Origin of the sequence: Haemophilus parainfluenzae (genome assembly GCF_003252725.1) — a bacterium.
Lineage (GTDB): Bacteria > Pseudomonadota > Gammaproteobacteria > Enterobacterales > Pasteurellaceae > Haemophilus_D > Haemophilus_D parainfluenzae_L.
This window is the reverse complement of record NZ_QEPO01000002.1, coordinates 1-57,671: the sequence shown is the minus strand read 5'-3', so window position 1 is coordinate 57,671 and position 57,671 is coordinate 1. Positions and strand designations below refer to the sequence as shown.

The following is a 57,671-nucleotide window of genomic DNA, read 5'->3' as shown; positions in this document are numbered from 1 at the left end:
GGCTGATTATTAAAAATAGCCATACCATGATTTTCAACCCATGAACTTAAAATTTCAGATACCACTTCATCATTCACATTTTTATCATCTCTGACTGACTTAAAGACAGTGAAAACAGCTTCAATTAACGCATTTGCTGCGTTTGCTTCAATATGATTTAACTCGCTATTGTTAGTTAATTTCCCTAACTCTTTTCCATCTAGAACGAATGAATCTACAGCACTTTCACTTTTTAAGTTTACAAAATCACCATTAAGTGAAATATCAGATGTGGCTTTTAAGCCTTTTTCGATAAGAGAAGTCGTTTTTCCAGCATAATCAGTGCTCGTCATTTCGAAGCTTTCAGTAGTATAAGAACCTTTCCCCGTATAAATATAAGCCCATTTTGTAGGATTGAATGAAGCGTCTAATTTCATGCCCTTCAACTTTGTTTTTACTGATTTAACCGTAGTAGCATCCTGACTATTTTCCCCATCAGTACTATTAGGTCCTAAATCAGCAGTCACTTCGTCTAAAGTCATGTCATATTTACCTGCACGATCTTTATCTACATCAAAACCGATGTTGATATTTGACCATGCTATCTTATTTTGTGGTGAGTGAGGGTCTGTCACCTCCCCTGCAGCTAATTCAACTTTACCTTTTGTTGCTAAGCTATAGCTAGTCGAAGCTTGATATTGAACAGGCTTATCTGATTTAAGCAAATCAAATAGCGGCTGGGTTGTTTCATTTTTACCAATCACACCTTGTGCGGAAAACATCGTTGGTACAAAGTTAAATTTTTCCAACTGATTAAGCGGAAATGGACCATGATAAAGTTTAGTTGAAAACGGAATAGTAAATACTTGTCCTTCTTTTGGTAAAGAAATAACTACTTCATCTTCCACTTGAGAAGTAAAGAAACTGCGATCAAATTGCTTATTTTTATAAACAAGATTCACTGAATCTGACAAACCTAAACTTTGGAATTTTTGGTTTGCTAACTCAATTTGACGTAAATATTCAGCTTGTGCTTTTTCGCCAGTAAACCACGCACCACCGACGCCGACAACACCAAGGGCAACAATGATACTTAATGCTACGGTTGATTTTTTCATTTTGATTCCTTTGCTAACTAATAGATGATTAAAATTGTTGGCAATTTATCACAAATTACAATTTTTTTCTTATTTTTAAAAAATAATTTTATATCCCCCCTTGAACTTCTCATCTCTGGACTTATTTTGTAAAACAAGAACGGAAATGACCGCACTTTAAAAGGAAGAAAAAATCTTAAATCTTGCCTCTTGAAATGCGAAAAAGTATCCACATCTTATTCATCGTAACAATTTACAACGAATTTAAAATTTAATTAGGAGTAACAACATGGGAAAAATTATTGGTATTGACTTAGGTACAACAAACTCTTGTGTCGCTGTAATGGATGGTGACAAACCTCGCGTAATTGAAAACGCAGAAGGCGATCGTACTACCCCGTCAATTATCGCTTATACAAATGATAACGAAATTTTAGTGGGTCAACCGGCAAAACGCCAAGCGGTGACCAACCCGAAAAATACATTATTCGCAATCAAACGTTTAATTGGTCGTCGTTTTGATGATGCTGAAGTAAAACGTGATATCGACATTATGCCATTTGAAATCACCAAAGCAGACAATGGTGATGCATGGGTAAATGTAAAAGGTGACAAACTTGCACCGCCACAAATTTCTGCAGAAGTATTGAAAAAAATGAAGAAAACTGCAGAAGACTTCTTAGGTGAGCCAGTGACTGAAGCAGTAATCACTGTTCCTGCATACTTTAACGACGCTCAACGTCAAGCAACAAAAGATGCAGGTCGTATCGCAGGCTTAGAAGTTAAACGTATTATCAACGAACCTACAGCTGCAGCATTAGCTTACGGTTTAGATAAAGGTCAAGGCAACAAAACTATCGCTGTTTATGACTTAGGTGGTGGTACATTCGACTTATCTATCATCGAAATTGATGAAGTAGGTGGCGAAAAAACCTTCGAAGTATTAGCAACCAACGGTGATACTCACTTAGGTGGTGAAGACTTCGATAACCGTGTAATCAACTACTTAGTGGATGAGTTCAAAAAAGAACAAGGCGTTGATTTACGTAATGACCCACTTGCAATGCAACGTTTAAAAGAAGCAGGTGAAAAAGCGAAAATTGAACTTTCTTCTGCACAACAAACTGATGTGAACTTACCTTACATCACTGCAGATGCTACAGGTCCTAAACATTTAAACATTAAATTAACTCGTGCTAAATTAGAATCTTTAGTAGAAGATTTAGTGGCGAAATCACTTGAACCTGTAAAAGTTGCATTAAACGATGCTGGCTTAAGTGCATCACAAATTGATGATGTTATCTTAGTGGGCGGTCAAACCCGTATGCCATTAGTACAACAAAAAGTAGAAGAATTCTTCGGTAAAGCACCTCGTAAAGATGTGAACCCGGATGAAGCAGTTGCTATCGGTGCAGCAGTTCAAGGTGGTGTATTAGCAGGTGATGTAACTGATGTATTATTGTTAGACGTAACACCATTATCTTTAGGTATCGAAACAATGGGTGGTGTGATGACTACCTTAATTGAGAAAAACACGACGATTCCAACTAAAAAATCACAAGTGTTCTCAACTGCAGAAGATAACCAAAGTGCCGTAACCATTCACGTATTACAAGGTGAACGTAAACAAGCATCAGCGAATAAATCTTTAGGTCAATTCAACCTTGAAGGCATTAACCCAGCTCCACGCGGTATGCCACAAATTGAAGTAACCTTCGATATCGACGCTGACGGTATTATCCACGTTTCTGCGAAAGATAAAGGTACAGGTAAAGAACAACAAATCACCATCAAAGCCTCTTCAGGTTTAAGTGACGAAGAAATTCAACAAATGGTTCGTGATGCAGAAGCAAATGCTGAAGCAGACCGTAAATTTGAAGAATTAGTACAAGCTCGCAACCAAGCAGATCACCTTGTACACAGCACACGTAAACAATTAGAAGAAGCCGGTGACAAAGTTCCAGCTGAAGATCGTGCAGCAATTGAAAGCGCATTAAGCGATTTAGAAACTGCAGCGAAAGGCGAAGATAAAGCAGCAATCGAAGCTAAACTTCAAGCACTTGCAGAAGTGGCTCAAAAACTTGCTCAAGCTGCACAACCACAAGCTGATGCACAACAAGCTCAAAGCAACAGCAAACCAAATGATGATGTTGTTGATGCTGAGTTTGAAGAAGTGAAAGATAATAAATAATTTCACTTGAACCAAAATTAAAGGGCGTAGCAATACGCCCTTTTGGCATATTCATTAAATGCCGTTTTTCCTGACTTTATTTAAAAAAGTGAAGTCAGGAAAAATAAACCAGGAGGATAAATGGCGTTAAAACTCTACCCTATCGTACAACAACGCTTAAATAACAACATAGCAAATGAGATAATCTCAACCCTTTGGCAAAACAATTTCGACAAACTACCACAAGGTCACTGTTGTTATGGTATCTATTTTAATTATGCTACGAATTACCAAGCAGACTATGATTTTGCGATTGCAAGTGAAATAGTATCAGAAACAGATATCCCGGTGATTGAAATTGAAGATTTGAGTTTCTACGAAGTTTTTCATTGCAAAGTAGATGAAATTTATCAAACATGGCAACTGATCTGGGAAAAAGAACAACAATGTTTACTTAAGCGGGCTTATTCGGTGGATTTTGAAAAATACCACCCTGATGGTTTGGTAGAAATTTATATCGCTGTTGAACCTCATTGCTAAACTCAAAGTGCATAAAATTTTATAAAAAACGACCGCACTTTATCCCCCAAACAAACACAACTAAAGGAAAAAACAATGAAATTCGAAACGAAATGCCTCCATGCTGGCTATAGCCCTAAAAACGGTGAGCCACGTGTTCAACCTATCATGCAAAGCACGACTTATACCTACGATTCTGCAGAAGAAATTGGCAAGCTATTTGATTTACAAGCTGCAGGTTATTTCTATACTCGCCTAGCAAACCCAACGACAAATGCTGCGGAAGAAAAAATTACGGCACTTGAAGGTGGCGTTGCAACAATGTGTACTGCGTCTGGTCAATCTGCGGTTTTCTATGCGATGTTGAATATTTTAGAAGCGGGCGATCACTTCATTTCCTCTTCTTATGTGTATGGCGGCACTTACAATTTATTTGCCCATACATTCAAAAAAATGGGCATTGAAGTGAGTTTCGTGGATCAAAACTTACCGCTTGAAGAGCTCAAAAAAGCAATCCGTCCAAATACAAAAGCAGTTTTTGCTGAAACTATTGCTAACCCTGCTTTACGAGTATTAGATATTGAAAAATTTGCTGCCTTAGCAAAAGCTGCAGAGGCGCCATTATTAGTTGATAATACTTTTGCCACCCCTTATTTTTGTCGCCCAATCGAATTTGGCGCAAACGTGGTCATTCACAGTACATCTAAATATTTAGATGGTCATGCTATTGCCTTAGGTGGATCCATTACTGATGGTGGTAACTTTAATTGGAATAACGGTAAATATCCGCAACTAAGCACACCAGACCAAACTTATCACGGTTTAGTTTATACAGAAACCTTTGGCCCTGCAGCTTATATTGTCAAAGCGCGTGTTCAATTAATGCGTGATTTAGGTGCAGCGCCAGCCCCACAAAATAGTTTCTTATTGAATATAGGCACGGAAACCCTTGCGCTTCGCATGCAACGTCATTATGAAAATGCTCAAGCCGTAGCCGAGTTTTTAGAAAAACATTCACAAGTCGCTAAAGTGAATTACCCAGGCTTACCGAGCTCACCAGATTACGCGCTCAAACAAAAATATTTACCTAACGGTTTGTGTGGTGTCATTTCCTTTGAGATTAAAGGCGGCAAAGAAACCGCGGCAAAATGGTTAAACGCGTTACAAATGACCTCACGTGAAGTACACGTAGCCGATATTCGTACTTGTGCGTTACATCCAGCGACTTCAACACACCGACAATTAAGTGAAGCTGAATTAGAACAAGTTGGGATTTCTGCAGGGCTTATTCGTCTTTCTTGTGGTATTGAAAATATTCAAGATATTTTAGCTGACTTAGATCAAGCATTTGCAGCAGCAAAATAAGTCATAAATTAACGAATTTACCCTTGATATTTCTGACTTCGACATTATTTTTATTCTTAGGTATGTTGTTAACGCAATACCATACAATAACAAAATAAAATTTTTTAAATTTATATTTTTAAACGGAAAACGAAAACATTATGGCAAAGAAAGATTATTACGACGTTCTTGGTGTTGAACGTGGCGCAGATGAAAAAGCAATTAAACGTGCTTACAAAAAACTCGCCATGCAATATCACCCTGATAGAACCAAAGGTGATAAAGCCAAAGAAGAAAAATTTAAAGAAATCCAAGAAGCCTATGAAATCCTAGGTGATAAAGAAAAACGTGCCGCTTACGATCAATATGGCCATGCAGCCTTTGAACAAGGCGGCATGGGAGGCGGCGGCTTTGGTGGCGGATTCAGCGGTGCTGATTTCGGTGACATTTTTGGAGATATGTTCGGTGATATCTTCGGCGGTGGCGGACGCGGTCGTCAGCGTGTAGTACGCGGTGAAGATTTACGCTATGACATCCAAATTACGTTAGAAGAAGCCGTAAAAGGTACAACCAAAGATATCCAAATTAATACGCTTGCTCACTGTGATAGCTGTGATGGTACTGGTGCAGAAAAAGGATCAAAAGTTGAGACATGTCCAAGCTGTCATGGTTCTGGTCGTGTTCGTCGCCAACAAGGCTTCTTCGTGACTGAAGCGATTTGTCCAACTTGTCATGGCTCGGGTAAGAAAATTGAAAAACCATGTAAAAGCTGCCATGGCGAAGGTCGTGTTCACAAGAAGAAAAACCTGTCCGTTAAAATCCCAGCAGGTGTGGATACCGGCAACCAATTACGTTTAAGCGGTGAAGGCGCAGCAGGCGAAAATGGAGCACCAGCAGGCGATTTATATGTGGTGATTCATGTTAAAGAACATCATATCTTTGAACGTGATGGCAATAACCTCTACTGCGAAGTGCCAATCAGTTTCTCAATGGCTGCGTTAGGGGGTGAAATTGAAGTCCCAACCTTAGACGGTAAAGTGAAACTCAAAATCCCTGCTGAAACCCAAACAGGCAAACTGTTCCGTATGCGGGGTAAAGGGGTGAGCTCTACACGTAGCGGCTATGCAGGCGATCTCATTTGTCGCGTAGTGATTGAAACACCGGTGAACTTAAATAAAGAACAAAAAGAATTATTAGAAAAACTGGAAGAAAGTTTGAAAGGACAAAAATCGCATAGTCCTAAATCTTCAAGCTTTTTAGACGGTGTGAAGAAATTCTTTGATAACTTAGGTAAGTAAGCCTAAACAGAAAGTGCGGTCAATTTTAAAACTGTTTTGAAATTGACCGCACTTTTATTTTATAAGTAATGACTTTACACGACAGAAATCGCTTTTATTTGCACATAAACATCCATGCCTTGAGCAAAATGCAATTCATTAAAAGCCCATTTACTGATACTTGCCCAAACTTTATGTCCTTCCACTAATACCGCAATGTCAATGCGATTCTCTTGCGGAACGATTTGTACAATTTGCCCTCGTAAAATATTACGAATACTCGTTTGCTCTGGCTTGCTGAGTGTGAGTGACACATCGGAACTATAAATACAGACGCGAACTTTTTCATTCGCTTGATGATGTACTTCATTAATCCAAAGCTGTTGTTCGCCCAAAGAAAGTGCGGTCATTTTATAGGTTGGATTATGTAAATATACGGGCAACGCCAACACACTACTCTGCTCCGATTCACCTTTCCAAGGGGCAAATAACGGACTGTTCCACACATTTTCTAAGGTGTCATAGGCTTTCACTTTGCCGTTTTCCATCAGCACAACGCGATCGGCCAAACGTAATAATTCATCCAAGCTGTGCGTCACATATAAAATCGGCACATTAATTTCTTTGGATAGACTTTCCAGATATTGCATAAGCTCACGTTTGCGAGGCACATCTAAAGCTGAAAGTGGTTCATCCATTAACAAAATATCAGGATCTGTTAATAAGGCTCGCCCAATTGCCACACGTTGTTTTTCACCACCCGATAAAGTCAGAGGATAGCGTTTGAGTAAGGATTCAATACCAAGTAGCTGAACGATATAGTCAAAGTCTTCACGGCTGACATGCTTCATGCCATAACGTAAATTGCCTTTGACGTTGTAATGCGGAAATAAACGCGCATCTTGGAATACGTAACCAATTTTGCGCTGATGCACAGGGAGATTCTCACCGTTCTCTACATCCACCAAAGTGCGGTCATTTAAACGAATAAATCCCTGATCAGGATGAGTTAAACCACTCACCAAATTAATCAATGAGGTTTTACCCGAACCTGACAAACCAAAAATAGCCGTCACACCTTGTGTTGGTAGCTGGAGATCCGCACGTAAGGTCAGGCGACCTAATTGTTGTTGTACATTAATGTGTAGCATCGCCTTGCCCCAATTTTTTCTGCATCCGTTTACTTAAGGTTTCGGAAAGCAATAAAGAAATTAATGAAAGGATCACCGCAAACAAGCAAAGTCGTGCAGTTTGTGCTTCTGCGCCTGGTGTTTGGATAAATGAATACATCGCTAAAGGAATGGTTTGAGTTTCTCCTGCGATATTGGAAACGAAAGTAATAGTTGCACCAAACTCACCTAAAGAACGAGCAAAACCTAATACTAAACCCGCCAATACACCAGGTAAAGAAAGAGGCAACGTGATTGTAAAAAAGACTCGCCAAGGCGAAGCACCAAGCGTTTGTGCGGCTTGCTCTAATTTAAAATCAATGCTTTCTAAGGAAAGACGTATCGCCCGCACAACCAATGGAAATGCCACCACTGCAGAAGCTAATACCGCTCCCTTCCAACTAAAGCCGAAGGATAAGCCAAACCATTGATATAAATACTTGCCAATAAAGCCATTACGTCCCATGGCGACTAATAATAAATAACCGATAACCACCGGCGGTAACACCAAAGGCAGATGAATAATTCCTGTAACCAGCGACTTACCGTAAAATTCCTTACGAGCCAGCAACCAAGCGATAAAAATTGCGAAGGGCAAACTCCAAAGCATAGAACTCAATGCGACACTCATGCTTAAGTGAATCGCATCCCATTCCATCGGGCTTAATTGAAACCAAGAGAGCAAAATATTTCCTTGTGTATATATCAATATGACGAAATTTCTTTAGAGATAACAAAAAGGACAGTTGCCTGTCCTTTCTTTATAAAGTCTGAGCTCATTATTTCACAGAGAAACCATATTCAACAAATATTTTTTTCGCTGCGCTCGATTCTAAGTAGTTAAGGAAATCACGGGTATCCGCATTGTCATGATCTTTTAAAATCGCGACTGGATATTCAACTGGTTTATAGCTATCTTTCGGGAATACACCTACTGCTTTCACGTCTTTACTCACTTTTGCATCAGTGCTATACACGATACCGTAAGGTGCTTCAGCACGTTCAACTAAGGCTAACGCGCCACGTACGTCTTTCGCACGCGCTAATTTATCTTTAACTTGATCCCATAAATTTAATTTCGTTAATGATTCTTCTGCATATTGTCCCGCAGGAACATGCGCAGGATCACCCACAGATAAATAGCTGTCTTTTAAGCCTTTAATCCATTCACCTTTAGCAATATCCACTGAATTAACCGCACTTTTAGCCGGTGCAATTAATACTAATTCATTACCCGCTAATACTTTTTCCGTTTCTTTTACGGTGAGATTTTTATCTGATAAATATTTCATCCATTTGTTGCTAGCTGAAATAAATAAGTCTGCAGGTGCACCTTCTTCAACTTGTTTGGCAAGGGTAGAAGAAGAAGCAAAAGAGAAAACGACGGTATTATTTGGCTTTTCAGTTTGGTATTGATCCGCAATTTGTTGTAACGCATCAGTCATTGAAGCTGCTGCAAACACAGTCACTTTTGCTGATGCAGCAAAAGATACGCCCATGCCTGCAATTAAAAGTGCAGTTGCAAATTTAGTTAATTTCATTATTTATCTCCTATATAAATGAAACTATATATAAAAAAATATACTACGAGTAAATTATAACTTGAATTTTTAAATAAGCATACAGAAAAACTTAAAGATCAAGTAAAATAAACAGAATTGTGTATTAGGAGGAGATGATGAAACAAACTGAAATTTTACTGACGATCAAACTTCATCAAGAATTATTTATTGATCCAAAACGTGTTCGCCTCTTAAAAGAAATTAAAGAATGTGGCTCAATCAACCAAGCGGCCAAAAACGCTAAAGTGAGCTATAAAAGTGCTTGGGATCACCTTGAGGCAATGAATAAAATCAGCCCCAAACCGCTTTTAGAACGTAATATCGGTGGGAAAAATGGGGGCGGTACTTCATTAACCACTTATGCTGAGCGTTTACTGCAGCTTTATGATTTGCTCGAACAAACACAAGAGCACGCCTTTCATATTCTGCAAGATGAGACGATCCCGCTAAACAGTCTCCTTTCAGCAACGGCAAAATTCTCCTTACAAAGTAGCGCACGCAATCAATTTTTCGGGAAAGTGGCAAGCCAACATATTGTGGACTCCCGCTGCATTGTTGCAGTAAACATTCAGGATTTAGCTCATCCATTACATGTTTCAATCACAATGCGCAGTGCTGAGCGCCTCAGACTCATTACTGAAAAAGAAGTGATGGTCATGTTTAAAGCCCCTTGGGTGAAAATTAGCACCACCCCATTAGAAGAAAAAAATAACCTTTTCCAAGCGACGATTCTTTCTATGCAGAATGAAGAAGCGATTTTGCAAATAAAGGACAGCTCAATTGAATTTTGTGCGAGTATTCATAGCAAAGATGGTTGGAAAGTGGGACAAGATGTGTGGTTACACGTAGATCCTGAACAGATCATTTTAGCGACATTGAAGTAATATCAGAAACAAAAAGTGCGGTCAAAATTAACCGCACTTTTTATTTTCGCTTACAACGCAATCTCATCAATCGATCGTCCAAAACTTGGCAAAAAGACCTGCAAAAAATAATCCATTTCTTGACTGTGCCATTGTTCCATTAAATTTTCTAAGCGTTTTTTCGCTGTTTTAAATTCATGGTTACCATGCTCTAATTCAAATTGGGCTTTAATATAGGCACAAATCAAATCCGCTTGTTTTACTAAATGCTTTTCTTCTGGGCTAAATTGCTCACTATCTAAGTATGTCGCAAAACTCTCTTGCAATTCAGTCGGGAGCAAACTAATTAAATGCAATTCTGCAGCCGCTTCAATGTCTTTGTAAGCATGAGTGATTTCAGAATTGAAATACTTAATTGGGGTTGGCAAATCTCCAGTAAAAATTTCAGAGGTATCATGATACATCGCCATCACCGCAATACGCTCAGGATTCACTTCCCCACCAAAAAAGCGATTTTTAATAATCGCTAAAGCTTGTGCCACAAAGGCAACTTGCAGACTATGCTCCGCTAAGTTTTCCTTTTCAATATTGCGCATCAATGACCAACGCTGAATTAAGCGAAGACGATCTAAACAGGCAAAAAAGTGACTGGTTTTAACTTCCACAATATATCCTTAATTAGACGGGAACTCTTCAATAATCACAGGGAGATCAATCACTTTACCTAAGCGAGAAATGGTAACGATGACTTCAGTATTCGGTTTAGTATCACTGATAATTTGCATCATTTCACGAATAGACAGGTTATCTTGTTTATTTAAACGTAAAATCACATCACCTACTTGGATGCCCGCTTTCGCTGCAGGGCTATTGGCGGTCACGCCTGTAATCACGATACCACCGTTTGAGTTCGCGGTGATTTCACTTTGTACCCCAAAATAACCACGAATCACGCGTCCATCGCGAATAATTTTATATAACACATCATTGGCAATGCTGATTGGAATCGCAAAATTCAGACCTTCTGCAATTTCATTGGCTGTTTTACCAATACTTAACGTGCTGATCCCTACTAATTCGCCAGCTGAGTTAATCAACGCACCACCAGAGTTACCGCGGTTAATTGATGCATCTGTTTGAATAAAGTTTTGACGACCTAAAGAATCCCCAACTGCACTACGCCCTACCGCACTAATAATCCCTTGGGAAACACTTTGACCAAGGTTATATGGGTTACCAATAGCCAGAGCAATATCACCCACTCGTACTTGGCGTTCTTTATTTTGTGGAATCGTGGAAAGATCGGTTGCTTTAATTTTTAGTACCGCAAGATCCGTTAAATTATCCGAACCAATTAAATTCGCTTCATAAATATTACCGTTTTGCAGTGCGACTACAATTTGATCGGCATTTTGGATAACGTGTTTATTGGTGAGTATATAACCGTCTTTCGTCATAATCACACCAGAACCTAAGTTATTTACCTGTAATTGATCGCTATCATTAATACTGGCAGAAGAAAAAGATCGGTTGTACACATTCACCACAGCAGGAGAAGCAATTCTCACGGCGCTATTGAACGAAACGATATCATCAGCAGAGAAAAGGCTGCTGTTATTGAGCTTAGGAACGGCAAATAAAATAACACCTGCCGCAGCAAGCCCCCAAAGGGCGGAGTGGAAAAGTTTTTTTAACATTTTTTATTCTTTTATTAATAAGTTAGGTAAATAACTAAGTTTTAAATCATCCCCAATTCTTTCACATTCTTGCAGTTGCCACAATGGGGCATCAGCAAGTTTTTCCAAATGCGGAAGTTGGCATAATCCTCGAGCTTTATCTCCCAAGAGTTTTGGGGCGACATAAATGATTAATTCATCTACAGCATGTTGTTCAATCAGGCTTCCCGCTAAATTGGCGCCGGCTTCAACCCAAACAGAATTCACTTGTCTCTTGCCTAATTCTGTCATCAATAGATCAAAATCATAGTTTTCTGGTAGTAACATTTGCTCACAGAAATCAGGGAATACAGACATATCCCGTGGAATTGAACCCACAAGCCAAACTGGCGAATGGGTATGGAATAATTGATGGTTTGGTTGAACTCGATTTTGAGAATCTAAGATTATGCGAATAGGCTGACGCACAGTATCTTCAGCATATTCCGCTTTTAGAGCATCGGGGAATTGATTCCAACGCACATTCAAGCTTGGATCATCGGCTAACACGGTAGCACTTGTAGATAAAAGTGCGGTCGCTTTGGCTCGCATTTTTTGTACATCTGCACGAGCGGCTTCACCAGTGATCCACTTGCTTTCACCGCTCGCCATAGCTGTTCGGCCGTCTAAACTCATGGCTAGTTTTAGCTGCACATAAGGCTTACCGGTTCTCATACGTTTAAGAAAACCTTTATTTAAAGCTTCTGCTTGTTCGTTCAATAAATTGACCGCACTTGGTATGCCTGCATCGGCTAACATTTTTAAGCCCTTGCCCGCCACTTGAGGATTAGGATCGGCCATGGCTGCGACAACTCGACTGACACCCGCTTCAATTAAACCTAATGCACAAGGCGGTGTGCGTCCATAATGAGAACAAGGTTCAAGCGTCACATAAGCAGTTGCGCCTTTCGCTTTCTCACCGGCATCTGCCAACGCCACTCGTTCTGCATGAGGCTGACCAGCTTTAAAATGAAACCCTTTCCCGACAATTTCACCGTTTTTAACCAACACACATCCTACGGATGGATTAGGCGTAGTGGTGTACTGCCCTTTTGCCGCAAGCTCAAGAGCCTGTTGCATAAATTTCACGTCATCAGGGGAAAAGGTATCACTCATACTAATCCTTTAAGCTTTCAATTTCTTTGGTGAATTCATTGATATTATCAAAGCTCAGGTAAACGGACGCAAAACGGATATACGCCACTTTATCTAATTCTTTCAGCTCATTCATGGCTAATTTGCCCACGAGATGACTTGGCACTTCGCGCTCACCTGTCGCACGTAATTGGATAATAATATGGCTGATGGCTTTTTCCACATCATCCGAACTTACAGGGCGTTTTTCTAACGCATGTTGAATACCGCTACGCAATTTATCTTCATTAAACGGCTCTCGTGACCCATCATTTTTAATAATTTTTGGCACCACTAATTCGGCCGTTTCAAAGGTGGTAAAGCGTTCATGACAATTCCCGCATTCCCGACGACGACGTACTTGATACCCATCAGAAACCAAACGGCTGTCAATCACCTTAGTTTCTTCAGTTGAACAAAACGGACAACGCATTTTAGCTCCTTTTCAAAATGATTCTTAAGTCAGTATCTTATCAAAAATCCAGGATCTTTTCGATCTGAAGATCCGCTTTAAGACAACATTTCTCCAAACCAAGATGTGGTTTGTTTCACCAACTGCAAAAGACCATCCTGTGATTTAAATTGTTCTGTTTGCCCCAATACCCTTGCCCAATAAGGATCGGCTTTTCTATAACCATAGTTATCATCTTTTGCAAGGGATTCGATATTCGTTAAAACATTATCAAAATTGACCGCACTTTCATCTTTTTCAATAAACTTCGCTATATTTTCCGTTGGAATGAGCTGAATTTGTTGTTGGCTTTGTAAATAGGCCTCGACATACATTTTCAGTTTCTCAAGTGCGGTTGATTTTTCTATTGCTTTTAATGTTAAATCCTTATCTTTAGCGATAATACGTGGTGGCTGAGCGTTCTCTTTTGTCGCCAGTTGAATGAGATAATAAAGCCATGGACGAATGCGATAACGATCCTTATATTTTGCAAATCGCCATTCAATTATCTTATTTTCATCGCCAAATAATGGCTCCATATAACCAAACAAGCGAATATTGCCTTGTGCCGTTTCCACCACAAAATCGACACTCTCACTGTGTGGTGAAGAATAATCCTTAATTTTCTCTTTAAAAGCCAATACATCAGCACGAATGGATTGCGCACATACTTCCGCAAACTCGCCGCGTGGCATGATGCCTTTCACTCGCTGTTTGTCAAAATAATCGTTAAATTGCGCTTCCTCTAAATGCAATAACTCATTACTAATGCGATAATGTTCCAAGCCATTTAACGTGAAGTTTTCACTTTCTTCAATGCGATCGTCTTCATCTCGGAAATACACGCCAAGCTGCTTTTCAAAAAAGAATTTCACAGGATTTTCAACAAAACTTACAAAACGATCGAGCTCAATTTCCGTTATTGGCTCTTGATTTTCGCCCATCGGCACAGCAAATTCATGACATTTTCGTTCTTGGAATTGGGCAATCGGCAACCATTTTTTCGCAAAAGAGCGGTTAATTTCCCCTTCATTTTGGAAATTGATTGGACTAAACGCCGTCATTGGATGTTGTTCAATTCTCAAACCATTGTCTGAATAATGATTAATATAATCAAGCAACTGGCTCACCAATACTGAAGGCTCTTTGGGTTGATTATCAATAATCGAACAGCCCACATAACTCACATAAAAATGGGATCTTGCGGCGAGCAAAGCCTCAAGAAATAAGTAACGGTCATCATCTCGACGAACACGATCGCCTTTTTGATGATGATATTGCATTAAGTCAAAACTATTTGGAGTATGACTGCGTGGGTAATCCGCTTCATTCATTCCGAGCAAACACACTACCTTGAAAGGAATGGAACGCATAGGTAAAAGTGTGCAGAAGTTCACTTTTCCTGCTAAAAAACGAAGGCTATTTGGCGTTTCTTCTAAACGTGCAGACATCACTTCCGCAATGACATCCACTTGCAAGGTTTCTTCAAAATTGACGGTCTGCAAATCATCGGCAAAGGTATTGATGCAATCCTGAATATAAAACAAGGTATCCGCAGTTTCTTCATTTTGCACAAAGAAATCCGTCAAAAGTGCGGTCAATTTTTCACGCCATTTTTCAATATTGTGTGCCTTTTGCAAATCTTGATGCCATTTATTTAAAGCCGTAAAAAATTGATTCACCGCACCGACTAACTGCCCTTTCAATCCATAGCTACTATCAAGTCCAAGGCTGTCTTGCCAAACGCCTTGTTCTTCACGTATCGCATAACCTAAAGTCATACGTTCAAGCCCCGCCTGCCACGCGTTAAAATTTAATGTATTCTGCTGTTTTTCCAAGCCAAAGCGAATACCCGCCTCTTTCACCCATTCACGGATTTGCTCGAGATCGGCAAGCGCAATATTAAAACGTTCACGGATAGCGGGAATATCCAATAAAGCCAGTACTTCTTCCGCGCCAAACTGACTTTCTTTTAAATTTAACAGGGAAAGATAGCTCGACACGATCACATCACTTTCAGACAATTTACTGTCAGAAATTGAGAACGGAATAACAGGTGCATCCGCACTATTCGCCCCAAAGACAGCCTGAATATAAGGCGTGTATTGATTAACATCGGCCACCATGACCACCACATCTTTTGGTGTAATCTGTTCTTCTTTTGGTTTATGCTGATTCTGATTGAATAAATCCAACAAATAATCATGTAGCACTTCAACTTCGCGCATCTCGCTATGACAAGATTTCATCACCAAAGAGCGGTCATTTTTCGCGACATTTAATGTACCATGACTCAACGTCAAAATTTGATTTTGGATCTGCCCTAACAATGTTTTTTCGGAAAGTTCTGCATAGTAATCACGGGAAATGGCTTGAATATTTTCTTCATCACGCACTAATTGGTAGAGAAAATCCCGTCCCATTTTTCCCCAAGAGGCTAAAAGCGGATTCCCGTTGAACAATTCTTCTTGTTGATTAGTGTAATCAAGGTCGGCAGGTTCCCATGACACTTGCTCGGCTGAAATTAAAGGCTTCGCATCGTTGCTTTCTTGCACGAAACGCTGTCTTTCTAATAAATAGGATTTACTCAGATCTCTCAAGTCACCCCAATATTCTTGACATGGATTATTGAAGAATAAATGTACATCTGTTTTAGCTGAAATACCTTGGAAAATATTGAGATAAACCGTTGGCAATGCTGGAATACCAAAAATAAAAATACATTCCGGCAAGTTGAGTGTCGCATTTGGATCACGACATAGCTCTAAAAATTGTTGATTGAGTGCAGCACGATGCTTTGCTTTTCCACCGAAATCACGTTGGACATCATCCACCAAGGCTCGCCATAAAATTCCCTGCCAATGAATATTGTCTTTAATTTGAGAAAGAAAGGTAGGATTTAACGCCGAAAGGCCCTGCTTTTGCTGATTAATTTGAGCCAAGATTTTTTCATTGTTATTTTCTTCCCATGCGGCAATCCATTCAGGGCGATAGACGAGATATTGGTCAAATAAATCGGCAACTTTTAGGCTTAATTGATAAAGTTTTTGCTGTTCTGATGCAGGTGAAGACGCTAAATATTTTTTTAATGGTTCAAATTCTTTTTGCTGTAAAAAAGTAGGGATTAATCGCATTAATCGCCATAACGTTGAATCTTTTTCAAAAGGGTTTTGCGTGGAAACATTCGGCAAATTATCAGCGTAAAGTTTCCAAATAAAACTGGAAGGCATGGGGAATTGGAAATTCGCTGCAACGCCGCGTTTTTTAGCAATTTCCATTTGTAACCATTGTGCCATACCCGGACTTTGCACCAACACAATGTCAGACTGAAATGGATCATGTTGCGGTAAATTTTCCAACAGCGAAACTAAAATATCCTTTTGAATTTCCGGTTGGTTTGAATAATAAGTAACGAACAAAGTAACGCCCTTTTGAAAGCAAAAACAATGCGTTATTTTACTCGGTTTTCAATAAAAATTCACCTTGAGGATAGCGTATATTCACTTGATGATGACTGCATTGAATTGCAAATTGAATACCATTTTGTTCTACGCTATTTTCACAAGACAAGCCTAAAAACTGACGTTGAGCCTGATTTTCAGCAATTTGAATCGCCTGAAATTCTTGAAAAATTCTGACCGCACTTTTCCGTTGCTCACTCGTCCATCGGTTAAAGATCAAAAATAATCCGCTGAAAATCGATAAGGCTAATAAAAGTGACATTAACGACATACCATTATTCACTTTGATCTTGCGCACTTAAATCACTCCAACTTTTATCCACCAAACGCCATTGGCTATATTCTTGTACGAGTTTTGTCACCACGGCTTTACCATAAGCCACCGTCGCTCCCTCCTCTAACTTAAGCGAACCACCTGTAATCACTGCTCCACTAATTCGCCCTTTACCTGTTAAAGTTAAATCCCCTTCTGCTAACAAAATGCCACTCACATTCCCTTTAATTTCTAATTGGCTTTGTGTTATCCAATATACTTGCGGTGTTTTTTGAACAGTTAAAGTAGTATCTACTTTCACAAAGTGCGGTTGAAAATCAGCTTGTTTTTCGCTGGAAATAAAATCTCGTAGCATATTTTCATTAATGCCTTTTGTGGGCGATTTCTTAAATAACTCTGCTCGTTTACACCAAACAGAATAGTACACTTTATCCTCTGCCCAATTAGACTCGAAAAAGACTTGTTTCACTTTTTCAGCACCATTTACAGGCAAGTTTTGGCAAATATGCGTTTGTTGTTGCTGACTGATTTTCTGTAACGCCTGGCCTTGTTCTACATAATATTTCCGCTGACTCATTTGAGATCGAAAAAATGCAAAGATCTGTTCATCAAATAATAAGATCAGCGCCAATAAGCCTGAAAGTAAAATCAGTGCCGTCAGTGTCACAATCCCTTTTTTCATCATCATTCTTCTTGATTTAATAAAGGCACCACAAGCGAAGTTTCATATTGAATATGCTTATGTGTTGCAAGATTTCCCGCGAGTTTGATTTCAATCCCTTTCCTTGCCTTTAACCAATCAAAACGTAATTGAGAAATCTCAAACTCTTTTTCATCCAATAAATCAGTCCATCCACCACCAGCGTTACAAGCAGATTGCGCTAAGGCTCTCTGACACTCTGCTGAGCGACAATCCGCATTTACCGCATTTTTATAAGTTTGTTTGGTTTCGATCATTTTTCCATTAAGTTTGTAACCAAATAGCTCCTTTTCAATATTTTTTGCCACATTTTTAACGCCATTTACGCAGGTATTTTTTGTGTATTTTTCACCAATACAACCATTGCTATTCAAATCATAAAAAAATAAAACACAACTATTTGACGGGGCATTATCTGCTTGAGCAATGGTTATTGCAGTGCCCTTTTCGTCTAATTCAAATAAAGCCAGATTATCTTCAATGAGTTTTTGGTTTGCGGCTCGAAAGCCTACGCGACGCAGATCTTTCCCGATGAGTTGAATTGTGCGTTGTAATTCCGCTTGTAATTTGAGTTGTAACATTAAACGCTGATTTTGCTGTTGAGTTTGGGCATAAAACTGTGCAACCAATAGCAATAATAAAGCGGATAAGCCAAGTGAAATCAACAAACTCACCAATGTTTCGCCTTTTAATGGTTTCATCTTGTACATGCACTCGCCGCTTGATCAGACTTTAATTTAATACTGCCGACATTGAAAAAAGAGAACAATGTACGATGCTCTTCAGCCTGTAACATAAAACAATTCGTTTCCATGGTATTTCTGGCTCCATTAAATTTCACCGCCACTTCAGACGGATATAGTTTGGGGCCAATAAGCATCGTTTTCCTTTCAAAATAAGGATAGTAAAAATGCGCATAAAGGTTTTTAGGGCAATTCTGGGGATGAAAACAATCGCAAAAATGATCGTTTTTTACTTGAGCAGTAATACACCAACGTTGATTTGCCCTATCTTGATTGGCCAAAATAAACCAAATCGAAGATGAGTTTTCTGCCCTCGCTTGAATATTACGTAAGAAAAAATAAAGCTGTTGTTGCTCTTTTTCGAGAAAATATTTGGGATCATTTTTCTGCCATTTAGGCAATGCAAACGCCAACGTTACACTTAAAATAAATAACGTAATCAAGGTTTCTAATAAAGTTATCCCTTTATACATAAAATGCCTTCTTTTTTGACCGCACTTTAAAATTCCTTTAGAAGAAAGCCAAATTTGCTACGTTATTTTTGCGATACTGATCGCAAATTTCCTTTAAAAAACGGGAAAAACCGTGAATTAAACATTTTCAACTGGCTATTTACTAAAACTCCCTTATAATAGGCGACCTATTTATCTGTTCTTTAAAATCTGGTGGAAATATGAATCCAATGTTAAATATCGCTATTCGTGCGGCACGAAAAGCGGGCAACGTGATTGCTAAAAACTATGAGCGCCGTGATGACATCCAAACAAGTAAAAAAGGTATTAATGATTATGTGACTAGCGTCGATAAAGCCGCTGAAGCTGAGATCATTGAAATCATTCAAAAATCTTATCCTGATCACACAATTATCAGTGAAGAGCGTGGTGCATTAGAAGGCAAAGACAGTGATATTCAATGGGTAATTGATCCACTAGATGGCACAACCAACTTTGTAAAAGGTTTGCCACATTTCTCAGTTTCTATTGCTATCCGTGTAAAAAACCGTACCGAAGTGGGTGTGGTTTACGATCCTATTCGTAATGAATTATTCACTGCTGTGCGTGGTGAAGGCGCAAAATTAAATGAAGTGCGTTTACGTGTAGATAGCCAAAATGAACTTAACGGGGCGATTTTAGCCACCGGTTTTCCATTCAAACAACCAAGCTTAATGCCAACTCAATTTGCTATCATGAATAATTTAATTGATGAAGCAGCAGATTTTCGTCGTACAGGTTCTGCCGCATTAGACCTTTGCTATGTAGCTTCTGGTCGCATTGACGGTTATTTCGAAATGGGCTTAAAACCTTGGGATTGCGCAGCGGGTGATTTAATCGTGCGTGAAGCAGGCGGTTTAGTGTGTGATTTCAATGCGGGTCACGGCTATTTACGCTCAGGCAATATCGTGGCTGCACCAGCGCGTATTTTAAAAGAAATGCTAAATAAAATTCAGCCTTGCTTAACCGAACAAGTTAAGTAAGTCCCAATAAAAAGTGCGGTGAATTTCACCGCTCTTTTTTTATGACTAATTTCTGTCGAGTGGTTTTCTATTTTCTTCCGTTTCAGGCTCAAGATCCAATTTTGCCATAAGAAGCTGATCGCCATCTTCTTCTGGGTTGCCTGTCACTAACAACTTGTCACCATAGAAAATGGAATTTGCGCCAGCCATAAAGCACATCGCTTGCATTTCTTCACTCATGCCTTGACGACCTGCAGAAAGGCGAACATAACTTTTTGGCATAGTAATACGCGCCACCGCAATAGTGCGAACAAATTCTGTCCAATCTAAATCAGCTGCATCAGCCATTGGCGTGCCTTCCACTTTCACTAATTGGTTAATCGGCACTGACTCCGGCTGAGGATCAAGATTTGCCAAACTTGCAATTAAACCAGCTCGCTCTTTACGGGTTTCATTCATACCCACAATACCACCACAGCAAACTTTTAAACCGGCATGACGCACTTTTCCTAATGTACTTAAACGATCATCAAAACGACGCGTACCAATGACATTGTGATAATTCTCTGGCGCGGTATCTAGATTGTGGTTGTAATAATCCAATCCTGCATCTTTTAACTCTTCCGCCATACCATCTTGCAACAAACCAAAAGTACCACACGTTTCTAAGCCAATATCTTTTACCGCACGAATAATCGCCGTCACTTTTTCCATATCTTTAGGCTTAGGACCACGCCATGCCGCGCCCATACAAAAACGTCCTGCACCACGTGCTTTAGCAATTTTGGCTTTTTCGACAATTTCATCAATATCCAAGATCTGCTGATTTTGTACACCTGTTTGATAACGCGCTGATTGAGGACAATAGCCACAATCCTCTGGACAACCACCCGTTTTAATCGACATCAAGGTTGATAACTGTATTGCGCCAGGGTTGAAATGCTCTCGATGCACTTGAGCTGCACGATAGACTAATTCTAAAAAAGGGGTTTCAAATAGCGCTTCGACTTTACAAACAGACCAATACTCTACTGATGGATGGGGCGTAATAGATGAAAGCTGTACTACATTTGTTGTGGTCATTATATTTTCCTCGTTTAAGCTATGTCGCTTTTATTAAGTTGAGCATATTACTCTGCAATATGATAAAAAGAGATCAGATCACTTTTCCTTGATGAATTTCAATCACTCGATCAATATGCCGTTCAATTTCTTTGGGTTGATGTGTCACCAATAACATGGTGAGCTTTTTCTCTTCACATAATTGATCCATTAAATCCTGCATTTCAATGCGTAATTTAGGATCAAGAGCTGAAAAAGGCTCATCCAATAATAAAATGGGTTTATCTCGTAGCAAACAGCGCGCCAATGCCACACGCTGTTTTTGCCCGCCTGAAAGTGCGGTCGGTTTTCTCGTTAAAAAATCCTGTAAATTGACCGCATTTGCAGCTTGTTCTACAAGTGCTTTTTCTTCTGCATTTAAAGCTAAATTCGGTTTTAAACCTAAAGCGATATTCTCTTCTAGGGAAAGATGAGTAAAGAGATTGTTTTCCTGAAACAGCATGGAAACCGGGCGTTCAAAAGGTGCTGTTTTGGTATGATTTTCACCATTGAGCCAAATCTCCCCACTATCGGCATATTCAAAGCCGGCAATTAAATTCAGTAAGGTACTTTTTCCTGCACCACTTTCACCAATGATGGCGACTTTTTCTTGTGCTTGAATCTGTAAATCAAACACCATCGGCATGGATTGATAATTGAAGACCACATTATTTAATTTAATCATGTTGTTCCTTCTGCCCTTCAATAAACATAAATAAACCTAAACATAAGCCCAATAAAATCAATGCCGTCACTGCCGCTTCTTGGCTTCGATATTGCCCGATTTGTTGATAAAGCAAATGAGGCAAAGAAGTAAAATCAGGGCTACCAAATAAGGCTATCGCTGTAAAATCACCGAGTGATAAAGTCGTTGCGAGCGCCAAGGCATATTTCAACGGGGCTTTTAGTAGCGGATATTCAATTAAACGAAAACGCTGCCAGCCTGTAATATTCAGCGATAAACAGAGTTTTTCATAATATTGCATCGATTGATTCATTGGTGAATTGAGAATTTTGATCACAAATGGCAAGGCAGCCAAGGCATTGCAAACCGATACCACTACAAACAAATGCCCTGCTGAAAAATCAATATCTTGTAACCAAAGGAATAAGCCGACTGCTAAAACAATCGTCGGAATGGCTAAAATCATCATGCCCCCCGTTAAAATTAAGTGGGCTAATTTGGGGTGATATAACCATTGTAGTTGCCGTGAAAGCAATAATAAGAAAAATCCAAATAATACCGATAAAATCCCTGCAGTCGGAGCCATGGTTAATGAATAAGCAAGCGCTTTCCATAATTGTGGATTTTGCCAATAGCCAAATAATTGAGTTGCAGATAAACCTTGAAAAACAATATTGAATAAGGGAGTTAGAATAAATAAGCACACCGAGAATAAGACAAAAACATGTCCAAACTTGACCGCACTTGAAGAAGGCAAAACCCAGCGATAACGTTGTGAAATCTGCGTTTCAGGTGCTTTTGCCCAATATTGTGAAAGTGAAAATAACGCAAAACAAAACGCAAATTGCACAAGCGCAAAAAGTGCGGCTTTGGGTAAATCAAATTCAAAGAAAATGGCTTGGTAAATCGCAACTTCTAGCGTGCTATTTTGTGGCCCGCCACCCAGTGCCAACACTATCGTAAAACTGGTGAAACATAGCATAAAAATCAGCACAAAGGCAGAGACTATTTGGCTTTTCAAATAAGGCCATTCAATTAAATGAAAAAATGTGAAACCTTTGATATTCAATTGTGCCGCGAGTTGATGCTGTTCGGTCGGTACACTTTGCAAAGCCTGTAAACTCATTCGGGCAGCTAAGGGAATATTAAAAAATAAATGGGCAATGAGAATGCCGCTTAAACCATAAATGGAGGGTTTCCACGAAATACCTAAGGTTTGTAGCACTTGTGTTAGCCAACCTGCCGTGCCATAAATCCCAATCAAACCGAAAATAGCCAGTAATGCTGGCAAAACAAAGGTGAGGGAAAAAATGCGTAAAATGAGCGATTTGCCTTTGAAATCTAAATAGAAAAAAGCACGCGCAAATAACATACCAATTATGCTAGAAAGCAAGGCAGATAATAATGCCTGACCGACACTAAAGGCGATAACTTGATGCAAATAATCGTCTTTTAAGAAATCAGATAAGGCATAATCACTTCCAACTGAAAAAACAGCAGAAAGTGAAAATCCATAGAGTAAAACAATGAAAAAAATGACCGCACTTCCGCCCAAATAATGGCGTGGACGAAAATGCGGATGTTGCAATAAGCTCATTAATACTACTTAGATAAAGCTTTTTGCCATTGATTGATCCAGCCTTTCAGCTGCTCACTTGTTACCGTTGTGGTATCTAAAATACGCATTGATTTTGCGCGAGAATTAAGCGCATCAATGTGACTTTCGATATTGGTCTCTACCACGGGTAACATGACATTATTTTTAGCAATATCCGCTTGAGCTTGCGGTGAAAGTAGGAAGCCTAAAAATTCATCCGCACAGGCATTATTACGGTTAGCGACTTTTGCTGCCACTTCAACTTGTAATACGCTACCCTCTGCAAATTCCGTTGCCACATAATTGTCTTTTTGTTCAGAAAGAATATGGTAAATCGGTGAAGTATTGACGCTTAAAACCACATCCCCTTCGCCTTTTAAGAAGGCCCCATAAGACTCAGTCCAACCTTTGGTGACCGTGACCGTATGTTTAGAAAGGGTCTTCCAGGCATTTGCGACATCTGCTTCTGGATAAACTACATTCATCCAAAGTAATAAACCACGTCCAATACTGCTTGTACGTGGATCTTGATATAACACTTTAAGATCTTGACGCTCAACTAATTCTTTTAAGCTCTTTGGTGGATTAGCCAGTTTATTTTTATCATAAATAAACGCATATTGCGCATAATCAAATGGTAAGAACGTGTGATTTTCCCATTTAATTGGTAAACGTAACTGGCTTAAATCCACTTTATTTGGCTCAAAAATATTGAGTTTTTGTGCATCCTCAATTTGATAACTATCTAAACCGAGCACGACATCCGCCTTAATTTTTTTACCTTCTAGACGAACACGGTTAAACAAGGTGCCGTTATTGTCAAAAGCTACATAATTCAGCTTACATTGTGGGAATTGTTGTTCAAAAGCTGCTTTAACTTTTGGTCCGGCACTCCAATCAGCACTAAATGAATCATAAGTATAAACATCTAATGTTTGAGGTGCAGCTTGTGCGAGAGCAGAAGCGGTAAAAAGTGCGGTTAAAATGGGAAGTGTTTTGTTCATTATGCGTTCTCCTTATTTTTGCATAACGAAACAGCATAATGAGATAATTAGTTTCCTACGCCAGCATTATCTGTTTCAGGTTCACGGGTGTTTCTCAGCCATTAATAGAGGCACCCCGACTAACGCGATGTAGTCTATCTTAAGGAAATTTAATCAACAAGTTATTTCATTTAAAAATGTTAATCTGATCACATTTTTATAACAGGTTTATCATTTTTTGAGCAAAAGAAAACCTGCTAAAAAGCAGGTTTATCTTGGTAATCTATCGTCAATTAAGCTTGATGTTTAGCCGCTACTTCGCTTAATAAGGTTTGAAGTTCGCCAGCTTGATACATTTCTAAAATAATATCACAACCACCAATTAACTCACCTTCTACCCATAATTGTGGGAAAGTTGGCCAGTTTGCATAAGCCGGTAATTCAGCACGAATATCTGGGTGTTGAAGAATATCAACATAGCCGAAAGGCACTTTGCAATTCATTAATGCTTCAGATGCACGTGCAGAGAAACCACAAGAAGGTAATTTTGGTGAACCTTTCATGTAAATTAAAATTGGGTTTTCAGCGATTTGTTTTTTGATTTTGTCTAACGTTTCCATAATGTTCCTTGTTCAAATAAATATGAATAGGGCGCTATTCTAGCATAAGATAGAACCTGAGTGAAAGACTTGGTCTTACCAACTTCCACCAGCTCCGCCGCCGCCAAAGCCACCGCCACCAAAGCCACCACCGGAAGAACCACCTCCACCGAAGCCTCCACCAAATCCGCCTCCGAAACCGGAACCGCCACCACGGCGACGAGAAATCGTACTTTGACGAATGATTTTATTCAGTTGGTCACGTTGATTCGGGCTAATATATACTTCATCTTTGTGATATTGGAATTCACCAAATAATACAATAGCAATAAATGCCAATACCATTAAGAATGGGATGTACTTATCGAACGCATCTTCTTCAACTTGTGCCGCATCAAACTCGCCTTTACTTGCCGCAATAATTTGGTTTAAGCCATCATTAATACCTTGGGCATATTGACCTTGTTTAAATTGTGGCAAAATTGCCGAACGGATGACTTGCGATAAAAAAGCATCCGGCAGTACGCCTTCTAAACCTTGCCCTGTTGCGATAAAAACTTTGCGATCATTTTTCGCAATCAGCATCAACACGCCATTGTTCAGATTTTTACGCCCAATACCCCATTTATCACCTAAAGCAAAGGTATAATCAGCAATTTCATATTCACCGGTTGTCGGAACCAAAACAACAGCGATTTGTGAACTCGTTTCTTTACTATAAGCAATCAGTTTATTTTCTAAAATTTGCTTATGTTCTGATGAAAGTGTGTTGGTGTAATCGTTTATGTAATGGAAAGGATTTGGTGCAGGCGGAAATTCTGCCGCAACAACCATTTGAGCAAAAAAAACAAGGCTAAAAACAACCGCACTTTTCATAAAAGATAAAAGCTTAGCCATTAATAATTACCTCATTAGATAATTCATTCACATCATCAGGCTGAATAGGGAAATGGCGAGATAAAATATCACTGATACGATCAATCGCATCGACAATGCCTTGTGTATAAGCTTTTTGTTTAAACTGCTCAATCATTAAATCGCATTGTAACTGCCAATAAGCCACATCAACAAATTGATGAATTCCTTTATCACCTACGATTGCACAAAGATGATTTTTATATCCCACATAAATCAACACGGCATTTTGTGCCGCTGTTTTATGCATTTCCAGTTCATCAAAGACTTCTAAAGCTCGTTCCATTGCAGACAGTTGTGCTGAAGCCTTTGGTACTTTGCGTTCAATATAAACACGTAACTCAGCCGAACTTAAGCTTTCGAGGCGACTAATCGCCGCCTCGATTTGCTTTTTATCTACCGGAATTCTGGAAAAGAATGGCATAGATAAACCTTAGTTAAAGTTTACAGTCGGTGCGTTTTCAGCGCCTGCAGCTGATTTAAAGTAAGGTTTAGCTTTAAAACCAAAAATCATTGCCGCTAATTTAGTTGGGAATTGACGTACTTTTTCATTATAAATACGCGCTGCTTCATTAAATTTATTACGAGCGACATTGATACGGTTTTCAGTACCTTCAAGTTGCGCTTGTAAGTTCATAAAGCCTTCGTTCGCTTTTAATTGTGGATATTGTTCTACAGTAACGAGTAAACGAGATAATGCTGAACCTACTTGATTTTGGTTTTGTTGGAATTCGTTTAATTGTTCTTCCGTTAAATTAGACGGATCAATTTTAGTTTGTGTCGCTTTTGCGCGAGCTTCGATTACATTGGTTAATGTCTGTTGTTCAAAATTAGCTTGACCTTTTACAGTATTCACTAAGTTTGGAATTAAATCAGCACGACGTTGATAAGATGATTCAACATTTGCCCAAACAGAATCAATTTCAGTTTCTGCTTTTACTAAGCCATTGTAGCTAGACATTAAGCCAAAACCTGCAGCAACGGCAATAATAATCAAGATAATCCACTTTTTCATTCAAAAATTCCTTCAATTATAGGTTTAATTTATATAAGAAAAGACCTAAACCGAAGTTTAGGTCTTCTAATGTTAATCCGTTAATGGATAACTAAATAAAATTATTTAGTACCGTTAACTGCGATTTCAACACGACGGTCTGGTGCTAAACAAGCGATAAGTGCTTTACGACCTTTAACCGCGTCACAAGTAGAACCTGTAACTGGGTTAGCTTTACCGTGACCAACTGCAGAAATGTTTTGAGCTGGAACACCTTTAGCTACTAAGTAGTTAGCTACAGAGTCTGCACGACGTTGTGATAATTTTAAGTTTGGTGCATCTTTACCGATACGGTCTGTATAACCAGCAACAGCTACGTTAGCGTTGTTAACTTGAGCGATTTCACCATAGATACCGTCTAAAGTTGCTTTAGCTTGTGGTTTTAAGTTAGCTTTACCGAAAGCGAAAGTTACATCAGAGCTTAAGTTGAAAGTTTTGCTTACAACTTCAGGTGCAACAACTGGAGCAGCACCTTGACCGAAACGGTAAGATAAACCAGCGTTGATAGAACCGATCCATGGGTTGTAGTCTTGAGAACTATTGTGTGTATCTTGAGTACGGTATTTACCTACGCGAGCTAACCATTGGTATTCTAAACGTAATGCTAACTCTGGTAATGAAGGTAATGCATATTCGAAACCAGCAGCGAACACTGGAGAAACGCGTAAGCTGTGACGACCTTCTTTGTGATCACGTGCACCAGTAGTTGCATCGTAATCTTTATAGTCTGAACGTACTAAAGCTGCACCAACACGACCATAAACATCTAAGCCTTCTAAAGCAGAAGTTAAACCACCAAGACCGTAGCTACCTTTAAAGCTTAAGTGTGCACCGTGGTTAGTGTGTTTAAAGTCAGTTTTACCAGCTGTACGGAATTTAGCACGACCAAAATCGTCATAACCCAATTCTACCGCTAAACCTAAGTTATCACGGTTTAAGATTTGATAACCACCAAATACACCATATGTAACAGAGTTACGGTGGTAACCTTCACCAAAGTTTAATGCTTTACCTGCATTAGCTTTGATACCATCGTGGAAAGAAGCTTGACCAACTTTAGCACCTGCATAGAAAGTATTTTCTTGTGGAGCTGCTTGAGCTACAGAAGCTGCTGCTAAACCAGCAACGACTAATGCGATTGCAGTTTTTTTCATTTTGATGTCCTCTATTTAGTCATCGTTATTAATAAGAAAAGTTTCCTTGTTTATTGTGAACTTTATAAAAAAGAAACACTCTAAACGTTGCTTAACTAGGGTTTTGAATTTGCCCTAACTTATCCTTTTGACAAATTCAATTCCTTTGCCATAGCCAAAGGAACGTTCAAAAGTATGGTTATTATCCTATAAAAATACCAAAGATCAAACTTTTTTTGCCCTTTTTGGTTACTTTATAGACAAATAACCCCTAAAATGAACATTTGTTCACAAAAATCGGGTTACTTTTTAACCCGATTTCTATTCTAACAAAAAATATCTTTTGTTGAAATCGACTTTTTTTTGAGCTTCATATATCATCAAATTCACTTTCTTCTCTATTATATAGGTGAGTGATTTTATGTTGCCCCGTCTTTCTAATGTGCCACAACTTAATAACATGGTAAGTGATTATCTTAGCGAACTCCAAAAGCAGCATTTTGAAGGTGATATTGCCTCAAATTATGCTGACCGTTTAAGTCTTGCGACAGATAACAGCGTCTATCAGCAGCTTCCTCAGGCTATTTTATTCCCTAAATCTGTTGCCGATGTAGTACGTATCACCAAATTAGCCAATAAAGAGAAATACCTTCATCTAACCTTTACACCTCGCGGTGGCGGCACGGGTACCAATGGACAATCTATAAATAACAACATTATTGTCGATCTCTCTCGCCACATGACGAGCATTTTAGAGCTTAATATAGAAGAACGCTGGGTTCGCGTTCAGGCAGGCGTCGTAAAAGACCAACTCAACCATTTTCTAAAACCACACGGATTATTCTTTGCACCAGAGCTCTCCACCAGTAATCGAGCAACCCTCGGTGGCATGATTAATACCGATGCTTCTGGTCAAGGTTCATTACAATACGGCAAAACCTCTGATCATGTTTTAGCATTACGTTCTGTTTTAATGAACGGTGAAATATTAGATACAAGTGCGGTCAAATCTAACGATGTTTTAGAAAACTACCCGCTTTCAGAAAATGGTAAAGCGTTACATCAAACGATTTTCCAACGTTGCAAAGAGAAACGCGCCTCAATCATTCAAGATTTACCACAACTCAATCGCTTTCTCACCGGTTACGATCTTAAGAATGTCTTTAATAAAGATGAAAGTGAATTTAATCTCACCCGAATTTTAACGGGGTCAGAAGGTTCACTTGCGTTTATCTGCGAAGCCAAACTCAATTTATTGCCGATTCCGAAATATCGTACCTTAATTAATGTGAAGTACAGCTCATTTGATGCTGCCCTTCGCAATGCGCCTTTTATGGTGAAAGCTAATGCTCTTTCCGTTGAAACCGTCGATTCCAAAGTGCTGAACCTAGCTAAGCAAGATATTATTTGGCATTCGGTAAAAGAACTTTTAACAGAAGAAGAACAAAATCCAATTCTGGGTTTAAACATTGTGGAATATGCGGGCAACAATCAAGCCAAAATCGACAGCCAAGTGACCGCACTTTGTCAGCAATTAGATGAAAAAATTGCACAAGGCAAAGATCATATTATCGGCTATCAACTTTGTTCTGACTTGCCTTCTATTGAACGTATTTACGCCATGCGTAAAAAAGCGGTGGGGCTATTGGGGAATGCGAAAGGCGCTGCCAAACCGATTCCTTTTGTGGAAGATACCTGTGTGCCACCAGAACATCTTGCAGATTACATTGCAGAGTTTAGAGCCTTATTAGATAGCCACAATCTGCAATATGGGATGTTTGGCCATGTGGATGCTGGCGTATTGCACGTTCGCCCTGCTTTAGACCTATGCGATAAAGAACAAGTCAAACTCTTTAAACAAATTTCAGATGAAGTGGCAGAACTCACCGTGAAATACGGCGGTTTGCTATGGGGTGAACACGGTAAAGGCGTACGTTCTCATTATGGAGAAAAATTCTTCACTCCCGAACTTTGGCAAGAATTGCGTTATGTGAAGTTCTTATTTGACCCAAATAATCGCCTCAACCCAGGCAAAATCTGTACGCCACTTAATAGCGATGCGAAACTCTATTCGATTCTCTCGCCAATGCGTGCTGACAATGATCGCCAAATCCCAATTCAAATGCGAGATGAATTCAAAGGTGCGATGAATTGTAACGGTAACGGACTTTGCTTTAACTTTGATGAGCATAGCATTATGTGTCCTTCCATGAAAGTGAGTAAAAATCGCGTATTCTCGCCAAAAGGACGAGCCGCTATGGTGCGTGAGTGGCTGCGATTAATGGCCAATGAAAACGTATCGCCTGATCAATTAGATTTTCATAAAACGCAAGTAAAACTGACCGCACTTGTGGAACGTTTCCGCAATAGCGTGCAGAAATGGCGTGGTGAATATGACTTCTCACATGAAGTAAAAGCGGCAATGGATACTTGTCTGGCTTGTAAAGCCTGTGCAAGCCAATGCCCAATTAAAATTGATGTACCAAGTTTCCGTGCGAAATTTTTCCATTTCTACCACCGTCGCTATTTGCGCCCAGCCAAAGATCATCTTGTGGCGAATTTAGAAGTTGCTGCACCTTATATGGCGAAACAACCGGCATTATTCAATTATTTCACCAAACTGAAAGTTACTCAAAGCTTGGTTGAAAAAACGCTTGGCATGACTGATTTGCCTCTCCTTTCAGAGCCTAACCTTCAACAGCAATTAGTGGAAATTGGCTACCAAGGCAAAAAATTAGAAGAATTGGAAGGTCTCAGTGACACAGAAAAAGCGAAGATGCTATTTATTGTACAAGATCCCTATACCTCTTATTACGATGCCAAAGTCGTTCGCGATTTTGTCGCTCTCACACAAAAATTAGGATTCTCACCAATCCTTCTGCCTTTTAAACCGAATGGCAAAGCGATGCATATTAAAGGTTTTTTAGCTCGCTTTAGTAAAACCGCGAAAACACAAGCGGAATTTCTAAATCGTGTCGCCAAATTAAATGTACCTTTAGTCGGCATAGATCCAGCTATTGTGCTTTCTTATCGTGATGAATATAAAGAAGCATTAGGTGATTCTCGCGGTGATTTCCATGTACTCACAGCGCATGAATGGCTGACCAATCAATTAGAAAGTAACGCATTACAAAGTGCGGTGAAAAATATTGCAAAATCTGACCGCACTTTTGAGTGGCATTTATTCCCTCATTGTACTGAATCCACCTTTATGCCAAACAGCCCAAAAGAATGGCAGAATATTTTCGCGCAATTTGGACAAACCTTGAATGTTGAAAAAGTCGGCTGCTGTGGTATGGCGGGTGTATTTGGTCATGAAGTTCAAAATCAAACCATGTCGAAAGATATTTATGACGTATCTTGGGGCAAAAAATTACAAGGTAAAGATCCGAATCATTGTCTCGCAACCGGCTATTCCTGCCGTAGCCAAGTGAAGCGATATGAAAAAGCCATCTTGAAACACCCTGTTCAAGCATTGCTTGAAGTGTTAAATAACTAGAGTAGATTTTCTACTTACAACAATATAGAAGAAAATAAAAGCGGCCAGATTTTAAATCTGACCGCTTTTTTATTTAAAGACTACAACGCTTCAATTGCTTTATACTGCTCTTGGATTTTTTCTAATCCAGATTGGTATTCTGCTTGTTTTTCACGTTCTTTGGCGATAACAGCTTCTGGCGCTTTAGCCACGAAAGCTTCATTGCTGAGTTTGTTTTCGATACGTTTAACTTCGTTTTGATATTTTTCAATCTCTTTGGTTAAACGGACAAGCTCTGCTTCTTTATTAATAAAGCCAGCCATTGGTACGAGCAATTCAGCATTGCCCACGAGTTTCGCTACCGAAAGTGGTGCGGTTTCGTTTGCGGCTAATACTTCAACGTTGTCTAATTTCGCCATCGCTTTCAAAAGAGCGGTCTGTTTTTCGAGAATTTTTGCATTTTCTACGCTTAAATTACGGAATAACAGATCTAAGCCTTTGCTTGGTGCGATGTTGCTTTCTGCTCGAATATTACGCACCGCAACGATCACTTCTTTTAACCACTCAATTTCAGCTTCTGCTTCTGGATCAAAGCCGTTTTCTTCCACTTGTGGGAAAGGTTGTAACATAATACTGTCAGCAGTGATGTCCACGAATCCTTTCACTTTTTGCCAAATTTCTTCGGTAATAAATGGAATGAGCGGATGTGCTAAACGTAATAATTTTTCTAACACGTGAACCAAGGTTTGGCTTGTCGCACGAATTTGTGCTGCATTGCCGTTGGCAAATACTGGTTTAGTCAATTCTAAATACCAGTCACAGAATTGGTTCCAAGTGAATTCATAAATCGCATTGGCACAAAGGTCGAAACGATATTGGCTTAATGAATTACGGAAAGTTTCCACTGTGCGATTAAATTCCGATTGAATCCAACGATCGGCTAATGAGAATTCGATCTCACCTTCGCTTAAATCTAATTTTTCATTTGTTAAGACAAAACGGCTTGCATTCCACAATTTGTTACAGAAGTTACGGTAGCCTTCTAGGCGTTTCATATCCCAGTTGATATCGCGACCGTTTGAAGCCAATGCCGCTAATGTGAAACGCAATGCGTCTGTACCGTGAGCGGCAATACCTTCAGCGAATTCTTTACGCGTTGCTTTAGCAATTTTCTCTGCTAATTGCGGCTGCATCATGTTGCCAGTGCGTTTTTCAAGTAAATCGTCAAGGCTGATACCGTCAATCATATCGATTGGGTCAAGCACGTTACCTTTCGATTTCGACATTTTTTGGCCTTGCTCATCACGGATTAAACCCGTTACGTACACGGTTTTGAATGGTACTTGTGGTTTGCCATTTTCATCTTTCACGAAGTGCATCGTAAACATAATCATACGTGCAACCCAGAAGAAGATGATGTCAAAACCGGTGATTAACACATCCGTTGGGTGGAACATTTTGAGTTCTTTAGTTTGCTCTGGCCAGCCTAAAGTTGAGAATGTCCATAAGCCTGATGAGAACCACGTGTCTAACACGTCTTCATCTTGTTTGAGTTCAACCGCAGAATCTAAGTTGTATTTTGACCGCACTTCTTCTTCGTTACGCGCAACATACACATTACCTTCCGCGTCATACCACGCTGGAATACGGTGTCCCCACCAAAGTTGGCGAGAGATACACCAATCTTGAATATCGCGCATCCAAGAGAAGTACAAGTTTTCATATTGTTTCGGCACGAATTGGATTTCGCCGTCTTCCACCGCTTTAATCGCTACATCAGCAAGCGGTTTCACACTCACATACCATTGGTCGGTTAGCATCGGCTCGATTGGCACACCACCACGGTCACCATAAGGGACTTTCAAATCGTGTGGTTTAATTTCGTCTAATAAACCAAGCGCTTCAAAATCTGCCACGATTTTCTTACGTGCAGCGAAACGCTCTAAACCACGGTAATCTTCAGGAATAGTTGCTTCATAGCCGGCAAGCGGTTTGCCATCAGTACCGATAATTTCTGCTTCATCACGAATATCTGCGTTTAAGGTTAACACGTTAACCATCGGTAAGCTGTGACGTTTACCCACTTCGTAGTCGTTGAAGTCGTGCGCAGGGGTAATTTTCACTACACCTGTACCAAATTCACTATCGACATATTCATCGGCAATAATCGGAATTTCACGGTTTGCCAATGGCAGAACCACTGTTTTACCGATTAAAGATTGGTAACGCTCATCTTCAGGATGCACTGCAACAGCTGTATCGCCCAACATGGTTTCCGGACGTGTGGTTGCCACCACTAAATAATCTTTACCATCTGCTGTTTTTGCACCGTTTGCTAACGGATAACGGAAATGCCAAAGAGAACCTTTGCTCTCTTTGTTTTCTACTTCTAAATCAGAAATTGCGGTGTGGAGCTTTGGATCCCAGTTTACCAAGCGTTTGCCACGGTAAATCAAACCTTCTTCGTGCAAGCGCACAAACACTTCTTTTACCGCGTTGGATAAACCATCGTCCATAGTGAAACGCTCACGTTCCCAGTCGATTGAGTTACCTAAACGGCGCATTTGTTGGCTAATTGTGCCACCAGAATAGGCTTTCCAATCCCAAATTTTGTTGATGAACGCTTCACGACCATAATCATGGCGCGTTTTGTCTTCTTCTGCAGCAATTTTACGCTCTACCACCATTTGGGTCGCGATACCCGCATGGTCTGTCCCCGCTTGCCATAAGGTGTTATGCCCTTCCATACGGTTAAAACGGATTAAGGTATCCATTAAGGTTTGTTGGAAAGCGTGCCCCATGTGCAAAGAACCTGTTACGTTCGGCGGCGGAATTGCAATGCAATAGCTCGGTGCGTTTTCATTTTCAGACGGTTTAAAATAACCGCTCTCTTCCCAATGTTGATAAAGGGCTTGCTCTACCGCAGACGGATTAAAACGGTCTGCCATTTCGAATTTTTGTGTCATTTATTTTCTCTTTAACTAACTTATAATCTAACTACTCACATTCAGGAAGATCCCATTTCTTTGCGGGAATTTCATTCTTATAACGAATAATAGTATCATTTTCGCTGAGTAATCCATCTAATGTATAATGTCTCTTTGTTGTTTCACTATAGGTATCCTTTTTATAAGTCCCATTTTTATCCGGCAAAAGATAGAAAATCTCATTAATATCCTCATCCATCTTTAAAATAGGTATAGGTTTATTAGCTATTCGTTGAAAATAATAATACCCTTTATTCTCAATAATAAATTTAAAAGTTTGAGAGCTTATATTGGAATTATTAGATCTTTTTGTTAATTGCACATAAGATCCAGCCTTTACTCTACTTTCAGATAAATATTTTTCGGAGTCTTTAAATGGTGAATTATTAAATACCCCATTTTGAAAATGAGGTAGAAAAAGCTCACGTAAAACTAAAACTCTTCGAGGGCCATCTTGTACTAAACATTGCTTAACATCATCTTTCTTATAAATAGTTATAAGATGAGTTGCGTAATTTTTTACACTTAACGTGCCATAGTCACTACCTTCATAATCTTTATACTTCGGATATATCCCATCGAAACTAAGACATGCAGACAACGACTGAAAAATAGGAAGCAATAAAATCAGTCTAATATATTTTATATACATGATTCCCTCTGATTATTTTATCTTAAAATTGATTAATACGAACTTATCTTCACTAGGATAAATCGCCTTAATCACCTCTTTCAATTCAGCCAAACTCATATTTTCCTGAGCTGCGTGCTGTTCTGTTAGATTATCAAGCATGATCGGCTCAACACTTAATACTTTAATCGTGCAGAAGTATTGATTATCTTCAAATCGACCAACACGTAAAATATCACCAACTTTAAAATGGCTTTCGGATTTATCTCGAATCGTGATGGTTTTACGCCCGGCGAGAATATCGGCTTCGAAGCGTTGATAAAAGGTAATATCGTTCATAAAGTGCGGTCACAAAAAATCTATTTTTTATTTTGAGGGCGAATTGATCACGTCCTCATATTGGTAAGAATAAGATTATGCCTTAATCCCTCTTAATTCATCTTTAATGCGTTGAATTTCTAAGAATAAACGGCGTTCTTCTTGACGGCAGAAACTATCACCGCTTACGTTTTTCGCATCGGCAGAACAACGAACTTGTTTATATTGTTTTTCTAACACATTCAATACCGCTTTTTTCTGATTATGCTTAGCACTTTCTTTCGATGCTTTTTCAGCAGGAATTACGCGTGGTTTCTGAGCAGTTGCCGCTTGTTGAGCAACAACCGTTTCTTTTTTCTCAGATACTTTTTCTACCACATCATCCGCTTTCGCCTCTTTTTTAACTTCAGCTTTCACTGCGTCAGATTTTACATCGGCTTTTTTTGCGTCAGCTTTAACTTCTGTGCTTTCTGTTTTCTCAGCGACTTTTTCGGCTGATTTAGTTTCAGCCACTAATCCTTTTGATTTTTCAACCGCACTTTCTGCTTTTTCTGTTGGTGCAGGTACTCTTACGGCTTTCTCAACTTGGGTTGAGGTATTTTCTTTATTGTCACAAGCAGATAATAAGGTGCTTGCGCCAAGAATAAGGCTTAAAGCCACTTTAGCGTTTAAATTCATGTTAATTTCCTAGGTTTTAAAGTTAAAAATATTAAGTGTTTTCAGTAGAAAGCGTCCAACCTTGCGAGCGGAGAATTTTATAACGTTCACGCGCTTGGGCTTTTTGCGTTTCTTCTACCGGTACAAAATCAATTAATTGTGTAAAGCTGTGACTAAAATCTGGCACTTCCATTTGTAAATTGATCAGCAAATCTCGACGTTGGGCATTGCGTTTGCCTTTCCAACTAATCTCAATTGGCGGTGCATATTGTGTTGCTTCGCCCGAAAGATTATGAGGAACAAACTCATTCGGATCCCGTTGCCATAATGCTTCATCAATTAAAAATGCTTGCTCTTCTGTTTCGCACGCGATTAACACTCGCTTGCCTAAACGCCACGCTTGAGCGGCAAGATCACAGGCAAGTTGCTCAACTGTTATCTTCTTTTCTGGATTTAAGAGATAAAATTGTGCGTTTTTTGCCATGATTGCGACTTCTCCATTTATCGTTTTGTAAACTGGCGGATTTTATCAAAAAAGCACTAAAAAATAAATCATCAACAAGGTGATTAACGCAAATAGAAAAAACACGAAAATTTTTTACCGTACTTTTATGATCTACATCACAAAAGTAACTTTTAACCTTTATGTTACATTCCATTCATAACTCGTAGGTGTTAGAATTTCGAAGATTTATTTTTATTTTCGATGATAGGAGTATCACATGGCATTTCGTATTGAAAAAGACACTATGGGCGAAGTTCAAGTTCCTGCAGATAAATACTGGGCAGCACAAACCGAACGTTCTCGCAACAACTTCAAAATTGGTCCGGCAGCTTCTATGCCGCACGAAATTATTGAAGCGTTCGGTTATTTGAAAAAAGCCGCTGCTTTCGCAAACTGTGATTTAGGTGTATTACCTGCAGAGAAACGTGATTTGATCGCAACCGCCTGTGATGAAATCCTTGCAGGGAAATTGGATGACCAATTCCCATTGGTCATTTGGCAAACTGGTTCAGGTACACAATCAAACATGAACGTGAACGAAGTGGTGGCAAACCGTGCTCACGTTTTACATGGTGGTAAATTAGGTGAAAAATCATTCATCCATCCAAATGATGACGTGAACAAATCCCAATCTTCAAATGACACTTTCCCAACTGCAATGCACATTGCGGCATACAAAAAAGTGGTTGAACACACCATTCCTTGTGTAGAACGTTTACAAAAAACGTTCGCTAAAAAATCAGCAGAATTTAAAGATGTGGTAAAAATTGGCCGTACTCACTTAATGGATGCAACCCCATTAACATTAGGTCAAGAATTCTCTGCTTATGCAGCACAATTAGATTTCGGTTTACGTGCACTAAGAAACACCCTTCCACACTTAAGTCAATTAGCACTTGGTGGTACTGCAGTAGGTACTGGTTTAAACACACCAAAAGGCTATGATGTGAAAGTAGCAGATTACATTGCAAAATTCACTGGCTTACCATTTGTGACTGCAGAAAACAAATTTGAAGCGTTAGCCGCACACGATGCGATTGTGGAAACTCACGGTGCAATTAAACAATTAGCGATGAGCTTATTCAAAATTGCAAACGACATTCGTTTATTAGCGTCTGGCCCTCGTTCTGGTATCGGTGAAATCTTAATTCCTGAAAATGAACCAGGTTCTTCAATCATGCCGGGTAAAGTGAACCCAACTCAATGTGAAGCATTAACCATGGTATGTGCACAAGTATTCGGTAACGATACCACTATCTCTTTCGTTGGCTCACAAGGTCATTTCCAATTAAACGTATTTAACCCTGTCATGGTGGCGAATTTCTTACAATCTGCACAATTATTGGGTGATGCGTGCGTATCATTTGATGAGCACTGTGCAACCGGTATTCAACCAAACTACCCACGCATTAAACAACAATTGGAAAATTCATTGATGTTAGTAACCGCACTTAATACACACATTGGTTACGAAAATGCAGCGAAAATTGCGAAAACTGCACACAAAAATGGTACAACCTTGCGTGAAGAAGCGATTAACTTAGGCTTAGTTTCAGCCGAAGATTTCGACAAATGGGTTCGTCCAGAAGATATGGTGGGTAGCTTAAAATAAACTCCCCCAATAATTTGATGTCAAAGGCAGGTATTCCTGCCTTTTTATTTGTGTTTTTTTAGAGGGCTTTTTTGTTATAATCACGGCAATATTTTTGATATGAAAAAAACTATGAAACTGAAATTTATTATTGCTGCTATTTCAGCCTTATTTTCCACCGCACTTTTTGCCCAATGGCAACCTGTCGGCAATGCTGAATATACATGGGGGCCATTCCATGTTTACACTGTCGGCTTATATTCTGAAACGGGTTCCTATGAAAAAAATGAACGTCCGTTAATGTTTTCGATTAAATATGAAAAACCAGTAGAAGGAAAAAACTTCGCCATTGCTTTAACCAAAGAAATGGAATCACAAAATTTAAGTAAAGATGACACTACTGCATGGCTCAAAAAAATGCAGGAAATCTTCCCTGATTTTTCACCAAACGACATCTTAAATTTTGTTGCTTTATCGGATAAAGGCTATTTTGTATTAAATGACACGGTGTTAGATCACGAATTTGATCAAAAATTTACACAAGCGTTTATTGATGTATGGCTTTCAGACAAAAGTAGTTTTATCAAATTACAACCGCAATTATTAGGTAAAGAAAAACCGGCTCATGATAGCAAAGAATTTCAACATCAACCAGCAAGCGAGCCTTTTGATGAAGAAAATACGATGCCGGAATTACCACCAAATTACGATTTTAAACAAGACGCAAAAGGATAAACAACAAGGACGAACATAATATAGTTCGCCCTTTTCTTTTATTGTTTCACTTGCTGTTCTAAAAACAAGATCATCTGCAATGCAATATCAATGCCACTGGTTTTCTCAATCATTTCTAACCCTGGGCTAGCATTTACTTCCAGCACCAATAACCCTTCTTTTGAACGAATCAAATCAACACCAGCTACCGCAAGCCCTAAAGCTTTAGTTGCACGAATGGCGATGGATTTTTCCTCTTCAGTGAGTTTAACTTTTTCTGCAGTGCCTCCACGATGAAAATTTGCACGAAACTCGCCATCTTGTCCAATACGCTGCATTGTGGCGACGACTTTATCGCCGATTACAAAACAGCGAATATCTGTCCCTTTTGCCTCTTCGACAAAATCTTGTAACAAGACGGGGACATTCGCATCTTTTAACGTTTCTAAAATACTGACCGCACTTTGTGGACGTTCAGCCAAGATTACCCCAATACCTTGTGAGCCTTTTAAGGTTTTAATAATCATTGGAGCGGTTGTTTGCTTAATGGCTTGTTTCGGCTCAACTTCACAACCGGATAAAACTGAATTCGGTACTGCAATACCTTGTTCCAATAACATCGGCAAACTGCGCCATTTATCGCGTGCAGCTAAAAACGCTTGTTCTTTATTAAGACAATAGACACCTTTTCCTTGTAAATGACGCAATACCGCACAGCCCATTTGGGTGCTTGTCGTCCCAAAGCGTGGTAGCACAGCATCATAATCAGGCAATAAATAAAGCTCACTTTCTGCATTTTGTTGATAATACAAAGAAAAGTGCGGTTGATTTTTGTCGAGTTTTAAAATGCAACGATTAGGATCCAAAATATCCATTTGATGCCCGCAACTTTCTGCTGCTTCTTTTAAACGCTGGCAGCTATAAAGGCGAGGCTCACGGCAAAGCATCAATAATTTCATTCAGTTATACCCTTAGGAAAAGAGGAGTTGATATATTACACCAATCACAATAATCCTGAAAAATGATTTCTGCTTTTGTGGAAATAGAGTAAAATCATTAGGAATTTTGTTTAAATAAAAGGAAAATTTTATGTTCGTAGTTATTTTTGGTCGTCCAGGCTGCCCTTATTGTGTACGTGCAAAAAACCTTGCTGAAAAATTAAAAGGTGAAGTAGCGGATTTCGATTATCGCTATGTAGATATTATCGCTGAAGGCATTTCTAAAGCAGATTTATCAAAATCTGTCGGTAAAGAAGTGGAAACTGTGCCACAAATCTTTATCGATGAAAAACCAATTGGCGGTTGCACTGATTTCGAAGCATTAATGAAAGAACAATTTAACGTTGTTGCTTAATTATTGCTAAAAATATAAAAGTGCGGTTAATTTCAACCGCACTTTTTTTATTTCATCTTAGTTAATTTGTAACGAGATCGACCAATCCCACTCTGTCTCATTCAAACGATATTGTTCTTTTAATGCGGGTCCACAAGAGTTAGAACCTACCCCACTCATTTTATAATCCACACACAAGATTGTACTGCCACTTTTCTCCAAATCATATTGGTGCTTTTTACTGCCCAATTCTTCTTGAGAGTAAGGGGAAACATTCATACTAAAAGGCGTATGACTTTGCACGGTAAAGCAATCAGACGAATTCGCCACCTTCACATCAAGACAACCATAATGGCTGCCATTTTCTTGTGGTTTTAAATAAGGCACATGATTGCTTTCTGGTGTTGTCTTATAACGACCGAAAGCCGTGGAGTGATGTTTATCCAGATAACTTTCCGTTGGGCCATAGCCCACATACTCAACTTGGTTAAATCCTTGATTAAGGAAAAAACGTAAGCCAAAACGTGGTAAGAATGGCAAGTGCGGTTGTTTTTCAGCATGAATATTAATCTGAAGCAACCCATTTTGTTCAATACGATACGCCACATTCAATGTCAAAATTCGCGCTTTTGATACGGCAACCAATCCTAATTTAAAGGTAATTTCAACCGCACTTTCCTGCTCGATTAAACGGTAATCATAGACTCTACTCGTCGCACGATCGTAACCCGCAGCAAGCCAATGTGCTTTCATTAAACTATCGTTATCCAAAGGCGCTCGCCAAATATTAAAATCGGCAGGTTGATTCAACCAAGGCTCGCCAGCTTTACGAATTTGTTGAATAGTGCCTTTATATTGATCAAACTGGTATTCAATATCTGCTGCTTTAACTGAAATTAAATTGGCATATTCTGAAACAGAAATCGATTGGATATTTGATTTGATCTCATCAGCGAATAAATGTGATTGCGCCGACAAAATAATCTGATCAAATCCTAAACTATGTCCTTGAGGAATTAAACCTGTTTCTGTTTTTTGATGATAGGTCAAGGTCAAAATTTGTAATGAACCGTTACTTGCTGGCAATGGTAAAGGTAAAAGTGCGGTTGATTTTGGCGCAATTTTTAAATCATCTATTTGGCCTTCTTGTACAACAGAAAAGTCCTCGGTGATTTGATAATGAATCGAAATAGCCTCTGCCGCATCCGTAAAATCCAAATAATTTTTGAGTTCAATATGACTATTTTTTAATGCAGCTCGAAGTGGGCGGTACACATTTTTGTATTCCAACAAATTGCTTTGAATTTGGCGGTCTGCCGTGACTAATCCATCAGCACAAAAATTACCGTCATTCGGTGTGTCATTAAAATCCCCGCCATAGCCCATCTTGCTTGAGTTTAGCAAATAAGGGGAATGATTGCACCACTCCCACACAAAGCCACCACAAGCGCCAGCATGTCTTTCCATAGCTTGGAAATAATCTTCCGTGTCTCCGCAAGAATTCCCCATCGCATGCAAATATTCACAAAAAAGATACGGCTTTTGATTTTTGGCATCGGCAAAATAAGCATCCAATTCTTCCGTACTGGTGTACATTTCGCTATGAAAATCTAAATTGGATGTGTCATTTTGATGCGCTGAATGTTGAAATATCGCATTTTCATAATGCACTAAGCGACTTGGATCGCGTTGTTTTACCCAAGCGGCCGCTTGCTCAAAATTCTCACCATAACCACTCTCATTGCCTAATGACCAAATCACAACAGAAGGCCGATTTTTATCTCGCTCAATATTGGCATCAGTGCGGTCTAAAATGGCTTGATTAAATTCAGGACTTCGAGCCATATAGCAATAATTGTCGATTGTTTTTTGACGAATTGCGTCATGATCAATCTCTGTTTTTACCCCTAACAAAATACTTGTTTCTGGCGACTCTACATAGACTGTATTCGTGCCGTGTGATTCGATATCACTTTCCGCAATCACATAAAAACCATATTCATCACACAACTCAGTAAACCAAGGTGCATTCGGATAGTGGGCTGTGCGAATGGCATTAAAATTATGCTGTTTCATTAAGCGTAAATCTTGTAATGCTTGCTCTCGACTAATGACATAACCCGTTTTCGGATCGCTATCATGACGATTAACACCTTTAAACTTAATCGCTTGTCCATTAAATAGCATGACACCATTTTTGACTTCAATATGACGCAAGCCGACCTTTTGACAAATCACTTCTGATCCATATTGCAAAATCAACGTGTATAAACGAGGGTTCTCCGCATGCCATAATTGTACATTTTCAATTTCAGCATGAAAGGCACGCCCTTTTTGTTCTGTTATCAATTTGCCTTGAGGATCAAATAATTGCCAAGAAATGGGTTGTTCGCGTTCTGCAAACTGACATGCTACATACAATTGGGCCTTGGTAAGTTCTTGATTAAATTGTGTTTGAATGAAGAAATCTTGTAAGTAATTTTTTTCTCGCTCTAACAGATAAACATCTCGAAAAATACCAGACATTCGGAATTTGTCTTGGTCTTCCAAGTAACTGCCATCACACCATTTCAACACGAGAACATGTAAGTGGTTTTCTCCTTGTTGTAAAAAGTCAGTAATATCAAATTCACTGGTGCAATGACTAATTTGGCTGTAGCCCGCAAATTGGTGATTCACATAGACAAATAAGCAACTATCTACCCCTTCAAAATTTAAGAGATACCGTTTTTCAGCATTGATTTTGACATTAAAAACGCGATGATATAAACCACAAGGATTTTCAATGGGCACATAAGGCGGATCAAAAGGGAAAGGATAATTTACGTTGGTATATTGATGATTATCGTAACCATGATTTTGCCAATTGGAAGGGACGGGGATTTTATCTGTAAATGAAAAATGAAGGAAATCTTGAGGCAAGTGAGTATAGCTTTCAAAATAAGCAAAATCCCATTCACCATTTAGTAAGGTAAAGTAAGGGGAAAATTCTCGTGTCTTTTTGACCTCACTTTCTGTTGAAGAAAAAGGAATAAAATAAGCATGATCTGGTGTGGTATTCACATGTAAGGTTTGTGGATCTTCAAAATAACGAGGCAACGACATAAAAACTCCCAATGCAATTTAGCCACATAAAAAAGGCGCCTGAATGACGCCACTATACCTAAAATCTTCGATGAATCTAGCGATAAGTTCACAAATCGTGATACTTATCACATTAATTTTTATGGCAATTTTGCCAAGAAGGCATAACCGCCTTTTTCACTCATTATTTCAACATTAGAATCCGCTGTAATGAATGCTGACTCACCTTGTTTTAAGGTAAGTGCGGTTGATTTTTCTTGAATTTTAAGCTCGCCTTGCATCACTAACAAGATGCCTGCACTTTGAAGATTCACTTTAGTATGCTTTTCGGGTTCGACACGAATTTGAGCTAAAGCAAAGTCTTTTACTGGCGTTTTATAAGTAAATTCTGACTGATTTTGAGGTGCGGCTGAGATAATTTGAGGTGTTACTTCACGACAATCTACAATTTTTAATAATTCGACAATATCGACATATTTTGGTGTTAATCCACCACGAATCACATTATCAGAACATGCCATTAACTCCACGTTTTGTCCGCGAAGGTAAGCATGAGGAATACCCGCATCTTGGAAAATGCCCTCTCCGTCTTTTAAATGCACAATATTAAAGAGATAAAAACACACCAAGCCGGCATCTAATTTTTCAGGCGAAATCGCCATGGCCTCCATGGTATAAAGCACCCAATAATCGGGGTTATCTAGCCCCAACTCACCATTTTTATAAGACTGTTGATTAGCTTCAATAATAGGTAATAGCCAATTTGCAAGCCTGGATTGATCCGCCAACATTACATCCGCATAAAATTCAGCAAGGCTTTGTGTGCCAAGTTTTTCAGCCAAAGGTTGCAAAGAGGGGCGCGAATTTAATGTCGCAAGAATTTGATCCTTTGTTTTAAAACCGTGTAAAAGCCAAAAATCTGATAAGGCAATCATCATTTCTGGTTTGTGATTTCTATCTTTATAAGTCCGCGTGCTGTCTGTTAATGGCACGCCTTTTGCATTCTCAGCCTCAAAGCCCTTTTTAGCTTGCGATTTAGTTGGATGCAATTGAATCGATAACGGCTTTTCAACATCTAAAATCTTTAACAAATAAGAGAGTTCATCACCAAATTGCTGACGACTTACTTGCCCAAGTGCGGTCGGATTTTGCGATAAAAATTCAATAAGGGATTGTTTACCTGTTACATTCTCAATTTCAGAAGGTACTGATGGATGCGCGCCTAACCACCACTCCGCACAAGGTTGATCTTTCGCTGAATTTAATCCAATCAATGATGCAATATAATTTTTTCCGCCCCAAGCATAATGCTGTACTTGGCCAGTTAATCGATAAATCATTTTTACCTTCTTTAAAAAGAATAAGTATAAAAAAATCCGCTCATTTAAAGCGGATCTTTTAGTCAGTAAATCTTATTTTGTTAAACTTAAAACAACAGATTCTCCAGCAATCACTTCACCCGATTTTTTCTCGATAGATGAAATTTCATCCATGTTAGAGATAACCACTGGTGTTAAAACTGATTTTGCTTTTGATTCTAATGTTGCTAAATCAAATTCGATTACAGTGTCGCCGCGTTTTACACTTTGACCTTCGTGTGCGATGCGAGTGAATCCTTCACCTTTTAATTCAACGGTATCAATACCGAAGTGAACGAATAATTCAACACCCTCTTTTGATTCCATTGAGAAAGCGTGGTTGGTTTCAAAAATTTTACCAATTACACCATCAACAGGCGCCACAATTTTGTTACCTGTTGGGCGAATCGCGATACCATCACCCACGATTTTTTCAGAGAAAACAACATCTGGTACATCTTCGATATTTACAATCTCACCAGAAAGTGGCGCATAAATTTCGACTTCCACTGTTTTGTTTTCTTTTGAACCAAATAATTTGTCAAATAAGCCCATTTTAATCTCCTATCTATTAAAGATGGCTAGTATTTTAACGTAAAACTCTGTTTTTGTATCTAGTTTAACGATTTTTCTGCTAAAAAAGCTTGAATTAATTGCTCAATTTCAGTAGTAGTTGGTTTTTGTAATGCTTCATCAGCTAAGGCTTTCACCTCTTGATAATTCACATGACGAATTAATTTTTTAATACGTGGCACAGAAATTGCACTCATACTAAATTCATCTAGGCCCATACCAAGTAACAATAAGGTCGCGCGTTCATCACCGGCTAACTCACCACACATCCCTGTCCATTTACCTTCAGCGTGAGAGGCATCAATCACTTGTTTGATCAATCCTAGTACTGAAGGTGACATTGGGTTATATAAGTGAGAAATCAATTCGTTACCGCGGTCAACAGCTAAGGTATATTGCGTTAAGTCGTTTGTACCAATACTGAAGAAATCCACTTCTTTCGCTAAGAATTTCGCATTCACCGCTGCGGATGGCGTTTCAACCATGACACCCACTTGGATGTTTTCATCAAAAGCTTTACCTTCTGCACGTAATTCTGCTTTTAAGGTTTCCAATACAGATTTTAATTCGCGAATTTCTTCTACCGAAATAATCATTGGGAACATCACGGCAAGTTTACCAAATGCAGACGCACGTAATACCGCTCTTAATTGTGCGTGTAAAATCTCACGACGATCAAGGGCAATACGCACCGCTCGCCATCCTAAGAATGGGTTCATTTCTTTTGGTAAATTTAAATATGGAAGCTCTTTGTCACCACCGATATCCATGGTACGTAATACCACTAGACGCCCTTCTATTGCTTCAACCACTTCTTTATAAGCAATGAATTGCTCTTCTTCGCTCGGTAATTGATCACGATCCATAAAGAGGAATTCTGTACGGTATAAACCTACACCTTCAGCACCATTACGATGTGCACCTTCACAATCACGAATCGTACCAATATTGGCTACCACATCGACTTTATGACCATCAAGGGTCACTGCAGGCAAATCTTTTAATTTCGCTAATTCTGCTTTTTCTTCAGCAAGTTTTGCCTCTAGTGTTTTTAATTCATCGATTTCAGCTTGAGTCGGATTCACGTAAACACGATTGTTCACGGCATCTAAAATAAGATAATCACCGGTATTCACTCGCGCAGTGACATTATTTGTCCCAACAATGGCCGGCAATTCAAGTGAACGAGCCATAATAGAGGTGTGTGATGTTCTACCACCTATATCAGTGATAAAACCTAATACTTTTTCTAAGTTTAATTGAGCAGTTTCTGATGGAGTTAAATCGTAAGCCACAAGGATGGATTCTTCGGTAATATCACCAAGATCCACAATATGCATGCCTAAAATATTTTTGATTAAACGATTACCTATATCGCGAATATCACCCGCACGTTCTTTTAAGTATTCATCATCAATTTCAGATAACATTTCAACTTGTTGATCGATGATTTTACTTGCTGCCACACTCGCATTCACTTTGTTTGAACGAAGATAATCAATAATTTCCTCTTCTAACTCTTCATCTTCAAGGATCATTAAATGGCCTTCAAAGATGGCCGCTTTTTCTTCACCTAAGGATTTTAATGCACGTTGATGAATAGAATTAAGTTGCTCAACAGCAGCTTCACGACCAGCATAAAAACGGGCAACCTCTGCCTCAACTTGATCTTCTGAAATTTTTTGCGTATCAAGAACAATTTTTTCTTCTTTTAATACTAAGGCTTTACCAAAAACGATACCTGGTGACGCTGGAATACCTGTAATCATACTTTTACCTTCCGAGATAATTTATTAAAGGTTAGATAAACAATAGCCATAGAATAGAAATCCTATGGCTATCGTCAATTATTCTAAAGTAGGAATTAATGCCACTAAATGTTCAACGGCTTGTTGTTCGTCTTCACCTTCCGCCGAGATGGTGATTACAGTTCCTTGCGTCAAGCCTAAGGTTTGTAGCTTAAATAGGCTCTTCGCACTTGCACTTTTTCCACCGGAGGTCACTGTTACATCAGAAGCAAATGCTTTCGCTTCTTTTACAAATTGCGCCGCTGGACGGGTGTGTAAACCATTAGGAGCTGTAATTTCTACATCTTTTGAGAACATAATGTTACCTCTATAGTAATTGTAAAATTTAGTCTATAAATCCGCTGTAGTATCTCTATTAAATGCCCAATAATCAAGGCTAAACACAAAAAAACTTGAGCTACGTCACGAAATTTGGGGTAATTTATACCTAATTTATAGTAATTTGTCTACTACACAGAAAAATGACGCTGTGATTTCGTCTCACTCAAACTTTCAATGAGGCGATGATAATTCTCATAGCGTATCGGTGAAATCCGACCTGCTTCAACAGCCTCACGTAATGCACAGCCAGGATCGTTCAAATGCTTACAATCTCGGAATTTACATGTACCTAAGACATATTGAAATTCACGATAGCCTTTGGTGATTTGGTCTGGCTCCAAATGCCATAAACCAAACTCACGAATCCCTGGTGAGTCAATCAAATTACCGCCTTGTGGCAAATGGTATAAACGAGAAGAGGTTGTGGTATGTTGACCCAAACCAGAGGTTTCGCTGATGCCACCGACTTGCGCATTGACTGTCGGTAAAATATGGTTAATTAAACTGGATTTGCCTACCCCTGATTGCCCCACAAAAATGGATGTGCCATCACTTAAAAGTGAGGTTAATTTTTCCATATTTTTTCCGGTTTCAGCTGAAATGATGATGGTCTGATAACCAATATCACGGTAAATCTGTAATTGGCTTTCCACTTCCCGCTCTTGCTCGGCATCTAGTAAATCACCTTTATTCACTACAATGACAGGTTCGATCCCGGCATTTTCACATACCACTAAATAACGATCGATAATATTGAGTGAAAGTACCGGCACCACCGCAGAAACAATAATAATACGATCGATATTGGCCGCGATTGGTTTCAGCCCATCATAGTAATCTGGACGAGCAATTTCATTTTGCCTTGGGTGAATGGCTTCAATCACCCCACTCACACCTTGGAGCTGTTCATTGCCTTGTCGCCAAATCACTTTATCTCCAACCACGAGACTAGAAAGTGTTCGACGTAAATTACAACGGAAAATTTCGCCTTGTGCATTTTCCACATCTGCATGAACCGAATAACGCGTAACAACTACCCCATCTTGGCTTTCACCTAGCATATCATCTTGCCATTCCACTTCTTTCTTCTTGTGGCGATGCAAGGCTTTCGCGTTATTTGATTGAATTCGACGAGTTTGATTTTGCGTTAGTTTACGTTTGCTCATAAAGTGCGGTCGTTTTTTCTGATGTTTTTCGTTAAAATAAACGGGATTAAAAATGTTTATAGGATACCTTATATTATGCAATTAGATAAACAAAATCTGATTTGGATCGATTTAGAAATGACAGGATTGGATCCTGAAAAAGAACGCATTATTGAAATCGCGACCATTGTGACCGATAAAGATCTCAATATTTTAGCTGAAGGCCCTGTGATTGCGGTGCATCAAAATGATGAATTATTAAACAAAATGTCGGAATGGTGCATAAAAACCCACACAGCAAATGGCTTAGTTGACCGTGTTAAAGCGAGCAAACTCACTGAACGTGCAGCAGAACTACAAACATTAGATTTTTTAAAACGCTGGGTGCCGAAAGGTGCTTCACCGATTTGTGGCAACAGCATCGCACAAGATAAACGCTTTCTTTATAAATATATGCCTGATTTAGCCGATTATTTCCATTATCGTCATGTGGATGTCAGCACATTAAAAGAATTGGCTTCTCGCTGGAAACCAGAAATTTTAGACGGGTTCAAAAAAGGTAGTACCCATCTAGCCCTTGATGATATTCGAGAATCAATTAAAGAGTTAGCTTACTACCGTGAGCACTTTATTAATCTGGGTTGATGAAAACTTAGGCAAACTCAATCATTTGCGAAATCTGCGCTTGCGTTGAATAAATTTTTTCGTATAATGTTGCCTCATTCACCAATGTGAAATGCGGGAATAGCTCAGTTGGTAGAGCACGACCTTGCCAAGGTCGGGGTCGCGAGTTCGAGCCTCGTTTCCCGCTCCAAATTTTCACATGAATGCCCTGCGGGAATAGCTCAGTTGGTAGAGCACGACCTTGCCAAGGTCGGGGTCGCGAGTTCGAGCCTCGTTTCCCGCTCCAAATTCTCAATCCGTTGCTGAAAAGCAGCGGATTTTTTTATTGTATTTCCCTACATATTCCCTTCAAAATACGATAAAATCCCCCAGAAACTTTAACCTAAAAAATCACTCTAAGAATGACCGAATTAACCCAATACATTCCTGATGAAGGCACGATGCTCCGTTTTGGTAAAAAACTCGCAGAAGTGCTTGTAAAACAACCGAAAGATAACGCTATTGTGCTTTATTTTAATGGCGATCTTGGTGCGGGAAAAACCACCCTGACTCGTGGAATGGTGCAAGGTTTAGGCTACCAAGGCAATGTCAAAAGTCCTACTTATACCTTAGTGGAAGAATATAACATTGCAGGAAAAATGATTTATCACTTTGATTTATATCGTCTTGCCGATCCTGAAGAATTGGAATTTATGGGTATTCGTGATTATTTCAGCCAAAATTGCATCTGCTTAATCGAATGGGCAGAAAAAGGTGAAGGTATCTTGCCTGAGGCTGATTTATTGGTGAATATTGACTATTACGACGATGCTCGCAACATTACGCTAATTGCTCAAAACTCAGTGGGCGAGCATATTCTGACACAACTATAAAATTGATTTACATGAAAGCAAAATTTTCGTTTCTTTTTGGAATATTTTCTCTAATTTCTACTACCGTATTTGCTGCCCCACAATGGACAATTGCTATTGATCCTGGCCACGGCGGTAAAGATCCCGGTGCTATCGGAAAAAATCTCGGCATTTATGAAAAAAATGTCACCCTTTCGATTGCTCGAGAATTAAAAGCCTTATTAGATAAAGATCCTAATTTCAAAGGCGTCTTAACACGCAGTAGCGATTACTACATTTCTGTACCAGAACGCTCTGAAATTGCACGTAAATACAAAGCAAATTTTCTCGTGTCTATCCATGCCGACTCCTCTCTTAATGCAGACCAACGTGGTGCATCTGTTTGGGTGCTATCCAATCGCCGCGCTAACGATGAAATGGGTCAATGGTTAGAAGATGATGAAAAACGCTCTGAGCTTTTAGGCGGAGCCGGTAAAGTTCTTTCCAATAACAATGACAAATATTTAGATCAAACTGTACTCGACCTTCAATTTGGTCACAGCCAACGTACAGGCTATGAACTTGGTAACAGCATTCTACGTCGCTTTGCTCGCGTGACTTCATTAAGCCGCAGCACGCCACAACATGCAAGTCTTGGCGTATTGCGTTCACCCGATATTCCTTCTGTTCTGGTGGAAACAGGTTTCCTTTCCAATATGGAAGAAGAACAAAAACTGAATACCATTGCTTATCGTCGTCGTATTGCTTATATGATTTATGAAGGCTTAGTCGCTTATCGCAATGGTAATTTAAAAGCAATTGCTGTTCCACCTAGTGATGAGCAAGACAGCAAATCTACAAAATCAAACGACAAAAATAATGAAAAATCTGACCGCACTTCCGATGTGAAAGACAGCGGTATTCGCCATAAAGTGAAATCAGGCGAAAGCATTGGTAGCCTAGCAAACAAATATGATGTCAAAGTCAGTGAAATCATTGAGTTAAATAAACTGAAACGCAAAGAACTTTGGTTAAATGAAACCATTAAGATTCCTGATAATGGCAAAAGCAAAAAAGCGGAAGAACCAACTAAAAAAGAAGAGACAAACACCGAAAAATCTGACCGCACTTCCGATGTCAAAGACAGCGGCGTACGTCATAAAGTAAAACCAGGTGAAAGCATTGGTAGCCTGGCAAACAAATACGATGTAAAAGTCAGTGAAATTATTGAATTAAATAAACTAAAACGTAAAGAACTTTGGCTAAATGAAACCATTAAAATTCCGGATAACGGCAAAGGCAAAAAGGTAGAAGAAAAACCTAAATCGGATGATAAAGCCAAAGCCGATAACAAAGGAAAAAACAGCAAGATTGTTGAATCTGAAAAAGCGGTTTCTAAAAAAGATAAAAAACAAGAAAAAACCGAGAGTAAAAAAGAGCCTGAGAAAAAAGGTAACGATAAAAAAGAGACTTCTTCAAAAGGAAATGAGAAGAAAGATAATGGCAAGAAAGAAACCCCGCTTTACCATACAGTGAAAGCCGATCAAACTATCTATGCTATCTCTCGTGAATACAATGTACCGGTTAATCGTCTTTTAAAACTGAACCCAACATTGAAAAACGGCAAAGTCGTGACTGGGCAAAAAATTAAACTTAAAGAAAAATAAGGAATCCTATGCCAATCAAAATTCTTTCTCCACAGCTGGCTAATCAGATTGCCGCAGGTGAAGTGGTCGAACGCCCTGCTTCTGTGGTGAAAGAATTGGTGGAAAACAGCCTTGATGCCGGTGCCAATAAAATTCATATTGATATCGAAAACGGCGGTGCCAGCCTGATTCGTATTCGAGATAATGGCAGCGGTATTCCTAAAGAAGAATTAAGTCTCGCACTCGCTCGACACGCAACTAGTAAAATTGCCGATCTTGATGATCTCGAAGCCATCTTAAGTTTAGGTTTCCGCGGTGAAGCCCTTGCTAGTATCAGCTCAGTTTCTCGTCTCACGCTTACCTCTCGCACAGCGGAGCAAAATGAAGCGTGGCAGGTTTATGCACAAGGGCGAGAGATGGAAACTACAATTAAACCCGCGTCTCATCCAATCGGCACAACAGTTGAAGTCGCGAATCTCTTTTTTAACACGCCTGCTCGTCGTAAATTCTTACGCACTGATAAAACAGAATTTACTCATATTGATGAAGTCATTCGCCGAATTGCTTTAGCAAAATTCAATATTGCTTTTACGCTCACACATAACGGCAAAATTATTCGACAATATCGTCCTGCAACGAATGAAGAACAACAACTAAAACGCGTTGCCGCCATTTGTGGCGATGATTTTGTTCAACATGCCTTACGCATTGACTGGAAACATGATGATCTGCATCTTTCTGGTTGGGTTGCGACACCTGAATTTACACGTTATCAAAATGATTTGAGCTATTGCTATATCAATGGACGAATGGTACGCGATAAAGTGATCACCCACGCCATTCGCCAAGCTTATGCGGAGCATTTACATACTGAGCAATACCCTGCATTTGTACTCTTTATCGACCTCAATCCACATGATGTCGATGTCAACGTGCACCCAACAAAACACGAAGTTCGTTTCCATCAAGCTCGCTTAATTCATGACTTTATCTACCAAGGCGTAACAAATGCGCTCAACGCCATTCCTCAAGCTGAATTGGATTTAGCGCCAGCGATAAATGAGGCAAGGGAGCCTTCGGCTTCATATCAACCTAACTATGAACCGAAACCCAATCGGGCGGCAGCGGGACACAATATTTTCGCTTCGAATTATCATCAGCCTCGCGAAAAACAATCAGAAAATCGACCGCACTTTTCAAACCGTAGTGAATACGTTCCGTCATATGGTTATCGTGAACAACCTACTAAAACTGAACAACACTTATATGGTGAATTAGTACGTCCTGCGGAAAATTCTCAAGTTTTAACAACATCTATCGTTGAACAACTCCCACAAACAAGTGAACCAGGCTATTTACGCGCATTAGCATTAATTGAAAATAAAGCATTACTTTTACAACAAAATCAGCAGTTTTATTTGATGTCATTAGCTAAATTGCAAACCTTAAATTATGAATTAACCTTACAACAAGGTGAAATTTCACAACAGCCGTTGCTCATCCCGATTATTTTTCGCTTAGATGAAAAACAATTTGAACAATGGAAAAAACAAAAAGCTTTTTTCCAACAAAGTGGTTTTGAATTTATTGAAAATGAAGCCCAGCTACGTATCACTCTAAACAAAGTGCCTACGGTTTTACGTACACAAAATTTACAAAAATGTGTGGTAAGCCTACTCACTGAACATCTAGAAAATATGCCTGATTTTCTGACCGCACTTTGTCATGCGCTAGAGGTGAAACCGATTCAAGTATTAGCAGATGCAGTCAGTTTATTAAGTGAAACGGAACGCTTACTGAATAAAGCTCATCAAGAGAAATTTAATACATTACTGAAACCGATTAACTGGCAGCCCTTTTTAACTGATTTGTAATATGACACAAAAAACTGACTCCAAACCAACCGCACTTTTTCTGATGGGACCGACGGCCTCAGGAAAAACAGATCTTGCTATTCAATTACGTCAAAGCCTGCCAGTGGAAGTGATCAGTGTCGATTCTGCATTAATTTATAAAGGCATGGATATTGGTACGGCAAAGCCTTATAAAGAAGAACTTGCTCTTGCTCCTCACCGCTTAATCGATATTTTAGATCCCGCTGAAAGTTATTCTGCGATGAATTTTCGTGACGATGCGCTCAGAGAAATGGCTGATATTACCGCGCAAGGCAAAATTCCACTTTTGGTTGGCGGCACGATGTTGTATTACAAAGCATTGATTGAAGGACTTTCTCCTCTTCCATCAGCTGATGAAAATTTACGCTTAGAAATTGAAGAAAAAGCGCAAAAATTTGGCTGGCCAGTACTTCATCAAGAATTACAAAAAATTGATCCTGTTTCAGCAGATCGTATCAATCCAAATGATTCACAGCGTATTAATCGTGCATTAGAAGTATTCTATTTAACGGGCAAATCATTAACGGAATTAACCGAACAAAAAGGCGAAGAATTGCCTTATCAATTTTTACAATTCGCTATTGCACCAGAAGATCGTGCGGTGTTACATCAACGTATCGAACAACGTTTCCATAAAATGATCGAATTAGGCTTCCAAGAAGAAGTGGAAAAACTCTATCAACGAGAAGATCTCCATCCTGATTTGCCTTCAATCCGATGTGTGGGTTATCGCCAAATGTGGGAATATTTACGTGGTGACTATGGTCATGAAGAAATGGTCTTCCGCGGTATTTGTGCAACTCGACAATTAGCAAAACGACAAATCACCTGGCTACGCGGCTGGAAAACACCATTAAATTGGCTAGATAGTCTGCAACCGCAACAAGCCAAAGAAATCGTATTACGCAAGATTGACGAACATTTTAAGGGGTAAATTATGGCGCTTTCACTTCCGCTTTCGACTGAAAAACTCATTCAACTTGGCGAAGTGCTTTGCCAACATTTCCCTGAAATGAATCTTGATGAAATAACCCAACAAATCGAGCGGGATGCAACAGATCTCACGACACCAATCGGACAAATAAACTATGCCATCAGTCTGTCTGATTTCTTGGAAAAAGTCTTAAAAAAACACCCGCACTTTTTAGCTCAATGGTGGCAAACATCTCCTCAATTTTCAGATTGTCAACATTATACTAGCCGTTTAGCAGAACAACTCGCGCCCATACAAAACGAAGAACAACTTTATAAAATACTACGGGATTTTCGTAATCAAGAAATGGCGAAACTAAGTTTCTGTCAAAGCTTGAATCTTGCCACTGTAGAAGAAATTTTTATTTGCCTTTCTCAACTTGCTGAAAGCCTTATCATTGGTGCGAGAGATTGGCTATATAAACAAGCTTGCGAAGAAATGGGCACGCCTTGCGATGAAAATGGAAACCCACAGCAACTCTATATTCTTGGTATGGGAAAATTAGGTGGTTTTGAGCTAAATTTCTCCTCTGATATTGATTTAATTTTTACCTATCCTTCACAAGGCGAAACCGTTGGGGTAAGACGAGCCGTTGATAACGCCAAATTTTTTACCCGTTTAGGACAACGTCTGATCAATGCTTTAGATCAATTCACGCCTGATGGTTTTGTCTATCGTACAGATATGCGCCTTCGCCCTTTTGGTGACAGCGGTGCGCTAGCCTTAAGTTTTTCTGCAATGGAGCAATATTACCAAGATCAAGGGCGAGACTGGGAACGCTATGCCATGATCAAAGGGCGTATTTTAGGAGCCGATGAGCAAGATCCCAACGTAAAAACCTTACAACAATCACTTCGCCCCTTTGTGTATCGACGCTATATTGATTTTAGTGTGATTCAAGCTTTACGTGAAATGAAAGGTAAAATCGAGCGTGAAGTGCGTCGTCGTGGCTTAAAAGACAATATTAAGTTAGGCGCAGGCGGGATTCGAGAAATCGAATTTATTGTACAAGTTTTTCAGCTAATTCGTGGTGGACGAGAGATCAAACTCCAACAACATGAATTGCTTAAACTTCTCCCTGAAATACGAGATCTCGGTTTAATTACGCCTCAACAATACCATGAATTAAGAGAAGCTTATATCTTCCTTCGTCGTACTGAAAACGTGCTACAAGCCATTGATGATCAACAAACTCAACTACTGCCAACAGATGAAGAAAATCGTCTTAGATTAATAGTTGCTTGTCGAGAATACACTTATTTAGATGAGAACAATCAGCCTACGATAAAATCTTATCTAATTGAAAACTGGGATGATTTCTATCAAACATTACAGGCACACCAACAAAAAGTGCGGTCAGTTTTTGATACATTAATTGGTGAAGAAAAAGATGAACGTACCGATGACAGTAATCAGTGGATTGATTTTTTAGAAAGTGATCTCGACGATATTGAACAAATGCTGATTGATAATCACATTGATGAAGACGCGATTTCTGATATCTTAGATAAACTTGTTCAATTCAAAGATGCTCTCGCTCGTCGTGTTATTGGCTCTAGAGGTCGAGAAGTTTTAGCTCACTTATTGCCAAATATCTTCACCCAAATATTTGAACAAAAAGATTACCGCACTTTATTGCCACGCATCCTCAATATTGTCGATAAAATTGCGAGTAGAACGACTTATTTGGAATTGCTCTTAGAAAATCCTCAAGCCATTGAGCAGCTTATTGAACTATGTGCGCAATCACAAATGATTGCCGAACAAGTAGCTCGACACCCAATTCTACTCGATGAATTATTAAATACTGAAGCGCTACGTAATCCATTGCCATTCACACAGTATTCTGACGAATTAAAGCAATATATGCTGCGATTACCGCAAGACGATGAAGAGCAATTCATTGACGGTTTACGCCAATTCAAGCAGTCTATTTTATTACGTGTTGCAGCCGCTGATATTCTCGGCGTATTGCCTGTTATGAAAGTAAGCGATCATCTCACTTATCTGGCTGAAGCAATTATTGATGCCGTTGTCAATTTTGCCTGGCAACAAGTCAGTCAACGCTTTGGGGTCCCCGAACATCTTGTAGATAAAACTGAAAAAGGCTTTTTAGTTATTGGCTACGGCAAATTAGGCGGAATTGAACTCGGTTATAAATCCGATTTGGATTTAGTCTTTTTATACCAAGCTGTTGAAGGAGTGACTGTTGGTGGGAAGAAATCCATTGATAGCAATCAATTCTATTTAAGATTGGCTCAAAAAATTGTCAGTATCTTTAGTATGAATACCAGTGCTGGCATACTTTACGATGTTGATATGCGATTACGACCTTCAGGCGATGCGGGCTTACTAGGCTGTTCGCTTCAAGCATTTGAAAACTATCAACTCAATGAAGCTTGGACATGGGAGAGACAGGCACTTGTCCGCAGTCGTGCCATTTTTGGTGAAACTGAATTAAAAGGAGAATTTGAAAAAATTCGCTGTAATGTACTTTCTGCTCAAAGAGATATCAATCAGCTAAAAATTGAAGTAAGAGAAATGCGTGAAAAAATGTACGACCATTTATCTCATACAAAAGAAGGCTTTTTTAATATCAAAACAGATCGTGGTGGCATTACTGATATTGAATTTATCGCCCAATATCTGATGCTCGCGAATGCCCCAGATAATCCAATATTAACCAAATGGTCTGATAACGTTCGTATCTTTGATTCAATGGCAGAATATCACATTATTTCTCTCACAGAATGTGAAAAGCTCAAATCCTGCTACGTGACACTACGTAATAAAATTCATCACCTGAACTTATTAGGGAATCCTGTCATTGTTGATGATTCGGAATTTGCAGAAGAAAGAGAGTTTGTTTGTTCTTTCTGGAATAAGCTATTTTCTTAAAAGATTAAAGGAGTCTATCCCTAGATATTTGGGATAAACTCCTTTTTATATATTCTCTACGTAAAAAAGCCTAACTTTCTACCGCGCTTATATTGTCAAAGTAATCTTTAACAAAACTCCATAAACAAAAACCCCAAGCCATTCAGCTCGGGGTTCTACATTCAGTACCTGGCGGTGTCCTACTCTCACATGGGGAAGCCCCACACTACCATCGGCGCATCGGCGTTTCACTTCTGAGTTCGGTATGGGGTCAGGTGGGACCACCGCTCTATCGCCGCCAGGATTATTCCTTTAATAACTTTTCTATTTCTCTCTGCTCCGCTAT

The 57,671-nt window shown here is 39.3% G+C and carries 50 protein-coding genes, 2 tRNA genes, 1 rRNA gene and 1 riboswitch (1 of these 54 running past the window's edge); of the genes, 18 read left to right on the top strand and 35 right to left on the bottom strand.

Translation table 11 applies throughout. From position 1 onward, the window contains the following. Positions 1-1,097, bottom strand: the 5' portion of a protein-coding gene (locus DPV85_RS02955) for a YdgA family protein (RefSeq protein WP_111326985.1). It extends 406 nt beyond the left edge of the window; only the first 1,097 of its 1,503 coding nucleotides appear in the window; it begins with the start codon at positions 1,095-1,097; its stop codon lies off the left edge, out of view. A 268-nt stretch (positions 1,098-1,365) separates the two neighbouring features. On the opposite strand from DPV85_RS02955, the gene dnaK reads away from it, so the two are divergent. From dnaK to dnaJ, 4 genes are all read left to right on the top strand, one after another. Continuing rightward, positions 1,366-3,267 (top strand): molecular chaperone DnaK, encoded by a 1,902-nt coding sequence (gene dnaK / locus DPV85_RS02950; RefSeq protein ID WP_111326983.1) that lies wholly within the window; start codon positions 1,366-1,368, stop codon positions 3,265-3,267. A 120-nt stretch (positions 3,268-3,387) separates the two neighbouring features. After that, a complete protein-coding gene (locus tag DPV85_RS02945) occupies positions 3,388-3,786 on the top strand; it encodes a GyrI-like domain-containing protein (RefSeq protein WP_111326981.1) in 399 nt (132 codons plus the stop codon). A gap of 75 nt (positions 3,787-3,861) precedes the next feature. Next, on the top strand, positions 3,862-5,130 hold the full coding sequence (locus tag DPV85_RS02940) for an O-acetylhomoserine aminocarboxypropyltransferase/cysteine synthase family protein (RefSeq protein WP_111326979.1): 1,269 nt from the start codon (positions 3,862-3,864) through the stop codon (positions 5,128-5,130). A gap of 140 nt (positions 5,131-5,270) precedes the next feature. Beyond that, a complete protein-coding gene (gene dnaJ / locus DPV85_RS02935) occupies positions 5,271-6,407 on the top strand; it encodes a molecular chaperone DnaJ (protein ID WP_111326977.1) in 1,137 nt (378 codons plus the stop codon). Positions 6,408-6,481: 74 nt separating this feature from the next. Here dnaJ and modC read toward each other — a convergent pair whose 3' ends face one another. The 3 genes from modC to modA form a co-directional block, all read right to left on the bottom strand. Next, positions 6,482-7,537, bottom strand: a complete 1,056-nt coding sequence (modC, locus tag DPV85_RS02930) for a molybdenum ABC transporter ATP-binding protein ModC (RefSeq protein WP_111326975.1) — start codon at positions 7,535-7,537, stop codon at positions 6,482-6,484. Beyond that, positions 7,524-8,240 (bottom strand): molybdate ABC transporter permease subunit, encoded by a 717-nt coding sequence (gene modB / locus DPV85_RS02925; protein WP_269473958.1) that lies wholly within the window; start codon positions 8,238-8,240, stop codon positions 7,524-7,526. Before modB ends, modC begins: the two co-directional genes overlap by 14 nt. A 94-nt stretch (positions 8,241-8,334) precedes the next feature. After that, positions 8,335-9,099 carry a molybdate ABC transporter substrate-binding protein gene (gene modA, locus DPV85_RS02920; RefSeq protein ID WP_083180179.1) on the bottom strand — a complete coding sequence of 255 codons (765 nt, stop codon included), beginning with the start codon at positions 9,097-9,099 and terminating at the stop codon, positions 8,335-8,337. A gap of 134 nt (positions 9,100-9,233) precedes the next feature. Between modA and modE the strand changes: the two genes are divergently transcribed. After that, the gene (gene modE / locus DPV85_RS02915; protein WP_070868101.1) at positions 9,234-10,001 is read left to right on the top strand and encodes a molybdenum-dependent transcriptional regulator ModE; all 768 of its coding nucleotides are present in this window, start codon (positions 9,234-9,236) and stop codon (positions 9,999-10,001) included. 50 nt (positions 10,002-10,051) lie between these two features. Here modE and yfbR read toward each other — a convergent pair whose 3' ends face one another. From yfbR to DPV85_RS02870, 9 genes are all read right to left on the bottom strand, one after another. After that, entirely contained in the window at positions 10,052-10,648 is a 597-nt protein-coding gene (gene yfbR, locus DPV85_RS02910) for a 5'-deoxynucleotidase (protein WP_111326973.1), read from the bottom strand. Between the two features lie 6 nt (positions 10,649-10,654). Continuing rightward, positions 10,655-11,677 carry an outer membrane-stress sensor serine endopeptidase DegS gene (gene degS / locus DPV85_RS02905; RefSeq protein ID WP_111326971.1) on the bottom strand — a complete coding sequence of 341 codons (1,023 nt, stop codon included), beginning with the start codon at positions 11,675-11,677 and terminating at the stop codon, positions 10,655-10,657. 3 nt (positions 11,678-11,680) lie between these two features. Then, the gene (gene ribD / locus DPV85_RS02900) at positions 11,681-12,811 is read right to left on the bottom strand and encodes a bifunctional diaminohydroxyphosphoribosylaminopyrimidine deaminase/5-amino-6-(5-phosphoribosylamino)uracil reductase RibD (RefSeq protein WP_111326969.1); all 1,131 of its coding nucleotides are present in this window, start codon (positions 12,809-12,811) and stop codon (positions 11,681-11,683) included. 1 nt (position 12,812) lies between these two features. After that, positions 12,813-13,262: a transcriptional regulator NrdR gene (gene nrdR, locus DPV85_RS02895; protein WP_005695670.1), complete on the bottom strand. Its 450-nt coding sequence runs from the start codon at positions 13,260-13,262 to the stop codon at positions 12,813-12,815. A gap of 77 nt (positions 13,263-13,339) precedes the next feature. Further along, complete coding sequence (recC, locus tag DPV85_RS02890) at positions 13,340-16,699, bottom strand: exodeoxyribonuclease V subunit gamma (RefSeq protein ID WP_111326967.1); 3,360 nt, start codon at positions 16,697-16,699, stop codon at positions 13,340-13,342. A gap of 37 nt (positions 16,700-16,736) precedes the next feature. Beyond that, positions 16,737-17,003 (bottom strand): DUF5374 domain-containing protein, encoded by a 267-nt coding sequence (locus tag DPV85_RS02885; RefSeq protein WP_049383247.1) that lies wholly within the window; start codon positions 17,001-17,003, stop codon positions 16,737-16,739. 13 nt (positions 17,004-17,016) lie between these two features. Beyond that, entirely contained in the window at positions 17,017-17,703 is a 687-nt protein-coding gene (locus DPV85_RS02880; protein ID WP_165816465.1) for a DUF2572 family protein, read from the bottom strand. After that, entirely contained in the window at positions 17,700-18,416 is a 717-nt protein-coding gene (locus DPV85_RS02875) for a PulJ/GspJ family protein (protein WP_111327257.1), read from the bottom strand. Before DPV85_RS02875 ends, DPV85_RS02880 begins: the two co-directional genes overlap by 4 nt. After that, complete coding sequence (locus DPV85_RS02870; protein WP_111326963.1) at positions 18,413-18,931, bottom strand: prepilin-type cleavage/methylation domain-containing protein; 519 nt, start codon at positions 18,929-18,931, stop codon at positions 18,413-18,415. The genes DPV85_RS02875 and DPV85_RS02870 overlap by 4 nt, the downstream gene beginning before the upstream one ends. A gap of 200 nt (positions 18,932-19,131) precedes the next feature. Between DPV85_RS02870 and suhB the strand changes: the two genes are divergently transcribed. Continuing rightward, positions 19,132-19,932, top strand: coding sequence for an inositol-1-monophosphatase (gene suhB / locus DPV85_RS02865; protein ID WP_111326961.1), 801 nt, complete (start codon positions 19,132-19,134; stop codon positions 19,930-19,932). Positions 19,933-19,977: 45 nt separating this feature from the next. On the opposite strand, the gene bioB is transcribed toward suhB, so the two are convergent. From bioB to ompA, 9 genes are all read right to left on the bottom strand, one after another. Beyond that, positions 19,978-20,994 carry a biotin synthase BioB gene (gene bioB / locus DPV85_RS02860; RefSeq protein WP_049374926.1) on the bottom strand — a complete coding sequence of 339 codons (1,017 nt, stop codon included), beginning with the start codon at positions 20,992-20,994 and terminating at the stop codon, positions 19,978-19,980. A gap of 73 nt (positions 20,995-21,067) precedes the next feature. Next, complete coding sequence (gene thiQ / locus DPV85_RS02855; RefSeq protein WP_111326959.1) at positions 21,068-21,697, bottom strand: thiamine ABC transporter ATP-binding protein; 630 nt, start codon at positions 21,695-21,697, stop codon at positions 21,068-21,070. Then, positions 21,690-23,294 (bottom strand): thiamine/thiamine pyrophosphate ABC transporter permease ThiP, encoded by a 1,605-nt coding sequence (gene thiP / locus DPV85_RS02850; protein ID WP_111326957.1) that lies wholly within the window; start codon positions 23,292-23,294, stop codon positions 21,690-21,692. Before thiP ends, thiQ begins: the two co-directional genes overlap by 8 nt. A gap of 5 nt (positions 23,295-23,299) precedes the next feature. Next, positions 23,300-24,298 (bottom strand): thiamine ABC transporter substrate binding subunit, encoded by a 999-nt coding sequence (thiB, locus tag DPV85_RS02845; RefSeq protein WP_111326955.1) that lies wholly within the window; start codon positions 24,296-24,298, stop codon positions 23,300-23,302. A gap of 35 nt (positions 24,299-24,333) precedes the next feature. Next, positions 24,334-24,426: riboswitch (TPP riboswitch) on the bottom strand. A gap of 144 nt (positions 24,427-24,570) precedes the next feature. Then, on the bottom strand, positions 24,571-24,897 hold the full coding sequence (grxD, locus tag DPV85_RS02840; RefSeq protein ID WP_005699458.1) for a Grx4 family monothiol glutaredoxin: 327 nt from the start codon (positions 24,895-24,897) through the stop codon (positions 24,571-24,573). A gap of 75 nt (positions 24,898-24,972) precedes the next feature. Further along, complete coding sequence (locus tag DPV85_RS02835; RefSeq protein WP_049366112.1) at positions 24,973-25,773, bottom strand: TPM domain-containing protein; 801 nt, start codon at positions 25,771-25,773, stop codon at positions 24,973-24,975. Then, complete coding sequence (locus tag DPV85_RS02830; protein WP_014065676.1) at positions 25,766-26,215, bottom strand: TPM domain-containing protein; 450 nt, start codon at positions 26,213-26,215, stop codon at positions 25,766-25,768. The genes DPV85_RS02835 and DPV85_RS02830 overlap by 8 nt, the downstream gene beginning before the upstream one ends. Before the next feature lie 9 nt (positions 26,216-26,224). Beyond that, positions 26,225-26,806 carry a LemA family protein gene (locus tag DPV85_RS02825; RefSeq protein WP_049364356.1) on the bottom strand — a complete coding sequence of 194 codons (582 nt, stop codon included), beginning with the start codon at positions 26,804-26,806 and terminating at the stop codon, positions 26,225-26,227. A gap of 101 nt (positions 26,807-26,907) precedes the next feature. Further along, entirely contained in the window at positions 26,908-27,999 is a 1,092-nt protein-coding gene (ompA, locus tag DPV85_RS02820) for a porin OmpA (RefSeq protein ID WP_111326953.1), read from the bottom strand. A 400-nt stretch (positions 28,000-28,399) separates the two neighbouring features. Here ompA and ydiJ point away from each other — a divergent pair, with 400 nt between their 5' ends. Next, positions 28,400-31,477, top strand: coding sequence for a D-2-hydroxyglutarate dehydrogenase YdiJ (ydiJ, locus tag DPV85_RS02815; RefSeq protein WP_111326951.1), 3,078 nt, complete (start codon positions 28,400-28,402; stop codon positions 31,475-31,477). 80 nt (positions 31,478-31,557) lie between these two features. Here the strand turns inward: ydiJ and valS are convergent, their stop codons facing one another. The 5 genes from valS to DPV85_RS02790 form a co-directional block, all read right to left on the bottom strand. After that, a complete protein-coding gene (valS, locus tag DPV85_RS02810) occupies positions 31,558-34,422 on the bottom strand; it encodes a valine--tRNA ligase (RefSeq protein WP_111326949.1) in 2,865 nt (954 codons plus the stop codon). A 31-nt stretch (positions 34,423-34,453) separates the two neighbouring features. Then, on the bottom strand, positions 34,454-35,095 hold the full coding sequence (locus DPV85_RS02805) for a hypothetical protein (protein ID WP_049374047.1): 642 nt from the start codon (positions 35,093-35,095) through the stop codon (positions 34,454-34,456). A gap of 12 nt (positions 35,096-35,107) precedes the next feature. Beyond that, on the bottom strand, positions 35,108-35,413 hold the full coding sequence (gene yqfB, locus DPV85_RS02800; RefSeq protein ID WP_049374048.1) for a N(4)-acetylcytidine aminohydrolase: 306 nt from the start codon (positions 35,411-35,413) through the stop codon (positions 35,108-35,110). A gap of 75 nt (positions 35,414-35,488) precedes the next feature. Then, positions 35,489-36,070: a hypothetical protein gene (locus DPV85_RS02795; protein ID WP_049366124.1), complete on the bottom strand. Its 582-nt coding sequence runs from the start codon at positions 36,068-36,070 to the stop codon at positions 35,489-35,491. 31 nt (positions 36,071-36,101) lie between these two features. Further along, a complete protein-coding gene (locus DPV85_RS02790) occupies positions 36,102-36,533 on the bottom strand; it encodes a DNA polymerase III subunit chi (protein ID WP_049355404.1) in 432 nt (143 codons plus the stop codon). 238 nt (positions 36,534-36,771) lie between these two features. On the opposite strand from DPV85_RS02790, the gene fumC reads away from it, so the two are divergent. Beyond that, entirely contained in the window at positions 36,772-38,166 is a 1,395-nt protein-coding gene (fumC, locus tag DPV85_RS02785) for a class II fumarate hydratase (protein ID WP_049366126.1), read from the top strand. Between the two features lie 111 nt (positions 38,167-38,277). Next, positions 38,278-38,880 (top strand): chalcone isomerase family protein, encoded by a 603-nt coding sequence (locus tag DPV85_RS02780; RefSeq protein ID WP_165816463.1) that lies wholly within the window; start codon positions 38,278-38,280, stop codon positions 38,878-38,880. A gap of 38 nt (positions 38,881-38,918) precedes the next feature. Here the strand turns inward: DPV85_RS02780 and DPV85_RS02775 are convergent, their stop codons facing one another. After that, positions 38,919-39,818: a RimK family alpha-L-glutamate ligase gene (locus DPV85_RS02775; RefSeq protein ID WP_111326947.1), complete on the bottom strand. Its 900-nt coding sequence runs from the start codon at positions 39,816-39,818 to the stop codon at positions 38,919-38,921. 130 nt (positions 39,819-39,948) lie between these two features. Between DPV85_RS02775 and DPV85_RS02770 the strand changes: the two genes are divergently transcribed. Continuing rightward, positions 39,949-40,212, top strand: a complete 264-nt coding sequence (locus tag DPV85_RS02770; RefSeq protein ID WP_005695639.1) for a GrxA family glutaredoxin — start codon at positions 39,949-39,951, stop codon at positions 40,210-40,212. A 57-nt stretch (positions 40,213-40,269) separates the two neighbouring features. Here the strand turns inward: DPV85_RS02770 and DPV85_RS02765 are convergent, their stop codons facing one another. The 6 genes from DPV85_RS02765 to rsgA all read right to left on the bottom strand — a co-directional run bounded on the left by DPV85_RS02765 (position 40,270) and on the right by rsgA (position 48,501). Continuing rightward, entirely contained in the window at positions 40,270-43,296 is a 3,027-nt protein-coding gene (locus tag DPV85_RS02765; RefSeq protein ID WP_111326945.1) for a glycoside hydrolase family 2 TIM barrel-domain containing protein, read from the bottom strand. Positions 43,297-43,415: 119 nt separating this feature from the next. Further along, positions 43,416-44,615, bottom strand: coding sequence for a mannose-6-phosphate isomerase, class I (gene manA / locus DPV85_RS02760; RefSeq protein WP_111326943.1), 1,200 nt, complete (start codon positions 44,613-44,615; stop codon positions 43,416-43,418). 72 nt (positions 44,616-44,687) lie between these two features. After that, positions 44,688-45,188, bottom strand: coding sequence for a PTS glucose transporter subunit IIA (gene crr, locus DPV85_RS02755; RefSeq protein WP_049374055.1), 501 nt, complete (start codon positions 45,186-45,188; stop codon positions 44,688-44,690). A 59-nt stretch (positions 45,189-45,247) separates the two neighbouring features. Beyond that, positions 45,248-46,975, bottom strand: a complete 1,728-nt coding sequence (gene ptsI, locus DPV85_RS02750; RefSeq protein ID WP_111326941.1) for a phosphoenolpyruvate-protein phosphotransferase PtsI — start codon at positions 46,973-46,975, stop codon at positions 45,248-45,250. Positions 46,976-47,053: 78 nt separating this feature from the next. Then, a complete protein-coding gene (ptsH, locus tag DPV85_RS02745) occupies positions 47,054-47,311 on the bottom strand; it encodes a phosphocarrier protein Hpr (protein WP_005695633.1) in 258 nt (85 codons plus the stop codon). Positions 47,312-47,463: 152 nt separating this feature from the next. After that, complete coding sequence (gene rsgA / locus DPV85_RS02740; RefSeq protein WP_111326939.1) at positions 47,464-48,501, bottom strand: small ribosomal subunit biogenesis GTPase RsgA; 1,038 nt, start codon at positions 48,499-48,501, stop codon at positions 47,464-47,466. Between the two features lie 75 nt (positions 48,502-48,576). On the opposite strand from rsgA, the gene orn reads away from it, so the two are divergent. The 8 genes from orn to glnE all read left to right on the top strand — a co-directional run bounded on the left by orn (position 48,577) and on the right by glnE (position 57,346). Next, on the top strand, positions 48,577-49,125 hold the full coding sequence (orn, locus tag DPV85_RS02735) for an oligoribonuclease (protein WP_111326937.1): 549 nt from the start codon (positions 48,577-48,579) through the stop codon (positions 49,123-49,125). Between the two features lie 93 nt (positions 49,126-49,218). After that, positions 49,219-49,294 (top strand) — tRNA-Gly (locus DPV85_RS02730). A gap of 20 nt (positions 49,295-49,314) precedes the next feature. Continuing rightward, positions 49,315-49,390 (top strand) — tRNA-Gly (locus DPV85_RS02725). Positions 49,391-49,505: 115 nt separating this feature from the next. Next, positions 49,506-49,976 (top strand): tRNA (adenosine(37)-N6)-threonylcarbamoyltransferase complex ATPase subunit type 1 TsaE, encoded by a 471-nt coding sequence (gene tsaE / locus DPV85_RS02720; RefSeq protein WP_049373343.1) that lies wholly within the window; start codon positions 49,506-49,508, stop codon positions 49,974-49,976. An 11-nt stretch (positions 49,977-49,987) separates the two neighbouring features. Beyond that, positions 49,988-51,601, top strand: a complete 1,614-nt coding sequence (locus DPV85_RS02715) for an N-acetylmuramoyl-L-alanine amidase (RefSeq protein ID WP_111326935.1) — start codon at positions 49,988-49,990, stop codon at positions 51,599-51,601. An 8-nt stretch (positions 51,602-51,609) separates the two neighbouring features. After that, a complete protein-coding gene (gene mutL, locus DPV85_RS02710; RefSeq protein WP_111326933.1) occupies positions 51,610-53,454 on the top strand; it encodes a DNA mismatch repair endonuclease MutL in 1,845 nt (614 codons plus the stop codon). A gap of 1 nt (position 53,455) precedes the next feature. Continuing rightward, on the top strand, positions 53,456-54,409 hold the full coding sequence (miaA, locus tag DPV85_RS02705) for a tRNA (adenosine(37)-N6)-dimethylallyltransferase MiaA (RefSeq protein ID WP_111326931.1): 954 nt from the start codon (positions 53,456-53,458) through the stop codon (positions 54,407-54,409). Between the two features lie 3 nt (positions 54,410-54,412). Then, entirely contained in the window at positions 54,413-57,346 is a 2,934-nt protein-coding gene (gene glnE / locus DPV85_RS02700; RefSeq protein ID WP_111326929.1) for a bifunctional [glutamate--ammonia ligase]-adenylyl-L-tyrosine phosphorylase/[glutamate--ammonia-ligase] adenylyltransferase, read from the top strand. A 166-nt stretch (positions 57,347-57,512) separates the two neighbouring features. Here glnE and rrf read toward each other — a convergent pair. Further along, positions 57,513-57,628, bottom strand: a 5S ribosomal RNA gene (rrf, locus tag DPV85_RS02695). Positions 57,629-57,671 lie beyond the last annotated feature (43 nt).

What these genes read in the sequence shown, in the direction of transcription:
- DPV85_RS02715 (WP_111326935.1), top strand. Translation starts at nt 49,988, where the DNA reads ATGAAAGCAAAATTTTCGTTTCTTTTTGGAATATTTTCTCTAATTTCT.
- suhB (WP_111326961.1), top strand. Translation starts at nt 19,132, where the DNA reads ATGAATCCAATGTTAAATATCGCTATTCGTGCGGCACGAAAAGCGGGC.
- ptsH (WP_005695633.1), bottom strand. Translation starts at nt 47,311, where the DNA reads ATGTTCTCAAAAGATGTAGAAATTACAGCTCCTAATGGTTTACACACC.
- DPV85_RS02770 (WP_005695639.1), top strand. Translation starts at nt 39,949, where the DNA reads ATGTTCGTAGTTATTTTTGGTCGTCCAGGCTGCCCTTATTGTGTACGT.
- DPV85_RS02825 (WP_049364356.1), bottom strand. Translation starts at nt 26,806, where the DNA reads ATGAAAAAGTGGATTATCTTGATTATTATTGCCGTTGCTGCAGGTTTT.
- dnaJ (WP_111326977.1), top strand. Translation starts at nt 5,271, where the DNA reads ATGGCAAAGAAAGATTATTACGACGTTCTTGGTGTTGAACGTGGCGCA.
- miaA (WP_111326931.1), top strand. Translation starts at nt 53,456, where the DNA reads ATGACACAAAAAACTGACTCCAAACCAACCGCACTTTTTCTGATGGGA.
- DPV85_RS02870 (WP_111326963.1), bottom strand. Translation starts at nt 18,931, where the DNA reads ATGTATAAAGGGATAACTTTATTAGAAACCTTGATTACGTTATTTATT.
- DPV85_RS02885 (WP_049383247.1), bottom strand. Translation starts at nt 17,003, where the DNA reads ATGTCACTTTTATTAGCCTTATCGATTTTCAGCGGATTATTTTTGATC.
- grxD (WP_005699458.1), bottom strand. Translation starts at nt 24,897, where the DNA reads ATGGAAACGTTAGACAAAATCAAAAAACAAATCGCTGAAAACCCAATT.
- ptsI (WP_111326941.1), bottom strand. Translation starts at nt 46,975, where the DNA reads ATGATTACAGGTATTCCAGCGTCACCAGGTATCGTTTTTGGTAAAGCC.
- ydiJ (WP_111326951.1), top strand. Translation starts at nt 28,400, where the DNA reads ATGTTGCCCCGTCTTTCTAATGTGCCACAACTTAATAACATGGTAAGT.
- yqfB (WP_049374048.1), bottom strand. Translation starts at nt 35,413, where the DNA reads ATGAACGATATTACCTTTTATCAACGCTTCGAAGCCGATATTCTCGCC.
- DPV85_RS02765 (WP_111326945.1), bottom strand. Translation starts at nt 43,296, where the DNA reads ATGTCGTTGCCTCGTTATTTTGAAGATCCACAAACCTTACATGTGAAT.
- DPV85_RS02805 (WP_049374047.1), bottom strand. Translation starts at nt 35,095, where the DNA reads ATGTATATAAAATATATTAGACTGATTTTATTGCTTCCTATTTTTCAG.
- DPV85_RS02875 (WP_111327257.1), bottom strand. Translation starts at nt 18,416, where the DNA reads ATGAAACCATTAAAAGGCGAAACATTGGTGAGTTTGTTGATTTCACTT.
- DPV85_RS02835 (WP_049366112.1), bottom strand. Translation starts at nt 25,773, where the DNA reads ATGGCTAAGCTTTTATCTTTTATGAAAAGTGCGGTTGTTTTTAGCCTT.
- nrdR (WP_005695670.1), bottom strand. Translation starts at nt 13,262, where the DNA reads ATGCGTTGTCCGTTTTGTTCAACTGAAGAAACTAAGGTGATTGACAGC.
- DPV85_RS02790 (WP_049355404.1), bottom strand. Translation starts at nt 36,533, where the DNA reads ATGGCAAAAAACGCACAATTTTATCTCTTAAATCCAGAAAAGAAGATA.
- mutL (WP_111326933.1), top strand. Translation starts at nt 51,610, where the DNA reads ATGCCAATCAAAATTCTTTCTCCACAGCTGGCTAATCAGATTGCCGCA.
- thiB (WP_111326955.1), bottom strand. Translation starts at nt 24,298, where the DNA reads ATGAACAAAACACTTCCCATTTTAACCGCACTTTTTACCGCTTCTGCT.
- DPV85_RS02880 (WP_165816465.1), bottom strand. Translation starts at nt 17,703, where the DNA reads ATGATGATGAAAAAAGGGATTGTGACACTGACGGCACTGATTTTACTT.
- thiP (WP_111326957.1), bottom strand. Translation starts at nt 23,294, where the DNA reads ATGAGCTTATTGCAACATCCGCATTTTCGTCCACGCCATTATTTGGGC.
- DPV85_RS02945 (WP_111326981.1), top strand. Translation starts at nt 3,388, where the DNA reads ATGGCGTTAAAACTCTACCCTATCGTACAACAACGCTTAAATAACAAC.
- modE (WP_070868101.1), top strand. Translation starts at nt 9,234, where the DNA reads ATGAAACAAACTGAAATTTTACTGACGATCAAACTTCATCAAGAATTA.
- dnaK (WP_111326983.1), top strand. Translation starts at nt 1,366, where the DNA reads ATGGGAAAAATTATTGGTATTGACTTAGGTACAACAAACTCTTGTGTC.
- DPV85_RS02830 (WP_014065676.1), bottom strand. Translation starts at nt 26,215, where the DNA reads ATGCCATTCTTTTCCAGAATTCCGGTAGATAAAAAGCAAATCGAGGCG.
- crr (WP_049374055.1), bottom strand. Translation starts at nt 45,188, where the DNA reads ATGGGCTTATTTGACAAATTATTTGGTTCAAAAGAAAACAAAACAGTG.
- glnE (WP_111326929.1), top strand. Translation starts at nt 54,413, where the DNA reads ATGGCGCTTTCACTTCCGCTTTCGACTGAAAAACTCATTCAACTTGGC.
- thiQ (WP_111326959.1), bottom strand. Translation starts at nt 21,697, where the DNA reads ATGATTAAATTAAATAATGTGGTCTTCAATTATCAATCCATGCCGATG.
- tsaE (WP_049373343.1), top strand. Translation starts at nt 49,506, where the DNA reads ATGACCGAATTAACCCAATACATTCCTGATGAAGGCACGATGCTCCGT.
- DPV85_RS02795 (WP_049366124.1), bottom strand. Translation starts at nt 36,070, where the DNA reads ATGAATTTAAACGCTAAAGTGGCTTTAAGCCTTATTCTTGGCGCAAGC.
- rsgA (WP_111326939.1), bottom strand. Translation starts at nt 48,501, where the DNA reads ATGAGCAAACGTAAACTAACGCAAAATCAAACTCGTCGAATTCAATCA.
- DPV85_RS02775 (WP_111326947.1), bottom strand. Translation starts at nt 39,818, where the DNA reads ATGAAATTATTGATGCTTTGCCGTGAGCCTCGCCTTTATAGCTGCCAG.
- ompA (WP_111326953.1), bottom strand. Translation starts at nt 27,999, where the DNA reads ATGAAAAAAACTGCAATCGCATTAGTCGTTGCTGGTTTAGCAGCAGCT.
- manA (WP_111326943.1), bottom strand. Translation starts at nt 44,615, where the DNA reads ATGATTTATCGATTAACTGGCCAAGTACAGCATTATGCTTGGGGCGGA.
- orn (WP_111326937.1), top strand. Translation starts at nt 48,577, where the DNA reads ATGCAATTAGATAAACAAAATCTGATTTGGATCGATTTAGAAATGACA.
- modC (WP_111326975.1), bottom strand. Translation starts at nt 7,537, where the DNA reads ATGCTACACATTAATGTACAACAACAATTAGGTCGCCTGACCTTACGT.
- degS (WP_111326971.1), bottom strand. Translation starts at nt 11,677, where the DNA reads ATGTTAAAAAAACTTTTCCACTCCGCCCTTTGGGGGCTTGCTGCGGCA.
- DPV85_RS02940 (WP_111326979.1), top strand. Translation starts at nt 3,862, where the DNA reads ATGAAATTCGAAACGAAATGCCTCCATGCTGGCTATAGCCCTAAAAAC.
- fumC (WP_049366126.1), top strand. Translation starts at nt 36,772, where the DNA reads ATGGCATTTCGTATTGAAAAAGACACTATGGGCGAAGTTCAAGTTCCT.
- DPV85_RS02780 (WP_165816463.1), top strand. Translation starts at nt 38,278, where the DNA reads ATGAAACTGAAATTTATTATTGCTGCTATTTCAGCCTTATTTTCCACC.
- ribD (WP_111326969.1), bottom strand. Translation starts at nt 12,811, where the DNA reads ATGAGTGATACCTTTTCCCCTGATGACGTGAAATTTATGCAACAGGCT.
- bioB (WP_049374926.1), bottom strand. Translation starts at nt 20,994, where the DNA reads ATGACCACAACAAATGTAGTACAGCTTTCATCTATTACGCCCCATCCA.
- valS (WP_111326949.1), bottom strand. Translation starts at nt 34,422, where the DNA reads ATGACACAAAAATTCGAAATGGCAGACCGTTTTAATCCGTCTGCGGTA.